General features: G+C 38.6%; 67 protein-coding genes and 2 other annotated features. Of the genes, 66 read left to right on the top strand and 1 reads right to left on the bottom strand.

The features are described 5' to 3' along the window. Positions 1-227 precede the first annotated feature (227 nt). From ACFSY7_RS09245 to ACFSY7_RS08925, 65 genes are all read left to right on the top strand, one after another. Positions 228-701, top strand: coding sequence for a CtsR family transcriptional regulator (locus tag ACFSY7_RS09245; protein ID WP_380147661.1), 474 nt, complete (start codon positions 228-230; stop codon positions 699-701). 12 nt (positions 702-713) lie between these two features. Further along, entirely contained in the window at positions 714-1,253 is a 540-nt protein-coding gene (locus ACFSY7_RS09240) for a UvrB/UvrC motif-containing protein (protein ID WP_126991995.1), read from the top strand. Next, entirely contained in the window at positions 1,246-2,343 is a 1,098-nt protein-coding gene (locus ACFSY7_RS09235; RefSeq protein WP_126991994.1) for a protein arginine kinase, read from the top strand. Before ACFSY7_RS09240 ends, ACFSY7_RS09235 begins: the two co-directional genes overlap by 8 nt. Then, on the top strand, positions 2,333-4,789 hold the full coding sequence (locus tag ACFSY7_RS09230; protein WP_380147660.1) for an ATP-dependent Clp protease ATP-binding subunit: 2,457 nt from the start codon (positions 2,333-2,335) through the stop codon (positions 4,787-4,789). Before ACFSY7_RS09235 ends, ACFSY7_RS09230 begins: the two co-directional genes overlap by 11 nt. 87 nt (positions 4,790-4,876) lie before the next feature. Next, on the top strand, positions 4,877-6,253 hold the full coding sequence (radA, locus tag ACFSY7_RS09225; protein ID WP_126991992.1) for a DNA repair protein RadA: 1,377 nt from the start codon (positions 4,877-4,879) through the stop codon (positions 6,251-6,253). Positions 6,254-6,345: 92 nt separating this feature from the next. Then, entirely contained in the window at positions 6,346-7,425 is a 1,080-nt protein-coding gene (locus ACFSY7_RS09220; RefSeq protein ID WP_126991991.1) for a PIN/TRAM domain-containing protein, read from the top strand. Positions 7,426-7,504: 79 nt separating this feature from the next. After that, positions 7,505-8,191 (top strand): 2-C-methyl-D-erythritol 4-phosphate cytidylyltransferase, encoded by a 687-nt coding sequence (gene ispD, locus ACFSY7_RS09215; RefSeq protein ID WP_126991990.1) that lies wholly within the window; start codon positions 7,505-7,507, stop codon positions 8,189-8,191. A gap of 4 nt (positions 8,192-8,195) precedes the next feature. Next, positions 8,196-8,672, top strand: a complete 477-nt coding sequence (gene ispF, locus ACFSY7_RS09210) for a 2-C-methyl-D-erythritol 2,4-cyclodiphosphate synthase (RefSeq protein WP_380147659.1) — start codon at positions 8,196-8,198, stop codon at positions 8,670-8,672. Between the two features lie 80 nt (positions 8,673-8,752). Continuing rightward, the gene (gene gltX / locus ACFSY7_RS09205) at positions 8,753-10,213 is read left to right on the top strand and encodes a glutamate--tRNA ligase (protein ID WP_380147658.1); all 1,461 of its coding nucleotides are present in this window, start codon (positions 8,753-8,755) and stop codon (positions 10,211-10,213) included. A 100-nt stretch (positions 10,214-10,313) separates the two neighbouring features. Continuing rightward, positions 10,314-10,526 (top strand) — a binding site (T-box leader). Between the two features lie 124 nt (positions 10,527-10,650). After that, entirely contained in the window at positions 10,651-12,051 is a 1,401-nt protein-coding gene (cysS, locus tag ACFSY7_RS09200) for a cysteine--tRNA ligase (RefSeq protein WP_380147657.1), read from the top strand. A gap of 5 nt (positions 12,052-12,056) precedes the next feature. Beyond that, positions 12,057-12,476, top strand: coding sequence for a Mini-ribonuclease 3 (locus tag ACFSY7_RS09195; protein ID WP_126991986.1), 420 nt, complete (start codon positions 12,057-12,059; stop codon positions 12,474-12,476). A gap of 140 nt (positions 12,477-12,616) precedes the next feature. Next, the gene (rlmB, locus tag ACFSY7_RS09190) at positions 12,617-13,342 is read left to right on the top strand and encodes a 23S rRNA (guanosine(2251)-2'-O)-methyltransferase RlmB (RefSeq protein ID WP_380147664.1); all 726 of its coding nucleotides are present in this window, start codon (positions 12,617-12,619) and stop codon (positions 13,340-13,342) included. Positions 13,343-13,355: 13 nt separating this feature from the next. After that, on the top strand, positions 13,356-13,886 hold the full coding sequence (locus ACFSY7_RS09185) for an NYN domain-containing protein (RefSeq protein WP_126991984.1): 531 nt from the start codon (positions 13,356-13,358) through the stop codon (positions 13,884-13,886). A gap of 63 nt (positions 13,887-13,949) precedes the next feature. Continuing rightward, on the top strand, positions 13,950-14,543 hold the full coding sequence (sigH, locus tag ACFSY7_RS09180; protein WP_380147663.1) for an RNA polymerase sporulation sigma factor SigH: 594 nt from the start codon (positions 13,950-13,952) through the stop codon (positions 14,541-14,543). 79 nt (positions 14,544-14,622) lie between these two features. Further along, complete coding sequence (gene rpmG, locus ACFSY7_RS09175) at positions 14,623-14,769, top strand: 50S ribosomal protein L33 (RefSeq protein ID WP_010290442.1); 147 nt, start codon at positions 14,623-14,625, stop codon at positions 14,767-14,769. Between the two features lie 49 nt (positions 14,770-14,818). Continuing rightward, a complete protein-coding gene (secE, locus tag ACFSY7_RS09170; protein ID WP_126991983.1) occupies positions 14,819-15,004 on the top strand; it encodes a preprotein translocase subunit SecE in 186 nt (61 codons plus the stop codon). A 98-nt stretch (positions 15,005-15,102) separates the two neighbouring features. After that, positions 15,103-15,636: a transcription termination/antitermination protein NusG gene (gene nusG, locus ACFSY7_RS09165; protein ID WP_126991982.1), complete on the top strand. Its 534-nt coding sequence runs from the start codon at positions 15,103-15,105 to the stop codon at positions 15,634-15,636. A gap of 182 nt (positions 15,637-15,818) precedes the next feature. Next, the gene (rplK, locus tag ACFSY7_RS09160; protein WP_139995853.1) at positions 15,819-16,244 is read left to right on the top strand and encodes a 50S ribosomal protein L11; all 426 of its coding nucleotides are present in this window, start codon (positions 15,819-15,821) and stop codon (positions 16,242-16,244) included. 131 nt (positions 16,245-16,375) lie between these two features. Beyond that, a complete protein-coding gene (gene rplA / locus ACFSY7_RS09155; protein WP_126991980.1) occupies positions 16,376-17,071 on the top strand; it encodes a 50S ribosomal protein L1 in 696 nt (231 codons plus the stop codon). A gap of 47 nt (positions 17,072-17,118) precedes the next feature. Continuing rightward, positions 17,119-17,263, top strand: a sequence feature (ribosomal protein L10 leader region). Positions 17,264-17,296: 33 nt separating this feature from the next. Further along, on the top strand, positions 17,297-17,797 hold the full coding sequence (rplJ, locus tag ACFSY7_RS09150) for a 50S ribosomal protein L10 (protein ID WP_126991979.1): 501 nt from the start codon (positions 17,297-17,299) through the stop codon (positions 17,795-17,797). Between the two features lie 75 nt (positions 17,798-17,872). Continuing rightward, positions 17,873-18,232 carry a 50S ribosomal protein L7/L12 gene (gene rplL / locus ACFSY7_RS09145; RefSeq protein WP_126991978.1) on the top strand — a complete coding sequence of 120 codons (360 nt, stop codon included), beginning with the start codon at positions 17,873-17,875 and terminating at the stop codon, positions 18,230-18,232. Between the two features lie 76 nt (positions 18,233-18,308). Then, complete coding sequence (locus tag ACFSY7_RS09140) at positions 18,309-18,908, top strand: class I SAM-dependent methyltransferase (protein WP_126991977.1); 600 nt, start codon at positions 18,309-18,311, stop codon at positions 18,906-18,908. Positions 18,909-19,159: 251 nt separating this feature from the next. Continuing rightward, positions 19,160-22,711 carry a DNA-directed RNA polymerase subunit beta gene (gene rpoB / locus ACFSY7_RS09135; RefSeq protein ID WP_126991976.1) on the top strand — a complete coding sequence of 1,184 codons (3,552 nt, stop codon included), beginning with the start codon at positions 19,160-19,162 and terminating at the stop codon, positions 22,709-22,711. A gap of 134 nt (positions 22,712-22,845) precedes the next feature. After that, entirely contained in the window at positions 22,846-26,448 is a 3,603-nt protein-coding gene (gene rpoC / locus ACFSY7_RS09130; protein WP_380147656.1) for a DNA-directed RNA polymerase subunit beta', read from the top strand. Positions 26,449-26,903: 455 nt separating this feature from the next. Continuing rightward, on the top strand, positions 26,904-27,323 hold the full coding sequence (gene rpsL, locus ACFSY7_RS09125; protein WP_010308011.1) for a 30S ribosomal protein S12: 420 nt from the start codon (positions 26,904-26,906) through the stop codon (positions 27,321-27,323). Positions 27,324-27,364: 41 nt separating this feature from the next. Continuing rightward, on the top strand, positions 27,365-27,835 hold the full coding sequence (gene rpsG, locus ACFSY7_RS09120) for a 30S ribosomal protein S7 (RefSeq protein WP_126991974.1): 471 nt from the start codon (positions 27,365-27,367) through the stop codon (positions 27,833-27,835). A 45-nt stretch (positions 27,836-27,880) separates the two neighbouring features. Then, positions 27,881-29,959 (top strand): elongation factor G, encoded by a 2,079-nt coding sequence (gene fusA, locus ACFSY7_RS09115; RefSeq protein WP_126991973.1) that lies wholly within the window; start codon positions 27,881-27,883, stop codon positions 29,957-29,959. 161 nt (positions 29,960-30,120) lie between these two features. Continuing rightward, positions 30,121-31,311 carry an elongation factor Tu gene (gene tuf / locus ACFSY7_RS09110; protein WP_126991972.1) on the top strand — a complete coding sequence of 397 codons (1,191 nt, stop codon included), beginning with the start codon at positions 30,121-30,123 and terminating at the stop codon, positions 31,309-31,311. Between the two features lie 155 nt (positions 31,312-31,466). Continuing rightward, the gene (locus tag ACFSY7_RS09105) at positions 31,467-32,798 is read left to right on the top strand and encodes a Na+/H+ antiporter family protein (RefSeq protein ID WP_380147655.1); all 1,332 of its coding nucleotides are present in this window, start codon (positions 31,467-31,469) and stop codon (positions 32,796-32,798) included. Between the two features lie 360 nt (positions 32,799-33,158). Further along, a complete protein-coding gene (rpsJ, locus tag ACFSY7_RS09100) occupies positions 33,159-33,467 on the top strand; it encodes a 30S ribosomal protein S10 (protein ID WP_126991970.1) in 309 nt (102 codons plus the stop codon). 51 nt (positions 33,468-33,518) lie between these two features. Further along, positions 33,519-34,148 carry a 50S ribosomal protein L3 gene (rplC, locus tag ACFSY7_RS09095; protein WP_139995837.1) on the top strand — a complete coding sequence of 210 codons (630 nt, stop codon included), beginning with the start codon at positions 33,519-33,521 and terminating at the stop codon, positions 34,146-34,148. Between the two features lie 26 nt (positions 34,149-34,174). Next, entirely contained in the window at positions 34,175-34,798 is a 624-nt protein-coding gene (rplD, locus tag ACFSY7_RS09090; RefSeq protein ID WP_126991968.1) for a 50S ribosomal protein L4, read from the top strand. Next, positions 34,798-35,076, top strand: coding sequence for a 50S ribosomal protein L23 (gene rplW / locus ACFSY7_RS09085; RefSeq protein ID WP_126991967.1), 279 nt, complete (start codon positions 34,798-34,800; stop codon positions 35,074-35,076). The genes rplD and rplW overlap by 1 nt, the downstream gene beginning before the upstream one ends. A 39-nt stretch (positions 35,077-35,115) precedes the next feature. Then, complete coding sequence (gene rplB / locus ACFSY7_RS09080) at positions 35,116-35,946, top strand: 50S ribosomal protein L2 (RefSeq protein WP_380147653.1); 831 nt, start codon at positions 35,116-35,118, stop codon at positions 35,944-35,946. 57 nt (positions 35,947-36,003) lie between these two features. Beyond that, positions 36,004-36,285: a 30S ribosomal protein S19 gene (gene rpsS, locus ACFSY7_RS09075; RefSeq protein WP_029500593.1), complete on the top strand. Its 282-nt coding sequence runs from the start codon at positions 36,004-36,006 to the stop codon at positions 36,283-36,285. 22 nt (positions 36,286-36,307) lie between these two features. Next, the gene (gene rplV / locus ACFSY7_RS09070) at positions 36,308-36,655 is read left to right on the top strand and encodes a 50S ribosomal protein L22 (RefSeq protein ID WP_126991965.1); all 348 of its coding nucleotides are present in this window, start codon (positions 36,308-36,310) and stop codon (positions 36,653-36,655) included. A 3-nt stretch (positions 36,656-36,658) separates the two neighbouring features. Beyond that, complete coding sequence (gene rpsC / locus ACFSY7_RS09065) at positions 36,659-37,315, top strand: 30S ribosomal protein S3 (RefSeq protein WP_126991964.1); 657 nt, start codon at positions 36,659-36,661, stop codon at positions 37,313-37,315. Positions 37,316-37,317: 2 nt separating this feature from the next. Further along, complete coding sequence (gene rplP / locus ACFSY7_RS09060; protein ID WP_126991963.1) at positions 37,318-37,752, top strand: 50S ribosomal protein L16; 435 nt, start codon at positions 37,318-37,320, stop codon at positions 37,750-37,752. Then, a complete protein-coding gene (gene rpmC, locus ACFSY7_RS09055; RefSeq protein ID WP_010290406.1) occupies positions 37,742-37,939 on the top strand; it encodes a 50S ribosomal protein L29 in 198 nt (65 codons plus the stop codon). Before rplP ends, rpmC begins: the two co-directional genes overlap by 11 nt. A 23-nt stretch (positions 37,940-37,962) precedes the next feature. After that, on the top strand, positions 37,963-38,226 hold the full coding sequence (rpsQ, locus tag ACFSY7_RS09050) for a 30S ribosomal protein S17 (protein WP_010290404.1): 264 nt from the start codon (positions 37,963-37,965) through the stop codon (positions 38,224-38,226). Positions 38,227-38,273: 47 nt separating this feature from the next. Next, entirely contained in the window at positions 38,274-38,642 is a 369-nt protein-coding gene (gene rplN, locus ACFSY7_RS09045) for a 50S ribosomal protein L14 (protein WP_029500588.1), read from the top strand. Positions 38,643-38,676: 34 nt separating this feature from the next. Next, entirely contained in the window at positions 38,677-38,985 is a 309-nt protein-coding gene (gene rplX, locus ACFSY7_RS09040) for a 50S ribosomal protein L24 (RefSeq protein ID WP_126991962.1), read from the top strand. A 28-nt stretch (positions 38,986-39,013) separates the two neighbouring features. After that, positions 39,014-39,553: a 50S ribosomal protein L5 gene (rplE, locus tag ACFSY7_RS09035; RefSeq protein ID WP_126991961.1), complete on the top strand. Its 540-nt coding sequence runs from the start codon at positions 39,014-39,016 to the stop codon at positions 39,551-39,553. Between the two features lie 17 nt (positions 39,554-39,570). After that, positions 39,571-39,756 (top strand): type Z 30S ribosomal protein S14, encoded by a 186-nt coding sequence (locus ACFSY7_RS09030; RefSeq protein ID WP_029500585.1) that lies wholly within the window; start codon positions 39,571-39,573, stop codon positions 39,754-39,756. 30 nt (positions 39,757-39,786) lie between these two features. Continuing rightward, complete coding sequence (gene rpsH / locus ACFSY7_RS09025; protein ID WP_029500584.1) at positions 39,787-40,185, top strand: 30S ribosomal protein S8; 399 nt, start codon at positions 39,787-39,789, stop codon at positions 40,183-40,185. Positions 40,186-40,217: 32 nt separating this feature from the next. Further along, positions 40,218-40,757, top strand: coding sequence for a 50S ribosomal protein L6 (rplF, locus tag ACFSY7_RS09020; protein ID WP_126991960.1), 540 nt, complete (start codon positions 40,218-40,220; stop codon positions 40,755-40,757). 33 nt (positions 40,758-40,790) lie between these two features. Next, positions 40,791-41,150: a 50S ribosomal protein L18 gene (rplR, locus tag ACFSY7_RS09015; RefSeq protein ID WP_126991959.1), complete on the top strand. Its 360-nt coding sequence runs from the start codon at positions 40,791-40,793 to the stop codon at positions 41,148-41,150. A gap of 21 nt (positions 41,151-41,171) precedes the next feature. Next, positions 41,172-41,675: a 30S ribosomal protein S5 gene (gene rpsE, locus ACFSY7_RS09010; RefSeq protein WP_126991958.1), complete on the top strand. Its 504-nt coding sequence runs from the start codon at positions 41,172-41,174 to the stop codon at positions 41,673-41,675. 16 nt (positions 41,676-41,691) lie between these two features. Next, on the top strand, positions 41,692-41,874 hold the full coding sequence (rpmD, locus tag ACFSY7_RS09005) for a 50S ribosomal protein L30 (protein WP_029500580.1): 183 nt from the start codon (positions 41,692-41,694) through the stop codon (positions 41,872-41,874). Positions 41,875-41,905: 31 nt separating this feature from the next. Continuing rightward, positions 41,906-42,346, top strand: a complete 441-nt coding sequence (rplO, locus tag ACFSY7_RS09000) for a 50S ribosomal protein L15 (RefSeq protein WP_126991957.1) — start codon at positions 41,906-41,908, stop codon at positions 42,344-42,346. Next, positions 42,346-43,635, top strand: a complete 1,290-nt coding sequence (secY, locus tag ACFSY7_RS08995; protein ID WP_126991956.1) for a preprotein translocase subunit SecY — start codon at positions 42,346-42,348, stop codon at positions 43,633-43,635. Before rplO ends, secY begins: the two co-directional genes overlap by 1 nt. Before the next feature lie 72 nt (positions 43,636-43,707). Continuing rightward, positions 43,708-44,361, top strand: coding sequence for an adenylate kinase (locus tag ACFSY7_RS08990; RefSeq protein WP_380147652.1), 654 nt, complete (start codon positions 43,708-43,710; stop codon positions 44,359-44,361). Positions 44,362-44,806: 445 nt separating this feature from the next. Next, positions 44,807-45,025 carry a translation initiation factor IF-1 gene (gene infA / locus ACFSY7_RS08985; RefSeq protein WP_010290388.1) on the top strand — a complete coding sequence of 73 codons (219 nt, stop codon included), beginning with the start codon at positions 44,807-44,809 and terminating at the stop codon, positions 45,023-45,025. Between the two features lie 37 nt (positions 45,026-45,062). Then, the gene (gene rpmJ / locus ACFSY7_RS08980; RefSeq protein WP_000868344.1) at positions 45,063-45,176 is read left to right on the top strand and encodes a 50S ribosomal protein L36; all 114 of its coding nucleotides are present in this window, start codon (positions 45,063-45,065) and stop codon (positions 45,174-45,176) included. A 24-nt stretch (positions 45,177-45,200) separates the two neighbouring features. After that, positions 45,201-45,566, top strand: coding sequence for a 30S ribosomal protein S13 (gene rpsM, locus ACFSY7_RS08975; RefSeq protein ID WP_029500576.1), 366 nt, complete (start codon positions 45,201-45,203; stop codon positions 45,564-45,566). A 26-nt stretch (positions 45,567-45,592) separates the two neighbouring features. Continuing rightward, positions 45,593-45,982: a 30S ribosomal protein S11 gene (gene rpsK / locus ACFSY7_RS08970; protein WP_126991954.1), complete on the top strand. Its 390-nt coding sequence runs from the start codon at positions 45,593-45,595 to the stop codon at positions 45,980-45,982. 152 nt (positions 45,983-46,134) lie between these two features. After that, positions 46,135-47,079, top strand: coding sequence for a DNA-directed RNA polymerase subunit alpha (locus ACFSY7_RS08965; protein ID WP_010290382.1), 945 nt, complete (start codon positions 46,135-46,137; stop codon positions 47,077-47,079). A gap of 61 nt (positions 47,080-47,140) precedes the next feature. Beyond that, on the top strand, positions 47,141-47,521 hold the full coding sequence (rplQ, locus tag ACFSY7_RS08960; protein WP_010290381.1) for a 50S ribosomal protein L17: 381 nt from the start codon (positions 47,141-47,143) through the stop codon (positions 47,519-47,521). A gap of 367 nt (positions 47,522-47,888) precedes the next feature. Beyond that, positions 47,889-48,734, top strand: coding sequence for an energy-coupling factor ABC transporter ATP-binding protein (locus ACFSY7_RS08955; protein WP_380147651.1), 846 nt, complete (start codon positions 47,889-47,891; stop codon positions 48,732-48,734). Next, positions 48,710-49,576, top strand: a complete 867-nt coding sequence (locus ACFSY7_RS08950) for an energy-coupling factor ABC transporter ATP-binding protein (RefSeq protein ID WP_126991952.1) — start codon at positions 48,710-48,712, stop codon at positions 49,574-49,576. Before ACFSY7_RS08955 ends, ACFSY7_RS08950 begins: the two co-directional genes overlap by 25 nt. Continuing rightward, a complete protein-coding gene (locus ACFSY7_RS08945; RefSeq protein WP_380147662.1) occupies positions 49,573-50,370 on the top strand; it encodes an energy-coupling factor transporter transmembrane component T family protein in 798 nt (265 codons plus the stop codon). Before ACFSY7_RS08950 ends, ACFSY7_RS08945 begins: the two co-directional genes overlap by 4 nt. A gap of 9 nt (positions 50,371-50,379) precedes the next feature. Continuing rightward, complete coding sequence (gene truA, locus ACFSY7_RS08940; protein ID WP_380147650.1) at positions 50,380-51,129, top strand: tRNA pseudouridine(38-40) synthase TruA; 750 nt, start codon at positions 50,380-50,382, stop codon at positions 51,127-51,129. Between the two features lie 190 nt (positions 51,130-51,319). Further along, entirely contained in the window at positions 51,320-51,757 is a 438-nt protein-coding gene (gene rplM, locus ACFSY7_RS08935) for a 50S ribosomal protein L13 (protein WP_126992054.1), read from the top strand. Positions 51,758-51,778: 21 nt separating this feature from the next. Then, positions 51,779-52,171, top strand: a complete 393-nt coding sequence (gene rpsI, locus ACFSY7_RS08930) for a 30S ribosomal protein S9 (protein WP_126991949.1) — start codon at positions 51,779-51,781, stop codon at positions 52,169-52,171. A gap of 142 nt (positions 52,172-52,313) precedes the next feature. Next, positions 52,314-52,715 (top strand): MaoC family dehydratase, encoded by a 402-nt coding sequence (locus ACFSY7_RS08925; protein ID WP_380147649.1) that lies wholly within the window; start codon positions 52,314-52,316, stop codon positions 52,713-52,715. On the opposite strand, the gene ACFSY7_RS08920 is transcribed toward ACFSY7_RS08925, so the two are convergent. Further along, positions 52,621-53,781 (bottom strand): acyltransferase family protein, encoded by a 1,161-nt coding sequence (locus ACFSY7_RS08920; RefSeq protein WP_380147648.1) that lies wholly within the window; start codon positions 53,779-53,781, stop codon positions 52,621-52,623. The two genes, ACFSY7_RS08925 and ACFSY7_RS08920, sit on opposite strands and share 95 nt — an antisense overlap. A gap of 189 nt (positions 53,782-53,970) precedes the next feature. On the opposite strand from ACFSY7_RS08920, the gene ACFSY7_RS08915 reads away from it, so the two are divergent. Beyond that, positions 53,971-55,038, top strand: coding sequence for an Mrp/NBP35 family ATP-binding protein (locus ACFSY7_RS08915; RefSeq protein WP_158621066.1), 1,068 nt, complete (start codon positions 53,971-53,973; stop codon positions 55,036-55,038). The last annotated feature ends 468 nt before the right edge of the window (positions 55,039-55,506 follow it).

Below are 55,506 nucleotides of genomic sequence, written 5' to 3'. Positions count from 1 at the left end.
CCCCTGTTGATTTTGGTGTAGGAACTTTAATTATACAGGCTCATATTGAATGGGTCTTTTTTTATTTATTTTGAGTGGTGCACTTAATATTACAATTCGTCATATCGAAATGAGAGAATAGGTTTTACACATTTTATGAGCCAAATATTTGTAATCGAATTTTGAATTGAATATAATATAGTCAAAGATAGTCAAAGTCAGTAAGGCAAGCGAGGTGAGGACAGCAAATGAGAAATATTTCCGACATTATTGAAGGATATTTGAAGGAAGTTATTGAATTAGAAGGAAATGGCTTAATTGAAATTAAACGTAGTGAGATCGCTGATAAATTTCAATGTGTACCATCGCAAATTAACTATGTTATTAATACCAGATTTACTGAGGAACGTGGGTATCAGGTACAAAGTAAACGTGGAGGCGGAGGGTATATTCGTATCGTTCGCGTTCAAATAACTTCGAGTGCTGATTTGATTGATGAAACCATTCAACAACTAGGGATTTCTGCACCACAACAAGTTGCAGAAGATATCATTTTCCGTCTTATTAATGAAGAAGTTATTTCAAAAAGAGAAGCGAAAATGATGTTGGCGGCTGTCGATCGACAAATATTAGCGCTCAACTTGCCATTACGTGATGAAGTACGCGCACGAATCTTACGCGCGATGCTAATGACATTAAAATACGATATTCCTAAGAGATAAGAGGTGTGTGAAGTGATCTGCGAAAATTGTAAGCAAAGACCTGCAACAATAACCTTAACGCAAGTGAAAAATGGTCAGCAAATCACAAAACATTATTGCGAGATTTGTAGCCAACAATTACATCAGCATGATCATTCTCAGAATGAACATGTACCATTGCAACAGCTTTTTGCAGACTGGTTTGGTATTCCTACATGGTCAGCAAATGCACCGAAAAGCCAGCAACAGGAGGAGCATTTAATTTGTCCGAATTGTGGTATGACATACAAGCAATTTCTACATGATGGTAAATTCAATTGTCCAACATGTTACGATGCATTTCGCGATGAACTTCCACAAGTGATGAAGCGTCTTCATAATGGGGCAACACGACACGTTGGAAAAATGCCTGGTGCAGTCAATGCAACCTATAAATTAAAGCAAGAAATTGAAGGGTTGCGTAATGACATGAAGAAGGCTGTAGAAGAGGAGCGTTTTGAAGACGCTGCTACACTACGCGACCAGGCAAGAAAGCTTGAAAAAGAATTGCATGGCGGTGATTTGAATGGATAAAAAAGATACTTTTTTTAATGCGACTGATGTGAGATGGATGGCGGGCGATGTAGAACATGGCGATATTGTTATGAGTACCCGAATTCGTCTAGCTCGTAATTTGAAAGATTACCGCTTTCCCCGAGCTTTTTCAGAAGATGAAGCATTTAAATTGGATCAAACCATTTCAAATGTGTTGCTTGATGCAGAAACACTTGATCAGCACTTCACGCATATTGATATCGCAACGACGCCGATTCTTCAAAAGAAGGTGCTCGTCGAAAAACATTTAATTAGCCCACAGTTAGCGCATAAAGACCGTTCTGCATCTGTTGTTATTTCAGATGATGAATCAGTGAGTGTTATGATTAATGAAGAAGATCATTTGCGTATTCAATGTATTGAGCCGGGACTAGATTTAGAAAAAGCCTATTTCAATGCCGATACACTTGATCGTTATTTAGAAGAGTATGTCCCGTATGCATTTGATGAAGAGTTTGGTTACTTAACAAGCTGTCCAACAAATACAGGAACGGGTATGCGTGCTTCGGTTATGATGCATTTACCAGCGTTAACAATGACTGATCAAATGGAACAAATTATTAGTATGATGCCTCGGCTTGGTATGGTCGTTCGTGGGATTTATGGCGAAGGAACAGAAGCTGTAGGTAATTATTATCAAATCTCAAATCAAGTAACACTAGGTAAATCAGAAGAAGAGATTTTGACAGACTTACAATCATTAGCAGAACAAATCGTACAACGAGAAACAGAGTCTAGAAAAGCCCTATTAGATCATGCGGAGACCATTATGAATGACCGAGTAAATCGTTCATTAGGAACATTACATTATGCCCGTATTTTAACGTCTGATGAAGCGGCAAATTGTTTATCTAACGTGCGATTGGGTATAGATTTAGGACTAATTGAAAACATTCCTACAAAGGTTTTAAATAAATGTATGTTGGTTATTCAACCAGGTTTTTTACAACAATACGTTGGCACTACATTAAAGCCAAATGAAAGAGATGTTTATCGTGCCACATTATTACGAGAGATATTAAATAATGTGAGACAGCGTGAAAAAGGAGACGATTCATATGATGTTTAACCACTTTACTCAGCGAGCTCAAAAGGTTCTACAATTAGCACAAGAGGAAGCAATTCGCATGAAACATGATGCGATCGGCACAGAACATATTCTACTTGGCCTTATTCGTGAAGGCGGCGGCATTGCAGCAAAAGCATTAGAAGCAATTGAAGTGACGCCTGAAGTAATTGAAGAAGGTATTGAAAAACTTGTAGGTGTCGGTACTAAAGATGTGGGTCCAGTCGTTCACTATACGCCACGTGCGAAAAAAGTGATCGAATTATCCGTCGATGAATCGCGTAAATTAGGTCACACATATATCGGTACAGAGCATATTTTATTAGCACTAATTCGTGAAGGTGAAGGTGTTGCAGCACGCGTATTAAACAATGCGGGTGTTAGCTTAAATAAAGCCCGTCAACAAGTGCTACAACTACTTGGTAATCATGATACAAATGCAGGTAGCAATGCTTCAGCTGCACCGACAGCAAATACACCTACATTAGATAGCTTAGCGCGTGATTTAACTCAAATCGCACGTGAAGGTAGCTTAGATCCAGTGATTGGACGTAGTAAAGAAATTACGCGTGTCATTGAAGTGTTATCACGTCGTACAAAAAATAACCCTGTCTTGATTGGTGAACCAGGTGTTGGTAAAACAGCGATTGCTGAAGGACTAGCACAACAAATTATTCACAATGAAGTACCAGAAATTTTACGCGACAAACGTGTTATGACTCTAGATATGGGTACAGTTGTAGCGGGTACAAAATACCGTGGTGAGTTTGAGGACCGTTTGAAAAAAGTAATGGATGAAATTCGCCAAGCTGGCAATGTCATCTTATTTATTGATGAGTTACACACATTAATTGGCGCTGGTGGTGCAGAGGGTGCAATTGATGCATCGAATATTTTAAAACCATCATTAGCTCGTGGAGAACTACAATGTATCGGTGCCACAACACTTGATGAATACCGTAAATATATTGAAAAAGATGCAGCACTTGAACGTCGTTTCCAACCGATTCAAGTTGATGAGCCTACTCCCGAAGAAGCTGTATTAATTATCCGTGGTCTGCGCGATCGTTATGAAGCGCATCACCGTGTGAAAATTACCGATGAAGCAGTAGAAGCAGCAGTTCAATTAAGTAATCGCTACATTTCAGACCGCTTCCTTCCAGATAAAGCAATTGACTTAATGGATGAAGCCGGTTCAAAAGTACGCTTACGTTCGTATACAACACCGCCTAATTTAAAAGAACTTGAACAAAAATTAGAGAGTGTAAAAGCTGAGAAAAATGCAGCAGTTCAAAGCCAAGAGTTTGAAAAAGCGGCGAACCTACGTGACTCTGAGCAAAAATTAAAAGATGAGTTAGAAGCAACGAAAAAAGAATGGAAAGAAAAACAAGGTCGTTCTGAATCAGAAGTAACAGTGAATGACATCGCCGAAGTTGTTGCAATGTGGACAGGTATTCCAGTAGCGAAAATCGCTCAAGAAGAATCTGAGAAATTGTTGAACTTAGAAGAAGAATTACACAAACGTGTAGTAGGGCAAAGTGAAGCGGTAAAAGCAATTTCTCGTGCTATCCGTCGTGCCCGTGCTGGATTAAAAGATCCAAAACGTCCAATCGGTTCATTTATCTTCCTTGGTCCAACAGGTGTTGGTAAAACAGAGCTTGGTCGTGCACTAGCAGAAGTTATGTTTGGTGATGAAGATTCGATGATTCGTATCGATATGTCTGAGTACATGGAGAAACATTCGACTTCACGTCTTGTTGGTTCACCTCCAGGTTATGTAGGTTACGATGAAGGTGGTCAATTGACTGAAAAAGTTCGTCGTAAACCTTACTCAGTTGTGTTACTAGATGAAATTGAAAAAGCGCATCCAGATGTGTTCAACATCTTGTTACAAGTTTTAGATGATGGTCGCTTAACAGATTCAAAAGGTCGCGTTGTTGATTTCCGTAACACAGTTGTCATCATGACATCAAATATTGGTGCAGAAGCATTGAAATATCGTAAGTCAGTTGGCTTTGGTGCCCAAGAAACAGCGAAAACAGAAGAAACTGCAAAAGGCGTTATGTTAGAAGAGCTGAAAAAAGCATTCCGCCCAGAATTTCTAAATCGTATTGATGAAACAATTGTCTTCCATGCACTTAAGAAAGAAGAGCTTGCAGAAATTGTTGGGAAAATGGCTGAACAGCTTACAAAACGTCTTGCGGAGCAACATATTGAGCTTGAATTAACACCGGCTGCACTAGATAAAATTGCAGAGGAAGGCTATGACCCAGAATACGGGGCACGACCTATCCGAAGAGCACTACAAAAACATGTTGAAGACCGCTTGTCAGAAGAGATTTTGAAAGGTGAAGTATTAACAGGTCAAGTTATTGTGTTCGATGTTGATGCAGACGGAAAATTTATCGTTTCAACAAAAGAACCAGCCCCAGTAACTACTGAGAAATAATAAATTTAAAAATGGGAACGTCTGTACTACTAAGGCGTTCCTTTTTTGTTTTATAATAAACGTATAATCGTTTTACGGGAGGGTATTATGGCAAAGAAGAAATCAAAATTTGTTTGTAATGAATGTGGCTATGAAACAGCTAAGTGGATGGGGCGTTGTCCAGGCTGTGGTCAGTGGAATACGATGGTAGAGGAAGTAGAAGTTGTTGCGAAAGGCCCGCGTGGAGCATTTAAGCATTCCGAAATTGTGTCAGCTAAAGCAACACCCATTATTTCAGTAGAAACACAGGAAGAGCAGCGTGTTCCAACAGAATTAACTGAGTTTAACCGTGTGTTAGGTGGCGGTATTGTACCAGGCTCTCTTATTTTAATTGGTGGGGACCCGGGCATCGGGAAATCTACATTACTGCTACAAGTATCGGCATTATTATCGAATAAAAATCATCGGGTGCTTTATGTGTCAGGTGAAGAATCGATTCGCCAAACAAAATTACGTGCAGAGCGTTTAGGTGTTCAGTCACCAGAACTTTATATTTATGCTGAAACAAATCTTGAAATGATTAGTGAGACAATCGAGCAGACACAACCGAAGTTTGTCATTATTGACTCTATTCAAACGGTACATCACCCAGAAGTAACGTCAGCACCAGGTAGTGTATCACAGGTTCGAGAATGTACAGGGGAATTAATGCGTATTGCAAAAACAAAAAATATTGCCATCTTCTTAGTGGGACATGTAACGAAAGAGGGACAAATCGCGGGTCCACGTATTTTAGAGCATATGGTTGATACCGTACTGTACTTTGAAGGAGAGCGTCATCATAACCATCGTATTTTACGTAGCCAAAAAAACCGCTTCGGCTCAACGAATGAGATCGCGATTTTTGAAATGGTTCATGGAGGGCTAAAAGAAGTCTTAAATCCATCTGAAATGTTCCTTGAAGAACGTTCGCAAGGAGCACCGGGGTCAACAATTGTTGCATCGATGGAAGGAACTCGCCCAATTCTTGTAGAAATTCAAGCGCTTGTATCACCATCAAGTTTTAATTATCCAAAACGTATGGCGACAGGGTTAGATCAAAACCGTGTGTCATTATTAATGGCTGTTCTAGAAAAAAGGATGGGGTTTATGTTACAGGCACAAGATGCATTTATTAAAGTGGCTGGTGGTGTGAAGTTAGATGAGCCAGCTATTGATTTAGCTGTACTTGTTAGTATTGTTTCAAGTTTTAAAGATTTATCAGCTAATCCAACCGATTGTTTTGCAGGTGAAGTAGGGTTAACAGGTGAGGTACGTCGTGTTACACGTATCGAACAGCGTGTGAATGAAGCTGCTAAACTAGGGTTTAAACGTATCTTTATCCCAACTTCAAATATCGGAGGCTGGGATTTTCCAGCAGGAATCGAAGTCATTGGTGTTGAGCGTGTTGACCAAGCTTTAAAACAAGCATTCCGTGAACTGTAGTGCTAATTATTTCATTCTCGTTACAACAGGGCTGAATGAAGCGTAATTTAGGAATAATCTGTATAATAGTCAATTAAAGGGGAGGTGCATGTATGTTAAAACGAATTATTCAAGTCGTATTCCTGTTGATTGGAGGAACACTAGGGTTAGTCCTGTTACCGCCTTTATACAAGCTCATTCATTTATCCAATAATCCATGGATTAATAACCCATATGTTTCTGTTTTAATAGGTGCGATTATTTTGTTTATTGTATCGTTCTTTATTGCAGACTATTTTGTAAAGTTTATTCGTTGGCTTGAGGAGAAATTATTAAAGGAGCCTAGTGGTGATTTACTATTTGGTACACTAGGTTTAATTATTGGGTTAATCGTTGCGTATCTTGTTGGTTTTGCGCTAGACAGCATTCGTATTCCAATAGTAACAACAGTATTACCGATTCTTTTATCAATTGTGCTCGGCTATTTAGGGTTTCAGGTTGGTTTTAAACGCCGTGAAGAATTAATGAGTGTATTTACATCACGTTCATCGAAGAAAAAAAGCGAGGATAGCAAAGAGGAATCTCTAGTATCGCCAGCCTCTTACAAATTATTAGATACAAGTGTCATTATTGATGGTCGTATCGCTGATATTTGTCGTACAGGCTTTGTTGAGGGGACACTTGTTATTCCACAGTTTGTCCTAACCGAGCTACAGCATATAGCAGATTCTTCGGATACTTTAAAGCGAACAAAGGGACGTCGAGGTCTTGATATTTTAAAATCACTTCAAGACGATCCATTAACGACAGTGCTTTTAACAGAAGTTGATTTTGACGATGTACCAGAAGTTGATTTGAAATTAGTACGCCTTGCGAAGAAAATGGGCGGTGCGCAAATTGTGACAAATGATTTTAACTTGAATAAAGTGTGTGAACTCCACAATGTTCAAGTATTAAATATTAACGAGTTAGCAAATGCTGTGAAACCAGTTGTTATTCCTGGCGAAGAAATGCATGTCGTCGTCATCAAAGAAGGGAAAGAACATCATCAAGGTGTTGCTTACCTAGATGATGGTACGATGATTGTCGTCGAGGATGGGAAATCGTATATCGGGGATGCGATTACTGTTATTGTAACAAGTGTGCTTCAAACATCTGCTGGTCGTATGATTTTTGCAAAACCGAAAAAATAATTGATAATGGTTGAAGCTATGCGCTTCAGCCATTTTTTTAATACAATAAAGCTAATGGAACGGTGAGGGAGTGTAATAAATGGTATATGATGTTATTTTACCGGCAGCTGGTAGTGGTAAACGAATGGGTGCTGGAAAAAACAAATTATTTCTGGAGTTGAAAGAAAAACCTATTTTAATTCATACATTAGAGGTATTTGAGAAAGATGAATGGTGTCGCGGTATCTATTTAGCAGTGAAAGATAGCGAGCGCGAGTTTATTCAAAATTTACTTAAGCACTACCACATTACAAAAGTAAAAGCGATGCCAACCGGAGGAGCTGAGCGCCAATATAGTGTGCAGTCATGTATGAAAGCTATCGGAAATGGTGACATCGTACTTGTTCATGATGCGGCACGTCCATTTATTTTAGAACCAACTATTCATAAATTGGTAGAAGCGGCACAACAAAAAGGTGCAGCAATCGCAGGTGTACGTGCAAAGGATACAATGAAACGTGTTGAAGAGGGGATTATTCAAGAAACAGTCGACCGTTCAACGTTGTGGATGATTCAAACACCACAAGCATTTCGTTTTGAATTATTACAATACGCAGAAAATCATGCTGAGCAAGATGGATTTTTAGGAACAGATGAATCAATGCTTGTTGAGCGTGAGGGCGAATTTGTATATATGGTTGAGAGTAGCTATGAAAATGTTAAAATAACAACAAAAGAAGATTTGGTTTTTGGTGAAGCAATCTTAAACCAACGTATTGGAGGATAATTATATGTTTCGTGTAGGACAAGGTTTTGATGTACATGAGTTTGCAGAAGGACGCCCATTAATCATTGGCGGTATTGAGGTGCCAAGTGACAAAGGTTTACTAGGTCATTCAGATGCAGATGTATTATTACACACAGTAACAGATGCAGCATTAGGTGCGATTGGTGAGTGGGATATTGGTCATCATTTCCCTGATACAGATCCAGAATGGGAAGGTGCAGATTCTGCAAAACTCCTGTCATTCATTTGGGATAAGGTTGAAGCAAAAGGATATACGCTAGGAAATGTTGATTGCACGATTATGGCACAAGCACCAAAAATGGCACCATACATTGAGCAAATGCGCAATCGTATCGCAGAACTTTTACATGCAGAGCCTTCACAAGTAAATGTAAAAGCGACAACTACAGAGAAATTAGGCTTTGTAGGACGTAAAGAAGGAATCGCTGCAATGGCAACAATTCTTCTAATTAAAAAGTAAGGCCGCTTTAAATTTCATATCACGAGTGGTAAAATTAAAAAAGTTGAATTTTTTCTCGACAAAATAGGAGGATTTTAATCATGACTAAAAAAGTTCGTGTACGTTATGCCCCAAGTCCAACTGGACATTTACACATTGGTGGCGCTCGTACAGCACTATTCAATTACTTATACGCAAAACATTACGACGGAGATTTTATCTTCCGTATTGAAGATACAGATATCGCTCGTAACATTGAAGGTGGCGAAGAATCACAACTTCATAACTTAGCTTGGATGGGGATTGAGCCTGTTGAATCACCTGCAATCGGTGGTCCATACGCTCCTTACCGTCAAATGGAACGTTTAGACACATACAAAGATGCTGCTCAAAAATTAATCGATATGGGCATGGCTTACAAATGTTTCTGTACTTCAGAAGAATTAGAAGCAGAACGCGAAGCGCAACGTGAAGCAGGCGTAGCGGCGCCAATGTACAAAGGTACTTGCCGTCATTTAACTGCTGAACAAGTTGCAGAAAAAGAAGCAGCAGGCGCACCTTACACAATCCGCTTCAAAGTTCCTGAAAACGAAACATATGTAGTAGATGATTTAATTCGTGGTGAAGTTACGTTCGAATCTAAAGATCTTGGTGACTGGGTAATCGTTAAAGCAAACGGCATCCCAACTTACAACTTCGCGGTAGTATTAGATGACCACCTAATGGAAATGTCACACGTATTCCGTGGTGAAGAACATTTATCTAACACTCCAAAACAATTAATGGTATATAAAGCATTTGGCTGGGAAGCTCCTCGCTTCGGTCATATGACTCTAATCATTAACGAAAATCACAAAAAATTATCAAAACGTGATGAATCAATTATCCAATTTATCTCTCAATATAAAGACCTTGGTTACTTACCAGCTGCAATGATTAACTTCCTTGCGTTACTTGGATGGTCTCCAGAAGGCGAAGAAGAAATTTTCTCTATGGACGAATTAATCGAGCAATTTGATGAAAAACGTTTAACAAAATCTCCTTCTATGTATGACATGACAAAATTAAAATGGATGAACAACCAATACATGAAAAAATTAACTCATGAAGAAGTTGTAGCACTTTGCCTTCCATTCTTACAAAAAGCAGGTCGTGTTGCTGAAAATCCAACAGCTGAAGAAGCTGAATGGGCAGATAAATTAATCGGTCTTTACCATGAACAAATGAGCTTCGGTGCTGAAATCGTTGAGCTTTCTGAAATGTTCTTCCAAGATCACGTTGAATTAAACGACGAAGAAAAAGAAGTATTAGCTGGCGAACAAGTTCCTGAAGTGCTTGCAACATTTAAAAAGTATCTTCTTGAATTAGAAGAATTTGAAGCTCCAGCAATTAAAAAAGCGATCAAAGCTGTTCAAAAAGAAACAGGTCATAAAGGTAAAAACCTATTCATGCCAATCCGCGTAGCAACTACTGGCGAAATGCACGGTCCAGAACTTGCAGATGCAATTGAAATCTTAGGTAAAGATACAGTTGTAAAACGTTTAGACGCACAACTAGGCTAATCGTTTTAAATAAAAAGAAGGGATGTCGTATTAGACGACTCCCTCTTTTTTTGTTTTAGTTTTCAAAATTGAGGTTTCATTGTACAATAAATCTATCCAGTTCAAAACGTTGAAGAGGAAAAGTATGCGTTGTATGCTCTAAAGAGAGAGTCACCACTGGCTGAGAGTGACTTGAGTTGAGACATCGCAGAAATGCACCTCTGAGTGTTATGTTGAAATGTTAGTAGGCATGACCGGTTCGTCACCGTTAATAGACTACGAGTGGGAAAGTTTTTTCCAATCAGAGTGGAACCGCGCATACAGCGTCTCTGTCTATTTAGTAGATAGGGACGCTTTTTTTCGTGATTATGTTTTAATCGTAAGGGAATGAGAACAATACGATTATCGCTGGATCAACGTATAGAAACGATGTTTATTTAAAGGAGAGATGATCGCTCATGGCTATTCAAATTTTTAACTCATTAACTCGTGAAAAAGAAAACTTTGTGCCGATTGAAGAAGGAAAGGTACGCATGTATGTCTGCGGACCAACTGTTTATAACTACATTCACATTGGGAATGCACGTCCGGTAATCGTTTACGATACAGTACGTCGCTATTTAACTTACCGTGGATTTAAGGTTGATTATGTATCTAACTTCACAGATGTAGATGATAAAATTATTAAAGCAGCAAATGAACTAGGTGAGGAAGTACCGGAACTAACAGAACGTTTTATTAATGCGTACTTTGAAGACATTACAGCGTTAGGTTGCCAAAAAGCTGATTCGCATCCTCGTGTTACAGAACATATGGATGCTATTATTAACTTTATTGCTGTACTAGTAGAAAAAGGCTTTGCTTATGAATCACAAGGTGATGTCTATTACCGTACACGTAAATTTAAAGGCTACGGTAAATTATCTCATCAATCAGTAGATGATTTAAAAATTGGTGCTCGTATTGAAACAGGTGAGAAAAAAGAAGATGCACTTGATTTCGCATTATGGAAAGCTGCAAAACCAGGCGAGATTTTCTGGGAAAGCCCATGGGGAGAAGGTCGCCCGGGGTGGCATATTGAATGTTCTGTTATGGTTCATGAACATTTTGGTGATACAATCGATATTCATGCGGGTGGACAAGATTTAACTTTCCCACATCATGAAAATGAAATTGCACAATCAGAAGCATATACAGAGAAACAATTTGCAAACTATTGGATGCATAATGGTTATATTAATATCGATAATGAAAAAATGTCAAAATCACTTGGTAACTTCATTCTTGTACATGATATTATTCAACAAATCGATCCACAAGTGTTACGTTTCTTCATGCTTTCTGTTCATTATCGTCACCCAATCAACTTTGCACAAGATTTAGTAGAAGCTGCACAAAATGGACTGGATCGTCTACGGACATCTCGTAAAAATTTAGTGCACCGTTTAGAAAGCACAGCAAATTTAGCAGAGAAAAATGAAGCGATATTTGAAACAATTGAAGCAGAACGTCAAAACTTTACATCAGCAATGGATGATGATTTTAATACAGCCAATGCTATCGCAACATTATTTGCATTATCAACAGCCGTAAATAAATATTTAAACGAAGATAATACAAACGAAGAAACGCTTAAAGCTTTAATCAATGTATTAGATGAGTTAGCAGGCGTATTGGGTATTATTTTAAATGTTAAAGAAGAATTATTAGACGAAGAAATTGATGCATTGATTGCGGAACGTCAACAAGCACGTAAAGATCGCAATTTCGCACGTTCTGATGAAATTCGTGACCAATTAAAAGATATGAATATTATCTTAGAAGATACACGCCAAGGCGTACGATGGAAACGAGGTTAAGAGAAGTGGGAGAACTTCGAGATGCAGATGTTAAACAAATAAATGCACTAGCTTTAGCTTATATGGGAGATGCGGTTTTAGAAATCGCTATTCGTGAGCACTTATTACGCTCAGGTCGTGTGAAGCCAAAAGTGTTGCACCGTGAAGCAACGCATTATGTTTCTGCAAAAGCACAAGCAATGGTCGTTCTTAAAATGAAGGCTGAAAACTATTTTACGGAAGAGGAGCTTGCGGTGCTACGCCGTGGCCGCAATGCAAAATCTGGTTCCGTGCCAAAAAATACAGATGTACAAACTTACAACTATAGCTCCGCTTTTGAAGCAGTTATTGGTTATTTATATTTACTAGGTCAACAAGAACGCGTAGACAGTATTATTCAGTATGCAATCGACACAGTCGAAGAAAAAAATGAGGTGTCAAAATAATGAAATATGAACGAGATTATAAAAATGGCCGCAAACAGGACCGCGACGGACGTAGATATGACCGTGACCGCCGTCCTGCGCGTGAACAAAAAACAGAAAATGTACTAGAAGTAGAACAAGAAGGAGATCATTCAAAAGAAATGATTGCTGGTAAAAACCCCGTCTTGGAAGCACTTCGTTCAACACGCGATATCAATAAAATTTGGATTGCTGAAGGCGTTAAAAAGAACGGTATTAAAGAACTTTTAGATATGGCGAGTGAACGTCGTATTGTTGTTCAATTCGTACCGAAGCAAAAAATTGATAACTTATCTTCCGAAAATCATCAAGGTGTTGTTGCGTCAGTTGCAGCATATAACTATGCAGAATTAGATGATATATTCAAAATTGCTGAAGAGCGTGGCGAAGACCCGTTCATCATGATTTTAGATGAATTAGAAGACCCACATAACTTAGGTTCAATTATGCGTACAGCTGATGCAGTTGGAGCACACGGTATTATTATTCCGAAACGTCGTTCTGTATCATTAACTGCTGTTGTTGCAAAATCTTCAACAGGTGCAATTGAATACATTCCAACGGTACGTGTTAATAACTTATCGCAAACAGTTGATGAGTTAAAAGAACGAGGCGTTTGGATTGCGGGTACAGATGCGAAAGGTTCACAAGATTACCGTCGCATGGATGCTACATTACCATTAGCTGTTATTATTGGCAGTGAAGGTAAAGGTATGAGCCGTATTCTAAAAGAAAAATGTGATTTCCTTTATAATTTACCGATGGTTGGCCATGTTACATCTTTAAATGCATCTGTAGCGGCATCGCTTTTGATGTATGAAGTGTACCGTAAACGTCACGAACTATAAGTGAGGGATGCTTATGAAGGACATTTTGATCGTAGATGGCTATAACATGATTGGTGACTGGGGCGAATTGAAACAGTTAAAAGATAAGCATCAACTAATTGACGCACGCGATCGATTAATTGAGCTATTAGCTGAATATCAAGCGTATTCACAATATAAGATTATTGTTGTGTTTGATGCGTATCAAGTCCCAGGCGTTGCTACAAAAGAAAAACAACATGATGTAGAAATCATTTATACACGTGTAAAAGAAACAGCAGATGAGTGTATTGAAGCGTTGACGATGGATAAAATCCAAAAATATGGTCGCTTAACACGCATTACTGTTGCAACTTCAGATATGGCAGAGCAAAGTGTTATTTTTGGGAATGGGGCACTACGCATGCCGGCTTCTGAATTGTTTACAGCAGTTCGGGAATCACAGCGGCAAATTACGCAAACAGTTAATAAAGACTATGCGCGTCAACGAAAGTTTTCAAATCGAGTTCAATTAGATGCTGAAACACAAAGTAAGCTAGAAAATATGCGTCGTGGCTTGAAATAGACGGACATTAATAGTTGGGGTGATTTTGTGATAACAAGTAAATTGCAGCACCAGTATAGTAGTATGACCGATGAAGAACTCGTTGGATTCACTAGGCAAGGCGATAGTGAAGCACTTGATTTTTTGATTACAAAATATAAGCCGCTCGTAAGAATTAAAGTGAAATCTTATTTTTTAATTGGCGCAGATAAAGAAGATATCATTCAAGAAGGAATGATTGGTTTATTTAAAGCTGTGCGTGACTTTAGTGATGTGCACCAAGCATCATTTAAAGTATTTGCAGAACTATGTATTACACGTCAAATTATTACAGCAATTAAAACAGCTACTCGACAAAAACATATTCCGTTAAATTCGTATGTATCACTTGATAAACCTGTAGGGGATGAAGATCAAGCAAGTACATTAATGGATTTATTACAAACAGATGCCAGTGAAGACCCAGCAAATTTTATTGTACATCGAGAACAATTTTTAGATATGGAATCGCGTATCAACGAGTTATTAAGTCCTTTTGAACAAAAAGTCCTAGCACTTTATATTGATGGATGTAGTTACCAAGAAATTTCTGAACAATTAAAGCGCCATGTGAAGTCAATTGACAACGCCTTACAACGAATTAAACGTAAACTTGAGCAACAATTGACTGCAAACTGACACGATGTGCTTTATTGACAGCTTATGGTATTAGATGATAGTCTGTATAAGGACAAATGCCTGAAAGGTGATTTTTATTATGGCAAACAAAGTTGTGCTATGCTGCGAAAAATGCGGCGCTCGTAATTATAATTTACCTGCCCCAAAGGATAGCTCAAAAAGAATGGAATTAAAGAAATATTGTTCGAACTGTAATGAACATACATTACACAAACAAACAAGATAAATTTCGTTAATCATAAAAGATTTTTATTTTTATTCGGAGGTTAGGTTGGATGGGAAAGCTTAAAAAATTTTTCAGCAATGTTTTTTCTGAAATGCGTAAAACTAGCTGGCCTAAACGTAAAGAGCTTAGCAAATACACACTAGTTGTACTTTCTACATTACTCTTTATGGCAGTGTTCTTTATGCTAGTCGATTTAGGAATATCAAAATTATTCCGCATGTACTTGGATTTATAAGCGAAAAAATGTTAATATTTTTGAAGGAGCCCGTAAAAGCGGGTTTTTTCATTTGCCTTTAAAAAAAGGAGGGAAAGGACAATTTAGTCCTGTTAATTATGGAAAAAAATTGGTATGTCGTTCATACTTACTCTGGTTATGAGAACAAAGTAAAGTTAAACCTAGAAAAACGTATTGAAACGATGGGTATGCAAGATAAAATTTTCCGTGTCATCGTTCCTGAAGAAGAAGAAACAGAAGTAAAAGATGGCCGTAAAAAAACATATATGCGTAAAACATTCCCTGGTTATGTATTAGTTGAACTAATCATGACAGATGATGCTTGGTACGTTGTACGTAATACACCAGGTGTTACAGGTTTCATTGGCTCTTCAGGTGGTGGGGTTAAACCAACTCCATTATTACCTGAAGAAGTAGAACATATTTTAACTAAAATGGCTGAAAGCGAGAAAAGTGTTGATCTTGATTTCGCTGTAGGTGATCTTGTTGAAGTATTAGAAGGACCATTCGCTCATTTCCAAGGGAAAGTAGAAGAAATCCTTGCTACTGAAGAAAAAATTAAAGTTACAGTAGATATGTTCGGACGCGAAACAACAATGGAATTAGCTTTCGATCAAGTACTAAAAGTTTAATTTGGTTTAATTATGCTTGCCTTGCATAATTAAAAGTGTTATTATTTTTTAGGTCAGACTATGACTAAGTTATAGTCGACTAACAGTAATTTTTAATGTTATCGGAAATAAGCCGACAGACAGATATTTGAGTGGGAGGGGCAACCCAATTACCACATCACGGACTTAAGGAGGTGTGTCTCGTGGCTAAAAAAGTTGTTAAAGTTGTAAAACTTCAAATTCAAGCTGGTAAAGCAAACCCAGCGCCACCAGTAGGTCCTGCATTAGGTCAAGCAGGTGTTAACATCATGGGATTCTGTAAAGAATTCAATGCTCGTACACAAGACCAAGCAGGTTTAATCATTCCAGTTGAGATTTCTGTATTTGAAGATCGTTCATTCACTTTCATTACAAAAACTCCACCAGCTGCAGTATTACTTAAAGTAGCAGCAGGTATTAAATCTGGTTCTGGTGAACCAAACAAGAAAAAAGTAGCTACAGTGAAACGTGACCAAGTTCGCGAAATCGCTGAAACTAAAATGCCAGACTTAAACGCAGGTTCTGTAGAAGCTGCTATGTTAATGGTAGAAGGTACTGCACGTAGCATGGGTATTGTCGTAGAAGACTAATACTCATTACTTGATAAAAGTATTGTTTTTGGAGGTTGCGAATGTTTCTTATAGCGATATTTGAAACACCCGCAACCTTTATTCGTGGGAGGGAAATCCCGCTATAACCACAATCAAGGAGGAAATTCAAAATGGCTAAACAAGGTAAAAAATTACAAGATGCCGCAAAATTAGTAGACAAAACTAAAGTTTATTCTGTAGCTGAAGCTGCTGAATTAGCTAAAAATACAAGCAAAGTAAACTTCGACGCAACTGTAGAAGTAGCTTTCAACCTAAACATCGATACTCGTAAAAACGACCAACAAATCCGTGGCGCAATCGTGCTTCCAAACGGTACTGGTAAAACTCAAAAAGTTTTAGTATTCGCTAAAGGTGAAAAACTTAAAGAAGCTCAAGCTGCTGGTGCAGACTACGCAGGTGATGCTGAATACATCCAAAAAATTAAAGATGGCTGGTTCGATTTCGACGTTATCGTTGCTACACCAGATATGATGGGTCAAGTTGGTCAACTTGGTCGTGTATTAGGTCCTAAAGGTTTAATGCCAAACCCTAAAACTGGTACAGTTACTTTCGATGTAACTAAAGCAGTTAACGAAATCAAAGCTGGTAAAGTTGAGTACCGTGCTGATAAAGCTGGTATCGTACACGCACCAGTAGGTAAAGCATCATTTGAAGCTGACAAATTAGCTGAAAACATCCAAACATTAGTTGATGTTATCGTTAAAGCTAAACCAGCTACTGCAAAAGGTGTTTACTTAAAATCAGTACACGTTACAACTACTATGGGACCATCAATTAAACTTGATACTCTAGCACTTGTAAAATAATTTAATGATTGACAAACTAAAACTCATCTGATAAGATGAGTTTTGTTGTGAATTATCCATTTGTACCAAAGACAGTAGGGGCGGCTTAGTACCGCTTAATTATCCTGCCGAGGGCAAAGGAATCATTCTCTATTTAGATGATGAATTTCTGCCTCTTGTCTGTCATTGATAAGGGGCTTTTCTTTTGTCGGTATAAATGACTCATTCTTATAGGAGGTGTCAATAATGGGCAAAGCAGTAGAAGCAAAACAAACTGTTGTTCAAGAAATCGCTGACAAGTTCAAAGCTGCAGCGTCAGTAGTAGTAGTAGACTACCGCGGCTTAACAGTTCAACAAGTAACTGAATTACGTAAACAATTACGTGAAGCTGGCGTTGAATTCAAAGTGTACAAAAATACTTTAGTTCGTCGTGCTGCTGAAGAAGTTGGTCACACTGAGATTAACGATGTACTTACTGGTCCAAACGCAATCGCATTCTCTAACGAAGATGTAGTTGCTCCAGCTCGTATTATCAATAACTTCGCTAAAGAAAACGAAGCTTTAGAAATTAAAGCAGGTTTAATCGAAGGCAACTTCGCAACTTTAGAAGAAGTAAAAGCACTAGCAGAACTTCCATCACGCGAAGGTTTACTATCAATGCTTTTATCAGTTCTACAAGCACCAATGCGCAACTTCGCGCTTGCAACAAAAGCTGTTGCAGAACAAAAAGAAGAACAAGGCGCTTAATCGCATCTTAATCTTCACCGCATCTTAAGATGCACAAAAATAAAAAATTAGATTCCATAATAGGAGGAACTCATAATGAACCAAGAACAAATCTTAGCTGCAATCAAAGAGATGACAGTTTTAGAATTAAATGATTTAGTAAAAGCAATCGAAGAAGAATTCGGCGTAACTGCTGCTGCTCCTGTAGCTGCAGCTGGTGCTGTTGCAGGCGCTGCTGAAGAAAAAACAGAATTTGACGTAGTATTAACATCTGCTGGCGATTCTAAAATCAAAGTAATCAAAGTAGTACGTGAAATCACTGGCTTAGGTCTTAAAGAAGCTAAAGAAGTAGTAGATAACGCTCCTAAAGCTCTTAAAGAAGGCGTAGCTGCAGCTGAAGCTGAAGAAATCAAAGCTAAACTTGAAGAAGTTGGCGCATCTGTAGAAGTTAAATAATTTCTGCTAACCTATTGGAAAAGCTCGTCAATTTTGACGAGCTTTTTCTTCATTTTACGTGATGGAGGGCATGCTAATGTCAGATCATTATTATTCAAAAAACCCTGAGGTTGAGAGTAAGCCACGTAGATGGGATTTTAGACTTCGAGGATTTTCCTTTACGTTTGAAACCGACGCAGGCGTTTTTAGTAAAAGCGAAGTAGATTTTGGCTCCCGTGTCTTAATCGATTGTTTTGAACTGCCGTCAGTTGAAGGAAATATTTTGGATGTGGGCTGTGGATATGGTCCAATTGGCTTATCAATCGCAAAAAGTTACCCCGAGCGTATTGTTCACATGATGGATGTAAATGATCGTGCATTAAACTTGGCTATTAAAAATGCTGAGCTTAACGGGGTTCAAAATGTACGAATTTATGAGAGTGATGCACTTTCATCTGTTGATACAGATCAAGTCGCTGCTGTTCTGACAAATCCTCCTATTCGTGCTGGTAAGCAAACAATCTTCCGCATTTATGATCAGGCTTATGAAGTCTTATCAGAAGACGGAGAGCTGTGGATTGTTATTCAAAAGAAACAGGGAGCACCATCTACAGTAGATCATTTACAAACACAGTTTAAGGACGTCACAGTCGTGCATAAAGAGAAAGGTTATTGGATTATTAGAGCTATAAAATAATTTATGCTATTTTCTGAAAAATAATTGTCAATATTTATAGATTGACTTGACAAAAACGCTGTGATATTATAAGAAAATGCAAAAATATTAATTTGAAGCCGTCTGCCTATTTGATGAAAATGTCAAGAGCTTTCGGTTTAAAATTATGTTTGAATAATCGAAAATGAGAATTATTGCTCGTTTTCTTTTTTGTCTTGTGAAAAATTGCAATTTCACAAGACCTAATATCGCTTTATTGAGGGGTGAATGAGTTGACAGGTCAACTAGTTCAGTACGGACAACACCGCCAGCGTAGAAGCTTCGCGCGTATTAAAGAGGTGCTAGAACTTCCGAATCTTATCGAGATTCAAACCGCTTCTAACGAGTGGTTTTTAGAGGAAGGCTTACGTGAAATGTTCCACGACATTTCACCGATTGAAGACTTCACAGGAAATCTTTCACTAGAATTCGTCGACTACAGTCTTGGAGAACCAAAATATGATGTCGATGAATGTAAACAACGTGACGTTACTTACGCAGCACCATTACGCGTAAAAGTACGTCTTCATAATAAGGAAACTGAAGAAGTAAAAGAACAAGAAGTCTTCATGGGTGATTTCCCACTCATGACAGAAACAGGTACTTTTGTTATCAACGGCGCAGAACGCGTTATTGTTTCCCAATTAGTTCGATCACCAAGTGTATACTATCACGATAAAACAGATAAAAATGGTAAAAAAGGCTTTGGCGCAACAGTTATTCCAAACCGCGGCGCATGGTTAGAATATGAAACAGACGCAAAAGACGTTGTCTACGTTCGTATCGACCGTACACGTAAATTACCTGCAACGGTATTATTACGTGCATTAGGCTTTGCATCTGACCAAGAAATTATCGAACTTGTCGGTGATAATGAATATTTACGTAATACTTTAGAAAAAGATAACACTGATAGCACTGAAAAAGCGTTATTAGAAATCTATGAACGTCTACGTCCGGGTGAACCACCTACAGTAGAGTCAGCTAAAAACTTACTATATTCTCGTTTCTTCGACCCAAAACGCTACGATTTAGCAGCTGTAGGTCGTTATAAAATGAATAAAAAACTTCATATCAAGAACCGCTTATTCAATCAAACATTGGCTGAAACGCTAGTAGATCCAAATACTGGAGAAATCTTAGCGGAAAGCGGAACTGTGATTGACCGTCGTGTATTAGACCGCATTACACCATTCTTAGAAGAAGGCGTAAACTTTAAAACACTTTCAAAAGTGGGCGGTATTATCGAAGGTGACATTCTTGTACAAGAAGTAAAAATCTTTGCACCAAATGATGAGTCTCAAAAAGAAATCAAAGTAATCAGTAACGCTTACATCGATGATGAAGTAAAACATCTTACTCCAGCAGATGTTGTAGCATCTGTTTCTTATTTCTTTAACTTATTACATGGTGTGGGCGATACTGATGACATCGACCACTTAGGTAACCGTCGTCTACGTTCAGTAGGTGAATTACTACAAAATCAATTCCGTATCGGTTTATCTCGTATGGAACGTGTTGTACGTGAACGTATGTCAATCAATGATACTGCTGCAATTGTTCCACAACAATTAATCAATATCCGTCCAGTAATTGCATCTATTAAAGAATTCTTTGGTAGTTCTCAATTATCACAATTTATGGACCAAACAAACCCTCTTGCAGAATTAACGCACAAACGTCGTCTTTCTGCATTAGGACCTGGTGGTTTAACACGTGAACGTGCTGGTTTCGAAGTACGTGATGTTCACTACTCTCACTATGGCCGTATGTGTCCAATCGAAACTCCAGAGGGTCCAAACATTGGTTTAATCAACTCTCTATCATCATATGCAAAAGTAAATAAATTTGGTTTCATTGAAACACCATATCGTCGTGTTGACCCTGAAACTGGTAAAATTACTGAACATATCGATTATCTAACAGCAGACGAAGAAGATAACTATGTTGTTGCTCAAGCAAACTCACCATTGAATGCAGATGGTACGTTTACTGAAGAAGAAGTAGTGGGTCGTTTCCGTGGCGATAACTCAGTGTTCAAACGTGACACTGTTGATTACATGGACGTATCTCCTAAACAAGTAGTATCTGCTGCGACAGCATGTATCCCATTCTTAGAAAACGATGACTCAAACCGTGCTCTTATGGGTGCCAACATGCAACGTCAAGCTGTTCCACTTCTTAACCCAGAAGCTCCTTTCGTAGGTACTGGTATGGAACATGTCAATGCTCGTGACTCTGGTGCTGCAATCGTAGCTAAATACCATGGTATCGTTGAGCATGTTGAAGCTCGTTATATTTCAGTTCGTACTATTGAAGAAGTAGATGGTAAAGAAGTAAAAGGTGATTTAGTTCGTTATAAATTACAAAAATTCACTCGTTCTAACCACGGGACATCAATTAACCAACGCCCATTAGTTAAAGAAGGTGACCGCGTGAAACCTCGTGATATCCTTGCTGACGGTCCGTCAATGGAAAATGGTGAACTTGCACTTGGCCGTAACGTAGTCGTGGCATTCATGACTTGGAATGGTTATAACTATGAAGATGCCGTAATCATGAACGAACGTTTAGTTAAAAATGATGTATACACTTCTGTTCATATTGAAGAATATGAATCAGAAGCTCGTGATACAAAACTTGGACCTGAAGAAATCACTCGCGATATTCCTAACGTTGGTGAAGAAGCACTTCGCAACTTAGACGAACGTGGTATTATCCGTATTGGTGCAGAAGTAAATGATGGTGATATCTTAGTAGGTAAAGTCACTCCTAAAGGTGTAACAGAGCTTACTGCAGAAGAACGTCTATTACATGCAATCTTCGGTGAAAAAGCGCGCGAAGTACGCGATACATCATTACGTGTTCCTCACGGTTCTGGTGGTATTGTACTTGACGTTAAAGTATTCCATCGCGAAGATGGCGACGAATTATCTCCTGGCGTAAACCAAATGGTACGCGTTTATATCGTTCAAAAACGTAAAATCCGCGTTGGGGATAAAATGGCCGGACGTCATGGTAACAAAGGGGTTATCTCTCGTATCTTACCAGAAGAGGATATGCCATTCTTACCAGACGGTACTCCAGTCGACATCATGCTTAACCCATTAGGTGTACCATCTCGTATGAATATCGGTCAAGTACTTGAATTACACTTAGGTATGGCCGCTCGTTACTTAGGCGTGCACATGGCTACACCTGTATTCGATGGTGCTTCAGATGAAGACGTATGGCGTACAATGGAAGAAGCAGGCATGAACCGTGATGGTAAAACAACACTTTATGATGGCCGTTCAGGTGAAGCATTCGATAACCGCGTATCAGTAGGGGTTATGTACATGATCAAACTTGCGCACATGGTTGATGATAAACTTCACGCTCGTTCAACTGGTCCTTACTCACTTGTTACACAACAACCATTGGGTGGTAAAGCTCAATTTGGTGGTCAACGTTTCGGTGAAATGGAAGTTTGGGCTCTTGAAGCATATGGTGCAGCGCACACACTTCAAGAAATCTTAACAGTTAAATCTGATGACGTTGTGGGCCGTGTGAAAACATACGAAGCAATCGTTAAAGGTGAACCTGTTCCAGAACCAGGCGTACCAGAATCATTCAAAGTATTAATTAAAGAACTTCAATCATTAGGTTTAGACGTGAAAATGTTAAACATTAATGATGAAGAAGTAGAACTACGCGATGACGAAGATGATGATGTTCCATCAGCAGACGCGTTAAACATCGCTTCTAAAAAAGAAGAAACTGACGAAGTATCTTCTGAAAATTAAGTTGTAATTTTTTTGGGACATGGACAGGACCTCTTATGGGCTTGTCCTAATTCCCTTTTATTTGCTAATAATCAATCGTCGAGCTAATTATTTATAAGTCGAAAAGACTTCATTAATAGAGGGAGGTAGGCTCCTTGATAGACGTTAATAATTTTGAATACATGAAAATTGGTCTTGCTTCACCAGATAAAATCCGTTCGTGGTCATATGGTGAGGTTAAAAAACCAGAAACTATCAACTACCGTACATTAAAACCAGAGAAAGATGGTTTATTCTGTGAACGCATCTTTGGTCCAACAAAAGACTGGGAGTGTCACTGTGGTAAATACAAACGCGTACGTTATAAAGGTGTAGTTTGTGACCGCTGTGGCGTTGAAGTAACACGTGCAAAAGTACGTCGTGAACGTATGGGACATATTGAGCTAGCTGCTCCTGTTTCTCACATTTGGTACTTCAAAGGTATTCCAAGCCGTATGGGACTTATCTTAGATATGTCTCCACGCGCACTTGAAGAAGTAATTTACTTCGCTTCTTACGTTGTAATTGAATCAGGCGATACTCCTTTAGAAAAGAAACAACTTCTTTCTGAAAAAGAATATCGTGCTTACCGTGAAAAATTCGGTAAAACATTCAAAGCATCTATGGGTGCAGAAGCAATCAAAGATTTATTGAAAGAAATCGATTTAGATAAAGAATCAATTGAACTTAAAGAAGAGCTTAAAACTGCACAAGGTCAACGCCGTACACGTGCAATTAAGCGTTTAGAAGTTGTTGAATCGTTCCACCATTCAGGCAACCGTCCTGAATGGATGATTTTAGATGTACTTCCTGTAATTCCACCAGAATTACGTCCAATGGTACAACTAGATGGCGGCCGTTTCGCAACATCTGATTTAAATGATTTATATCGTCGTGTTATCAACCGTAACAACCGTTTAAAACGTTTATTAGACCTTGGTGCTCCTGGCATCATCGTTCAAAATGAAAAACGTATGTTACAAGAAGCAGTTGATGCATTAATCGATAATGGTCGTCGTGGTCGTCCTGTTACAGGTCCTGGTAATCGTCCATTAAAATCTCTTTCTCATATGTTAAAAGGTAAACAAGGTCGTTTCCGTCAAAACTTACTTGGTAAACGTGTCGATTACTCTGGTCGTTCTGTAATCGTAGTTGGTCCATCTTTAAAAATGTTCCAATGTGGTCTACCAAAAGGTATGGCAATCGAACTATTCAAACCTTTCTTAATGAAAGAATTAGTTGAACGCGGTTTAGCTCATAATATTAAATCAGCTAAACGTAAAATCGAACGTCAACACGAAGAAGTATGGGATGTTTTAGAAGACATCATGCGCGAGCACCCAGTATTACTGAATCGTGCACCAACACTTCACCGTCTTGGTATCCAAGCGTTCGAGCCTACACTTATCGAAGGTAAAGCAATTCGCTTACACCCATTAGTATGTACTGCATACAATGCCGATTTCGATGGTGACCAAATGGCCGTCCACGTTCCTCTTTCTGCAGAAGCACAAGCTGAAGCACGTTTATTAATGCTTGCAGCGCAAAATATCTTAAACCCTAAAGATGGTAAACCAGTTGTTACACCATCTCAAGATATGGTATTAGGTAACTATTATCTAACTCTTGAGCGTAAAGGCGCTGTAGGTGAAGGTACTGTGTTCTCAGATCCTGAAGAACTAAATGTTGCTTACGCGAATAACGAAGTGCATTTACACACTCGTATTGCTATTCGTGCAGCTTCTTTAAATAACAACACATTTACTGAAGAACAAAATAAAAAATTGTTAGTTACTTCTGTTGGTAAAGTATTGTTTAACGAAATCTTATATGCTGATTTCCCATACATTAACGAACCAACTATTGATAACTTACAAGTAGGTACATCAGATAAATTCTTCGTTTCAACTAACACAAATATGAAAGAATATTTAGCAGAGCAAGAGCCTTCTAAACCATTCACTAAAAAATATCTTGGTAATGTTATCGCAGAAGTATTTGATCGCTACCATATCACAGAAACTTCTAAAATGCTTGATGAATTGAAAAACCTTGGTTTCAAATATTCAACTAAAGCTGGTATCTCAATTGGTATCTCAGATATCATCGTATTACCAGATAAACAAGAAATTTTACATGAAGCTCAAATTAAAGTAGATAAAGTACAAAAACAATTCCGTCGTGGTTTAATCACTGAAGAAGAACGTTACGATCGTGTAATTTCATTCTGGAGTGACGCGAAGGATGTTATCCAATCTAAACTGATGAAATCTCTTCCAGCGACTAACCCAATCTTCATGATGAGTGACTCTGGTGCGCGTGGTAACGCTTCTAACTTCACTCAACTTGCTGGTATGCGTGGTCTGATGGCCAACCCAGCTGGTCGTATCATCGAATTACCAATCAAATCTTCATTCCGTGAAGGCTTAACGGTATTAGAGTACTTTATCTCTACCCATGGTGCGCGTAAAGGCCTTGCCGATACAGCACTTAAAACAGCCGATTCAGGTTACCTTACTCGTCGTCTTGTTGATGTTGCACAAGATGTCATCATCCGTGAAGACGATTGTGGTACTGATAAAGGTCTTGAAATTTCAGCTCTTAAAGAAGGCAACGAATTAATCGAAGCCCTTGAAGAACGTGTTCTTGGTCGTTACGCTAAGAAAACAATTCGTCATCCGGAAACAAACGAAATTATCGTAAATCCAAACGAATTAATCACAGCTGAATTAGCTCGTAAAATCACTGAAGCAAATATCGAAACAGTTACAATTCGTTCTGCGTTTACATGTAATACTAAACACGGCGTATGTAAAAAATGTTATGGTATGAACTTAGCTACAGGTGATGAAGTTGAAGTGGGTGAAGCAGTTGGTATCATCGCTGCTCAATCTATCGGGGAACCAGGTACTCAGTTAACAATGCGTACTTTCCATACAGGTGGGGTTGCCGGTGCCGATATCACTCAAGGTTTACCTCGTATCCAAGAGATTTTCGAGTCTCGTAATCCAAAAGGTCAAGCGCTTATTACGGAAATTTCAGGTACAATTGTTGAAATTGAAGAAATTCGTGAAGGTCTTAAAGAAATTACGGTTCAAAGCCCAATCGAATCTCGTAAATATACAGCTCCATACAATGCACGTCTAAAAGTACAAGAGGGCGATCAAGTTTCTCATGGTCAATCATTAACTGAAGGTTCAATTGATCCAAAACAATTAATCAAAGTTACTGACGTGTCTACTGTAGAAGAGTATCTATTAAAAGAAGTTCAAAAAGTATACCGTATGCAAGGTGTAGAAATCGGTGATAAACACATCGAGGTTATGGTACGTCAAATGTTACGTAAGGTTCGTATTATCGAAGCTGGTGACACTGACTTACTACCAGGTTCATTAGTGGATATTCACCAATTCACTACAGCAAACAGCAGTATCTTAATGTCAGGTAACAAAGCGCCAGCTACATGTCGTCCAGTTATCCTTGGTATTACAAAAGCTTCTCTTGAAACTGAATCATTCTTATCTGCAGCTTCATTCCAAGAAACAACTCGTGTGTTAACGGATGCAGCTATCAAAGGTAAACGTGATGAATTACTTGGTCTGAAAGAAAACGTTATTCTTGGTAAACTTGTGCCAGCTGGTACAGGTATGCAACGTTACCGTCAAATCGAAATTGCCGGTACTGGTGCAGCTACAGAAACAACAACTTCAGCCGAATAATAGATTTTGTATTAAATCCCAACGAATTTTCGTTGGGATTTTTTATATTTAGTTGACAATAAACTTCTGAGATGATAATATATTTTAGGTTGATAGTTCATTGTCTATCATTTCATGGGCTTAATGTCTAAGGGAAAAATTAAAACAATGTACGTTAATTACAAACAGTAACGACAAGCATTGCTGGTCGTGGAACAAAACGTTGTTGCTCTAAGATGTAACAGGTGAATAAACCACGCATGCGGTGCGACGGCACAAATTTTGGTGTTCCCGTTGCATTAAATAACCAAGCAGACTCTTGGTAGAGATAATGACGTTGATGTAAAACACCAACATAACTTGAAGTACTGCTTTAGTAGTTTTTACGCTGATCACGTAAAGACTTTTGTTTTTAACTTAAAATGAACCACCTGGATGTGTGGATTTAAAGAAAGCAATGAGAGGAGGACATATCGATGCCTACAATTAACCAATTAGTACGTAAGCCTCGTCAATCCAAAAGTAAGAAATCTAATTCACCAGCTTTAAACAAAGGCTATAACAGCTTTGCAAAAAGCTTAACTGATGTTAACTCACCACAAAAACGTGGTGTTTGTACTCGTGTTGGTACAATGACACCTAAAAAACCTAACTCAGCGTTACGTAAATACGCTCGTGTACGTTTAACTAACCAAATCGAAGTTAACGCTTATATTCCTGGTGAAGGCCATAACTTACAAGAACACAGTGTTGTTCTTATCCGTGGCGGACGTGTAAAAGATTTACCAGGGGTACGTTATCACGTAGTTCGTGGTGCTCTTGATACTGCAGCTGTACAAGGACGTATGCAATCACGTTCATTATACGGTGCTAAAAAACCAAAAGAAAAAAAATAATGTAATCTAATAAGTAGCTATACTTGAAAGGAGGAAAACACATGCCTCGTAAAGGTCCTGTTTCCAAACGTGACGTGTTACCAGATCCACTTTATAATTCAAAACTTGTAACTCGTTTAGTCAACAAATTAATGGTAGATGGTAAAAAAGGTACTTCTCAAAAAATCTTATACGGAGCTTTCGATTTAGTTAAAGAACGTTCTGGTAAAGATGCAGTAGAAGTATTCGAAGCTGCATTAGAAAACGTAATGCCAGTTCTTGAAGTACGTGCTCGCCGTGTCGGTGGTGCTAACTATCAAGTACCAGTAGAAGTTCGTCCAGAACGTCGTACTACTTTAGGTCTTCGTTACCTAGTAAACTACTCTCGTCTTCGCGGCGAAAAAACTATGGAAGAACGTCTTGCTAACGAAATTTTAGACGCTTCTAACAACACTGGTGCGTCAGTTAAAAAACGTGAAGATATGCATAAAATGGCTGAAGCCAACAAAGCATTCGCTCACTACCGCTGGTAAGATTTATCCTAAAATATACATCCATTATGGAAGGAGAAATTCCGCATGACTAGAGAATTCTCACTTGAGAACACTCGTAATATCGGAATCATGGCTCACATTGATGCTGGTAAAACAACAACAACTGAGCGTATCCTTTATTACACTGGTAAGATTCACAAAATCGGTGAAACTCACGAAGGCGCTTCTCAAATGGACTGGATGGAGCAAGAGCAAGAACGTGGTATTACTATCACTTCTGCTGCTACAACAGCCCAATGGAAAGGCAACCGTGTAAACATCATTGATACACCAGGACACGTAGACTTCACTGTAGAAGTTGAACGTTCTCTTCGTGTACTTGATGGTGCTGTTACTGTACTTGATGCTCAATCAGGTGTAGAACCACAAACTGAAACAGTATGGCGTCAAGCTACAACTTACGGCGTACCACGTATCGTATTCATTAACAAAATGGATAAAATCGGTGCGAACTTCTTATACTCTGTAGGAACTTTACATGAACGTTTAGAAGCAAACGCTCACCCAATTCAATTACCAATCGGTGCTGAAGATGAGTTCCACGCTATCATTGACTTAGTAGAAATGAACGCTACTTTCTACAAAGAAGGCGATGACGGTTCAAACGCAGAAGTTAAAGAAATTCCTGCTGAATACAAAGAACAAGCAGACGAATACCGCGAAAAACTTGTGGAAGCAGTTGCTGAATTAGATGAAGATCTAATGGAAAAATACTTCGCTGGTGAAGAAATCACTAAAGAAGAATTAAAAGCTGCTATCCGTAAAGCTACTTTATCAGTAGAATTCTACCCAGTAGTATGTGGTACTGCGTTCAAAAACAAAGGTGTTCAATTAATGCTTGATGCAGTAGTTGATTACCTACCAGCTCCAACAGATGTTGAATCTATTAAAGGTACATCTGTTGATGGCGACGAAGAAATCGTACGTCACTCTTCTGATGATGAACCATTTGCTGCACTTGCGTTCAAAGTTATGACTGACCCTTATGTTGGTAAATTAACTTTCTTCCGTGTGTACTCTGGTGTTCTTCAATCAGGTTCTTACGTACAAAACTCTTCTAAAGGCAAACGTGAACGTGTAGGTCGTATCCTACAAATGCACGCTAACAGCCGTGAAGAAATCTCTGAAGTTTACGCTGGCGACATTGCTGCTGCAGTAGGTCTTAAAGCTACAACTACTGGTGATACTCTTTGTGCAGAAGATAGCTTAGTTATCCTTGAATCAATGGAATTCCCAGAACCAGTTATTTCTCTATCTGTTGAGCCTAAATCAAAAGCTGACCAAGATAAAATGGGTCAAGCACTACAAAAACTTCAAGAAGAAGATCCAACTTTCCGCGCTCACACTGACGTTGAAACTGGTGAAACTATCATCTCAGGTATGGGTGAACTTCACTTAGATATCTTAGTTGACCGTATGAAACGTGAATTCCACGTTGAAGCTAACGTAGGTGCTCCTCAAGTATCTTATCGTGAAACTTTCCGCCAAGCGGCTAAAGTTCAAGGTAAATTCGCTCGCCAATCTGGTGGTCGTGGTCAATATGGTGACGTTCATATCGAATTCGAACCAAACGAAGAAGGAAAAGGCTTTGAGTTCGTTAACGCTATCGTTGGTGGTGTAGTTCCTCGTGAATACATCCCAGCTGTAGAAGCAGGACTTAAAGATTCATTAGCAAACGGTGTATTAGCAGGATTCCCTCTAATCGACGTTAAAGCTACATTAGTCGATGGTTCTTACCACGATGTCGATTCAAATGAAATGGCGTTTAAAGTAGCTGCATCTCTAGCAGTGAAAAAAGCTGCTCAAGCTTGTAACCCAGTTCTTTTAGAACCAGTTATGAAAGTAGAAGTAGTAATGCCAGAAGAATATCTTGGTGATATCATGGGTAACATCACTGCTCGTCGTGGACGTGTAGAAGGTATGGAAGCTCGCGGTAACGCTCAAGTTGTTCGTGCAATGGTTCCACTTGCTGAAATGTTTGGGTATGCAACAACTTTACGTTCATCTACTCAAGGTCGCGGTACATTCTCAATGGTATTTGATCACTATGAAGAAGTTCCAAAATCAGTTTCAGAAGAAATCATCAAAAAACACCAAGGTTAATTTTAAATTGAATAATTTTTAATTGAAATTTCTTGGTATATCAAGTATAAATAACATGTAAGCTACATCTTAGCAGGAGAACAGGGCCCGTTCTTCTAAAAGATGTATCTATAAATCTTATTACTAATAAAACTTTTAAAACCCTAGGAGGCACATTTAAAATGGCTAAAGAAAAATTCGACCGTTCTAAAACGCATGCTAACATTGGTACAATCGGACACGTTGACCATGGTAAAACAACTTTAACTGCTGCAATCGCTACAGTTCTTGCTAAAAAACAAGGCGGGGAAGCTAAATCATACGCTGATATCGATAACGCTCCAGAAGAAAAAGAACGCGGTATCACTATCAACACTTCTCACATCGAATATGAAACTGACACTCGTCACTACGCTCACGTTGACTGCCCAGGACACGCCGATTACGTTAAAAACATGATCACTGGTGCTGCACAAATGGATGGCGCGATCTTAGTAGTATCTGCTGCTGATGGTCCAATGCCACAAACTCGTGAACACATCCTTTTATCTCGTAACGTAGGTGTACCTTACATCGTAGTATTCTTAAACAAATGCGATATGGTAGACGACGAAGAATTACTTGAATTAGTTGAAATGGAAGTACGTGACCTATTATCAGAATACGGCTTCCCTGGCGATGATGTTCCTGTAATCAAAGGTTCTGCTCTTAAAGCTTTAGAAGGCGAAGAAAAATGGGAAAATGCAATCGTTGAATTAATGGACGCTGTAGATTCTTACATTCCAACTCCAGAACGTCAAACTGACAAACCATTCATGATGCCAGTAGAGGATGTATTCTCTATCACTGGTCGTGGTACAGTAGCAACTGGCCGTGTTGAACGTGGTCAAGTTAAAGTCGGCGATGTTGTTGATATCGTTGGTATTACTGAAGAAACTGCTCAAACAACTGTAACAGGTGTTGAAATGTTCCGTAAATTATTAGATTACGCTGAAGCTGGCGATAACATCGGTGCTTTATTACGTGGTGTTGCTCGTGAAGATATCCAACGTGGTCAAGTACTTGCTAAACCAGGTACAATCACACCTCACACTAAATTCTCTGCTGAAGTTTACGTGTTATCAAAAGAAGAGGGTGGCCGTCACACTCCATTCTTCTCTAACTACCGTCCACAATTCTACTTCCGTACTACTGACGTAACTGGTGTAATCACGTTACCAGAAGGTACTGAAATGGTAATGCCTGGCGATAACACTAAAATGAACATCGAACTTATCCACCCAATCGCTATTGAAGACGGTACTCGTTTCTCAATCCGTGAAGGCGGCCGTACAGTTGGTTCAGGTGTTGTTTCTAACATCGAAAAAGCTTAATTCTTTCTTTAACTAGATTGATTTAATAAGCTTTCTTATAAAAAGCGTATGTAGCATTTGCTGCATATGCTTTTTTTTTTACGGAAAATTGACATGAAATCTTACGTTCATTATAATGGCGAATGAGTCAAAAAATTAGAAAGTAGGTGACATTGATGAACGCAGTCATTGTTGCTGTATTGGTTATGCTAATATTAAGTGTTCTTCGCATTAATGTGGTTTTCTCATTAGCGATTGGGGCACTTATTGGTGGCTTAACTTCGGGAATGTCATTAAGTAAAACATTAGAGACATTTATAGGTGGTTTAGGCGATGGGGCAGAGGTAGCATTAAGTTATGCGATGCTTGGTGGTCTAGCTGTTGCAATTTCAAAAACCGGGATATCTGAATTGCTAGTATCAGCAATTTTAAAAGTAGTGAAACGAAGTGGAGATTCACAAAAATCAGCTCTAGTAAAGGCGCTTATCTTTATTGTTTTATTATTAATGGCTGTATCCTCACAAAATATCATTCCTATTCATATTGCATTTATTCCTTTGTTAATTCCCCCAATTATTAAAATTTTAAATATGTTGGAAATTGATCGTCGTTTGATTGCTTGTATTTTAGCATTTGGTTTAATTACACCATATATGAGTTTGCCATTTGGTTTTGGGCTTGTTTATCAAGGGATTGTAGCAGATAATATTTCATCAGCAGGATTAGATATTTCTCGCACTGATGTTTATGGACCGATGTTAATTCCAGCAATCGGCATGTTAATTGGATTGATCATTGCGTTTTTTGCGTTTCGTAAACCACGTAAATATCGAGAAATTAATGTAGAAAGTGAACTTATCGTTAAAGTAAGTAGAAAAAATATTATTTCAACAGTTATTGCATTAATTGCAACAGTGTTAGTACAAATTCCGGCATTAGTACCATTAGAGACAGGGCAAATGTTTTTAGGCGCATTAACTGGTGTATTGATTTTATATATTACTGGTGCTATTCGTTGGAAAGAAGCCGATAGTATTTTAACAGATGGCATGCGTTTAATGGCTTTTATCGGAATGGTTATGGTTGCATCAAGTGGTTTTGCAGCAGTTGTTACAGCTACAGGAGATGTCGACGGTTTAGTATCTGCTGCGGAAACAATGCTTGGTGATAATAAAGCTTTAGCTGTTTTACTAATGTTACTAATTGGATTTTTCATCGATATGGGAATTGGTTCTTCATTTGCGACTATTCCAATTATTGCATCTATTTTTGTACCAATAGCAGAAAGCTTTGGTTTAAGTGCTGCAGCAATTATTACATTGATAGGTACGGCAGGAGCATTAGGTGATGCAGGATCTCCAGCTTCTGATTCAACGTTGGGCCCCACAGCTGGATTAAATGTTGATGGTCAGCATGATCATATTTGCGATACCTGTATTCCGACTTTATTCATTTTCAATATTCCACTATTAATTTCTGGCTGGGTAGCAATTATGTTCTTTTCATAGGAACTATATTATATATAGAAGAAAAATCATTTTTTTGTGCTTGAATTGACAGAAAAATGGTTTTTCTTAATTTCGAAGGGTAAAAGGTTGCCTTCTGCGCTAATTTTTTATATACTAGAAAACGTTAAAAAAGCAGACGTAAATTCAAATTCAAGAAAAGAACCACATAGAATAGCGTAAATAATTTTTTTAAAGAAAGTTATTGCGTTCGATACGTAGATTATGTATAATATAAATGTTGGTCTTTGACTGCGATGAAACGGGAGGTTACCGACACACCCGGCCGCATTGCCATGGCGCGTGGTTGGAAAATTTCCGTGGAGAATTGTCTAGGAAATAGGCGAAAAGGGAGGGAAAATAATGGCAAAACAAAAGATTCGTATTCGTTTAAAAGCATATGATCACAGAATTTTAGATCAATCTGCTGAAAAAATCGTTGAAACTGCAAAACGTTCAGGTGCTGGTGTATCAGGTCCGATTCCACTACCAACTGAAAGAACAGTTTACACAATCTTACGTGCGGTTCATAAATATAAAGACTCACGTGAACAATTCGAAATGCGTACGCATAAACGTCTAATCGATATCGTTAACCCAACACCACAAACTGTTGACGCGTTAATGAAATTAGATTTACCATCAGGCGTTGATATCGAAATCAAACTATAATGCATGGTAAAAAATAAAATTAATTTTAAATATCTTCAGGAGGTGTGACACATGACCAAAGGAATCTTAGGTAGAAAAATCGGTATGACGCAAGTCTTCGCTGAGAACGGTGATTTAATCCCTGTAACTGTAATCGAAGCTACTCCAAACGTAGTTCTTCAAAAGAAAACAGTTGATACAGATGGTTACGAAGCTATCCAAATCGGTTTCGAAGATAAACGAGAAAAATTATCTAACAAACCTGAACAAGGACACGTAGCTAAAGCAAACACTGCTCCTAAGCGCTTCATTCGCGAAATTCGCAATGCTGACTTAGCTGAGTACGAGATTGGTCAAGAAGTCAAAGTTGAAATTTTCGCAGAAGGCGATGTAGTAGATGTAACAGGTGTTACTAAAGGTAAAGGTTTCCAAGGTGTTATTAAACGTCATGGTCAATCACGTGGTCCTATGGCCCACGGTTCTCGTTACCACCGTCGCCCTGGTTCAATGGGTCCAGTTGCTCCAAACCGCGTATTCAAACAAAAGAATTTACCTGGTCAAATGGGTGGCAACGTTGTAACTATCCAAAACTTAGAAATCGTAAAAGTTGATACAGAACGCAACTTATTACTAGTTAAAGGTAATGTTCCTGGTTCTAAAAAAGCGTTAATCACAGTTAAATCTGGTATTAAAGCTAACTAATTTTCCGAAGAAAGGAGGAAACAGGAATGACAAAAGTAAATGTACTTAGTCAAACAGGTTCTTCTGTAGGTGAAATCGAATTAAACGATGCTATCTTCGGAATCGAACCAAACGAATCTGTACTTTTCGACGCAGTAATCGCTCAACGCGCTTCTCTACGTCAAGGTACACACAAAACTAAAGGTCGCTCAGAAGTTTCTGGTGGTGGTCGTAAACCATGGCGTCAAAAAGGTACTGGCCGTGCCCGTCAAGGTTCTATCCGTTCTCCACAATGGCGCGGTGGTGGTATCGTATTCGGTCCAACACCACGTAGCTATGCATACAAACTTCCTAAAAAAGTTCGTCGCTTAGCACTTAAATCAGCTCTTTCTAACAAAGTTGCTGAAACAAACTTCGTAGTTGTTGATGCTCTAACTCTAGATGCACCAAAAACTAAAGATTTCGTGAAAGTTCTTGCTGATTTATCAGTAGCAACTAAATCACTTATCGTTACTGCTGACGTGAATGAAAACGTAGCATTATCTGCTCGTAACATCCCAGGCGTAACTGTTCTAACAGCTGAAGGTATCAACGTTTTAGATCTAGTATCTGCAAACAAAGTTGTTATCACTAAAGATGCTGTAGCTAAAATTGAGGAGGTGCTTGGTTAATGGAAGCACGTGAAGTACTAAAACGTCCTGTCATCACTGAGCGCTCTTCAGAACAAATGGCAGAACAAAAATACACATTTGAAGTTGACACTCGTGCCAACAAAACAGAAGTTAAAGACGCTGTTGAATCTATCTTTGGTGTTAAAGTTGAGAAAGTCAACATCATGAACTACAAAGGTAAAAAGAAACGCGTTGGCCGTTATACTGGCTTAACTAACAAACGTCGTAAAGCTATCGTAACTTTAGCTGAAGGCGAAATTGAATTATTCGAAATGTAATATAGATTGCATTCTTAATTAATAAAGGAGGGAATACACATGGCGATTAAAAAGTACAAACCAACCACAAATGGCCGTCGTAACATGACGTCATCTGACTTTGCTGAAATCACAACTAATAAACCAGAAAAATCTTTATTAGCTGCTAAAAAACGCAAAGCTGGTCGTAACAACCAGGGTAAAATCACTGTTCGTCATAATGGTGGTGGCCACAAGAAACAATACCGTATCATCGATTTCAAACGTAATAAAGATGGTATCGTAGGTAAAGTAGCTACTATCGAATACGATCCTAACCGATCTGCAAACATCGCATTAATTAACTATGCTGATGGTGAAAAACGCTACATCCTAGCTCCGAAAGGTCTAGTAGTTGGCATGACTATCGTATCTGGTGAAGATGCGGATATTAAAGTTGGTAACACATTACCACTTGCTAACATTCCAATGGGTACTACAATCCATAATATCGAGTTAAAACCTGGTAAAGGCGGTCAACTTGTACGTTCTGCAGGTACTTCTGCGCAAGTACTTGGTAAAGAAGACAAATACGTAATCGTACGCTTACAATCTGGTGAAGTACGTATGATCTTAGCAGCTTGCCGTGCAACAATCGGTGAAGTTGGTAACGAACAACACGAACTTATCAAAATTGGTAAAGCGGGTCGTAAACGCTGGATGGGTAAACGTCCAACAGTTCGTGGTTCTGTAATGAACCCTAACGATCACCCACACGGTGGTGGTGAAGGTAAAGCTCCAGTTGGTCGTAAATCACCAATGACTCCATGGGGTAAACCAGCTCTTGGTTACAAAACTCGTAACAAAAAAGCAAAATCTAATAAATTTATTATTCGTTCTCGTAAAAAATAATGTGATTAAGCTACGATTCATTCGAATCGTAGTTGAATCATGGAGGGAGGTTCCGAAATGGCTCGTAGCTTGAAAAAAGGACCATTCATTGATGACCACCTTATGAAAAAGGTTGAAGCATCAAACAATTCTGAAAAGAAACAAGTTATTAAAACTTGGTCTCGTCGCTCTACAATCTTCCCGAACTTCATCGGCGAAACAATCGCTGTGTATGACGGACGTAAACACGTTCCTGTATACGTAACTGAAGATATGGTAGGACACAAGTTAGGTGAGTTCGCTCCAACACGTACATTCAAAGGTCACGGCGGAGACGATAAATCAACTAAAGTACGCTAATTAAGAGAGGAGGTAAACACTAATGCAACAAGAAGCTAAAGCTATCGCTCGCACAGTTCGCATTGCTCCTCGTAAAGTACGTCTAGTAGTAGACTTAATCCGAGGTAAAGAAGTCGGTGAAGCCATCGCTATTTTAAAACACACACCTAAAGCTGCATCTCCAGTAGTAGAGAAAGTTTTAAACTCAGCAATCGCTAACGCAGAGCACAACTATGATTTAGATGTAAACAACCTAGTTGTTTCTAAAGTATTTGTTGACGAAGGTGCAACATTAAAACGCTTCCGTCCACGCGCACAAGGACGTGCTAGCGCAATTAACAAACGTACAAGCCACATTACAATCGTGGTATCTGAGAAGAAGGAGGGATAATACGTGGGTCAAAAAGTACATCCAATTGGTTTACGTGTAGGTGTCATTCGTGATTGGGAATCTCGTTGGTACGCTGAAAAAGATTACGCAACATTACTTCACGAAGATATCAAAGTACGTAAATTCATCGAAGAAACTTTAAAAGAAGCTTCAGTTTCTAAAGTAGAAATTGAACGCGCTGCAAATCGTATTAACATTACGATTAGTACAGCTAAACCAGGTATGGTAATTGGTAAAGGCGGACAAGAAGTGGAAGCACTTCGTAAAGCTCTTAACAACATGACTGGCAAACGCGTACACATCAACATTGTTGAAATCAAACGTGCAGATCTTGATGCTCGCTTAGTAGCAGAAAATATCGCTCGTCAATTAGAAAACCGTGTATCATTCCGTCGTGCACAAAAACAAACTATTCAACGCACTATGCGTGCAGGTGCTAAAGGTATCAAAACTCAAGTATCTGGTCGTTTAGGTGGCGCTGATATCGCTCGTGCGGAACATTATAGTGAAGGTACTGTTCCACTTCATACTCTTCGCGCTGACATTGATTATGCTCACGCTGAAGCTGACACTACTTATGGTAAATTAGGTGTTAAAGTATGGATCTACCGTGGTGAAGTCCTTCCTACTAAAAAGAACTCTGTGGAAGGAGGCAAATAATTATGTTATTGCCAAAACGCGTTAAATACCGTCGTGTACACCGTGGCAAAATGCGTGGTCAATCAAAAGGCGGCACAACAGTAACATTCGGTGAATTCGGTTTACAAGCTCAAACAGCAAGCTGGATTACTAACCGTCAAATTGAGGCTGCACGTATTGCTATGACTCGTTATACAAAACGTGGCGGTAAAGTATGGATTAACATTTTCCCACACAAACCTTACACTAAAAAGCCTCTAGAAGTACGTATGGGTTCTGGTAAAGGTGCTCCTGAAGGTTGGGTAGCAGTTGTAAAACCAGGTCGTGTAATGTTCGAAATCGGTGGAGTTACTGAAGAAGTAGCCCGCGAAGCACTACGTTTAGCAGCTCACAAATTACCAGTAAAATGTAAGATTGTTAAACGTGAAGAAATTGGTGGTGAATCTAATGAAGGCTAATGAAATCCGTGAACTTGCAACTGTTGAAATTGAAGACAAAGTAAAATCACTGAAAGAAGAGCTTTTCAACCTTCGCTTCCAATTAGCGACTGGTCAATTAGAAAACACAGCTCGTATTCGTGAAGTTCGTAAAGCTATCGCGCGTATGAAAACTGTTATTCGTGAAAGAGAAATCAGTGCAGATTAAACTGATAAAGGAGGTTTGCAAGCATGACTGAGCGTAATCAACGCAAAGTTTACACAGGCCGCGTAGTTTCTGACAAAATGGACAAAACTATTACAGTAGTTGTTGAAACATACAAGAAACACTCACTTTACGGTAAACGTGTAAAATACTCTAAAAAGTTCAAAGCGCATGATGAAAACAACACAGCAAAAGTTGGAGACATCGTACGTATTATGGAAACTCGTCCGCTATCAGCTACTAAACGTTTCCGTTTAGTTGAAGTTGTAGAAGAAGCGGTTATTATCTAATAAATTTCGGTATTTATTCAGTAAAGATCCGAAGGGAGGTAACCTAAGTGATTCAACAAGAAAGTCGTTTAAAAGTTGCCGACAACTCAGGTGCTAAAGAAGTATTAACTATCAAAGTACTAGGTGGTTCTGGCCGTAAAACTGCTAACATCGGTGATGTTATTGTTTGTACAGTTAAGAAAGCAACACCAGGTGGCGTTGTCAAGAAAGGCGAAGTAGTAAAAGCTGTTATCGTACGTACTAAATCAGGCGTGCGTCGTAAAGACGGTACTTACATCAAATTTGACGAAAACGCATGTGTAATCATCCGTGATGATAAATCACCACGCGGAACTCGTATTTTCGGACCTGTTGCACGTGAATTACGTGATGACAACTTCATGAAAATCGTTTCATTAGCTCCGGAAGTTCTTTAATTTCAAGGAAGTGCCAACAAGGAGGTGCGACATAATGCACGTTAAAAAAGGCGATAAAGTAATGGTTATCTCAGGTAAAGATAAAGGCAAAACAGGTGTTATCTTATCTGCGTTCCCTAAAAAAGATCGCGTGTTAGTTGAAGGTGTTAACATCGTTAAAAAACACGTGAAACCAAACCAACTTAATCCACAAGGTGGTATCGTTTCTCAAGAAGCAGCGATCCACGTATCGAACGTAATGCTAATCGACCCTAAATCTGGCGAGCCGACTCGCGTAGGTTTCAAAGTTGAAGATGGCAAAAAAGTTCGTGTAGCAAAAAAATCAGGTAATGTGATCGACTAATTTTTAATAATAGAAGGGAGGTACACACATGAGCCGCCTAAAAGAAAAATATACAAATGAAGTATCATCTGCTCTAATGAGCAAGTTTGAATACACTTCTACTATGCAAGTACCTAAAGTAGAAAAAATCGTAATCAACATGGGTGTTGGTGACGCTGTTCAAAACTCTAAAGTACTAGATGCAGCAGTTGAAGAATTAACATTAATCGCTGGTCAAAAACCAGTTATTACTAAAGCTAAGAAATCTATCGCTGGTTTCCGTCTTCGTGAAGGTATGCCAATCGGTACTAAAGTTACACTTCGTGGTGACCGTATGTACGATTTCCTAGACAAATTAATCTCTATTTCGCTTCCACGTGTACGTGACTTCCGCGGTGTTTCTAAAAAAGCATTCGACGGTCGCGGTAACTACACTCTAGGTGTTAAAGAACAATTAATTTTCCCAGAAATCGATTTCGATAAAGTTTCTAAAGTACGCGGTATGGATATCGTTATCGTAACTACTGCGAACTCTGACGAAGAAGCTCGCGAGTTGTTAACTCAATTCGGTATGCCATTCCAAAAATAAGATAGGAGGGCTAGAACGTGGCTAAAAAATCAATGGTTGTTAAACAACAACGTGCTAAAAAATTTAATGTTCAAGAATACACACGTTGCGAACGCTGTGGTCGTCCGCACTCTGTATACCGTAAATTTAAACTTTGCCGTATTTGTTTCCGTGAACTTGCTTACAAGGGACAAATTCCTGGCGTGAAAAAAGCCAGCTGGTAATCCCCTAAATTGGGAAGGAGGTAAAATGTAATGACTATGACAGATCCAATTGCAGATATGCTTACTCGCATCCGTAATGCGAACATGGTACGTCACGAAAAATTAGAGCTTCCAGCTTCTAACATCAAAAAAGAAATCGCTGAGATTCTTAAACGTGAAGGTTTCGTACGTGACGTTGAGTATATCGAAGATGATAAACAAGGTATTATCCGTATTTTCTTAAAATATGGTCAAAATAACGAACGTGTTATCACAGGTTTAAAACGTATCTCTAAACCAGGTCTACGTGTTTATGCTAAAACTGAAGAAGTGCCAAAAGTTCTTAACGGCTTAGGTATTGCTCTAGTTTCAACATCACAAGGCTTAGTTACAGATAAAGAAGCTCGCGCTAAAAAAGTTGGCGGCGAAGTTCTAGCTTACGTTTGGTAATTAGCAACAAAAGAATGGAGGTGCAATAAGAAATGTCTCGTATTGGTAAAAAAATCATCGAGGTGCCTGCAGGAGTTACAGTTACAGTGGATGCTGAAAACGTAGCAACTGTTAAAGGTCCGAAAGGCGAATTAGTTCGTGCTTTCCACAAAGATATGAAAATCGAGCAAGAAGGTAACGTAATTACTGTAGTACGTCCTTCTGACTCAAAAGAACACCGTACAAATCATGGTACAACTCGTGCTCTTTTAGCTAACATGGTAACTGGCGTATCTGCTGGTTTCGAGAAAGCTTTAGAACTTGTCGGTGTAGGTTACCGTGCTCAATTGCAAGGTAAAAAATTAGTTCTTAACGTTGGTTACTCTCACCCAGTAGAATTTACTCCTGGTGAAGGTATCGAAATCGAAGTACCTGCTAACACAAAAGTTATCGTTAAAGGTATTTCTAAAGAACAAGTTGGTGCTCTAGCATCTAACATCCGTGACGTACGTCCTCCAGAACCTTACAAAGGTAAAGGGATTCGTTATGAAGGCGAATACGTTCGTCGTAAAGAAGGTAAAACAGGTAAATAATGCTGCATAAGCATTAGAAAGGAGTGACCTTTAGTGATTACGAAACAAGATAAAAATCAAGTTCGTAAAAAACGTCATGCTCGCGTACGTGCTAAAGTTTCTGGTACAACTCAACGTCCACGTTTAAACGTTTACCGTTCAAACAAACACATTTACGCTCAACTTATTGACGATATTCAAGGTGTTACACTTGTATCTGCTTCAACTATGGAAACTGGTTTTGAAGGTACTACAAGCAACACTGAAGCTGCTACAAAAGTTGGCGAAGCTATCGCTAAAAAAGCTGCTGACAAAAACATCAAAGCGGTTGTATTCGACCGTGGCGGTTACTTATATCACGGACGCGTACAAGCTTTAGCTGAAGCTGCACGTGAAAATGGTTTAGAATTTTAATAAGAAGGAGGTTCACATTCAATGGGTCACATTATTGACGCAAACAGTCTTGAACTTGAAGAACGCGTAGTTACTATTAACCGCGTTGCTAAAGTTGTTAAAGGTGGACGTCGTTTCCGCTTTACTGCATTAGTTGTTGTCGGAGATCGCAATGGCCATGTAGGTTTTGGTACAGGTAAAGCACAAGAAGTACCTGATGCTATTCGCAAAGCTGTAGAAGATGCGAAGAAAAACTTAATCGAAGTTCCACGTGTAGGTGGTACAACTCCTCACTTAGTGATGGGTAAATTCGGTGCAGGTAACATCATGATTAAACCTGCTTCTCCTGGTACAGGAGTTATCGCTGGTGGTCCAGTACGTGCCGTACTAGAACTTGCTGGTATTACAGATATCTTATCTAAATCTTTAGGATCTAACACACCAATCAACATGGTTCGTGCTACAATCCAAGGTTTATCTGAACTAAAACAAGCTGAAGAAGTTGCAAAACTTCGTGGTAAATCAGTAGAAGAACTTTTAGGTTAAGGGAGGGAAATTGACAATGGCAAACAAATTAGCGATTACCCTTACTAAAAGCCCAATCGGTTCTAAACCAGGCCAAAAGAAAACTCTTGAAGCTCTAGGTTTACGTAAAATGCAACAAACTGTTGAACATGCTGACAACGTCGCTGTTCGCGGTCAAATTGCAAAAGTAGCACACTTAGTAACTGTTACTGAAAATTAATCTTTTATCTTACAATAAGGAGGTGCCTCTAATGAAACTTCATGAATTACAACCAGCTGCTGGTTCACGTAAAGTACGTAACCGCGTAGGTCGTGGTATCGCAACAGGTAACGGTAAAACTTCTGGTCGCGGTCACAAAGGTCAAAAAGCCCGTTCAGGCGGTGGCGTACGCCCTGGCTTCGAAGGTGGTCAAAATCCATTATTCCGTCGTTTACCAAAACGCGGTTTCACAAACATTAACCGTAAAGAATTCGCTATCGTGAATCTTGACGCTTTAAATCGTTTTGAAGATGGCACAGAAGTAACACCAGCTTTACTTGTTGAAACTGGCGTTGTGAGCAATGAAAAATCAGGTATTAAAGTTTTAGGTAACGGTTCTGTTACAACTAAACTTACTGTGAAAGCTCACAAATTCTCTGCTTCTGCTAAAGAAGCTATTGAAGCTGCTGGCGGAAACATTGAGGTGATCTAATGTTTCAGACTATCGCTAACCTATTCCGCGTTAGAGATATCCGAAATAAGATCATTTTCACACTTTTGATGTTGGTGATTTTCCGTATAGGAACATTTATCCCGGTACCAAATGTGGATGCAGATGTATTAAAGCAAACCGATGAACAAAGTTTAGTCGGTTTCCTTAATATGTTTGGTGGGGGAGCTCTCCAGAACTTCTCTATTTTCGCGATGGGAATTATGCCTTATATTACGGCATCAATCATCGTTCAACTGTTACAAATGGATGTTGTGAAAAAGTTCACTGAGTGGTCAAAACAAGGTGAAGTTGGGCGTAAGAAAAGTGCTCGATTTACACGATACTTTGCAATTGTCCTAGCATTCATTCAATCTATCGCTATGTCATATGGTTTCAACCGTATGTATAGCGGTATGTTGATTAGTGAAGAAGGTTTTCTAACTTATCTTACAATTGCCATTGTGTTAACTGCTGGAACAGCATTTCTATTGTGGTTAGGCGAACAGATTACTGAAAAAGGTGTGGGAAATGGTATTTCCATTATCATCTTCGCGGGGATCGTTGCAGCATTACCAAATACAGTTAATCAAATCTATGCTCAAGAATTTGAAAATGCTGGGGATCAATTGTTCCTTAACATTGTCAAATTTGCGCTTATTGCTTTAGTTGTTTTAGCTATTGTTGTTGGAGTTATCTACTTCGAACGTGCAAGTCGTAAAATTCCAATTCAATACTCTAAAGGTTCTGGTGGCAATATTCGTGGAGCGCAAAAATCCCACCTACCACTTAAAGTTAATGCAGCTGGGGTTATCCCAGTAATCTTCGCTGTTGCATTTATCGTAACACCTAGAACAATTGCATCTTTCTTTGGTGATGGTGAGGTTGCTACTTTCATTCAGAACACTTTTGATTATTCAAAACCTGTTGGTATGATAATCTACGTTGCATTGATTATTGCATTCGCATATTTCTATGCATTCGTTCAAGTGAATCCTGAGAAGGTAGCAGATAACTTGAAGAATCAAGGCGCTTATATTCCAGGGATTCGTCCAGGGAAGAATACAGAGTCGTATCTTACAAGTGTGTTATATCGCTTAACGTTTGTAGGGTCAATTTACTTATCAATTGTTGCTGTGTTACCGATTTTATTCGTTAACATTGGGGGTCTTCCACAATCAGCACAAATTGGTGGTACAAGTTTAATCATCGTTGTGGGCGTAGCTCTTCAAACAATGACTCAACTTGAATCACAATTAACTAAACGACACTATAAAGGTTTTATGAAATAACTTTGGTTGGCTTGGGGGCATTTTCGGATGTTCCTGATACAACCATAAATTATATATTGGAGGATTTACCGTATGAATATCGTTTTAATGGGTCTTCCTGGTGCCGGTAAAGGTACTCAAGCAGACAAAATTATTGAAAAGTACGACATTCCTCATATCTCTACAGGCGATATGTTCCGTGCCGCTATGAAAAATGGCACAGAACTTGGCTTAGAAGCGAAATCTTACATCGATAAAGGTGCTCTTGTACCTGATGAAGTGACGATTGGTATCGTTCGTGAACGCTTAGCTGAACCTGACTGCAATCAAGGATTCCTACTAGATGGTTTCCCACGTACAATTGAACAAGCTGAAGCTTTAGATCAAATCTTAGCAGATCTTGGACGCAAAGTTGAAGACGTGATTAACATTAAGGTAGACCAAGATGAATTGATTAAACGCTTAACGGGTCGTCGTATTTGTAAAGTATGTGGCTCGTCTTATCACTTAGTTTTCAACCCACCAAAAGTTGAAGGCGTATGTGACAAAGATGGAGGAGAACTTTATCAACGCGCAGACGATAATCTAGAAACGGTTTCTAATCGTCTAGAAGTAAACATCAAACAATCTCAACCATTGCTTGATTTTTATAACAAAAAACAAATTTTAACAGATATTGACGGTCAGAAAGATATCAATGATGTCTTTGCTGATGTTGACGCTCTTTTAAAGAGCAGCCGCAACTAATACCCGAGTCTCGGGCGCAGGAAACTCTGCCTCGGCAAGGAAACGTGCTGCGGTAGCAAAACGGAATTTAAATTTCGAGAGCTGCAAAAGCATATTGTGCCCGGTCTATGCACTGATGAATTATTGTATCGTTCGAAGGATTCCCTTTGTCCTTGATGCAATATTAATTCTGAAGGGGTATAATGGGTTTCGTGTAAAGTATCTGTAGATTACAGGTATGCACAGATCTCATCCAAGGATATACATTCCAAGTGATCGCGTTGACATTATGGATACTGATTCTGGGATTTTTTCCAGGGATGTGAGATCGAACCCAGACGTCTTTCGAACATCTCTCATATAATCCAAACATATGTTAGACGAGTATTTCACAAGAACACTTGGCTGAATTCGTTTGAATTTAACGATGAGAACCTGCATTGCATATAGAAGGGAGACAGGCTCGATGGCGAAAGACGATGTAATTGAAATCGAAGGCACAGTTCTTGAAACTTTGCCAAACGCGATGTTTAAGGTAGAATTAGAAAATGGACATACAGTTCTTGCTCACGTGAGTGGCAAAATCCGTATGCACTTTATCCGCATTCTTCCTGGAGATAAAGTAACAATTGAATTATCTCCATATGACTTAACTCGCGGTCGTATCACATACCGTTTTAAATAATCTTTTGCACTCCGGACCACTAAGGAGGTTAGGTAAGATGAAAGTAAGACCATCTGTGAAACCAATCTGCGAAAAATGTAAAGTTATTCGCCGACGTGGTAAAGTAATGGTAATCTGTGAAAATCCTAAACACAAACAAAAACAAGGATAATAATAAAGGAGGTGCACATCGTACATGGCACGTATTGCTGGTGTTGATATTCCACGCGAAAAACGCGTTGTAATTTCATTAACTTACATCTACGGTATCGGTAACGCTACAGCTAAACAAGTATTAGCTGGTGCTGGCGTTGACGAAAACATCCGTGTTAAAGATCTAACTGAAGATCAATTAAACAAAATCCGTGAACAATTAGACACATATAAAGTAGAGGGTGACTTACGTCGCGAAATCTCTCTTAATATCAAACGTCTAATGGAAATCGGTTCATTACGTGGTATCCGCCACCGTCGCGGTTTACCTGTTCGTGGTCAACATACGAAGAACAATGCTCGTACTCGTAAAGGTCCTCGTAAAACTGTAGCGAACAAGAAAAAATAATTAAGTAAAGGAGGTCACGCATAACAATGGCACGTAAACAACAATCTCGTAAACGTCGTGTGAAAAAGAATATCGAAGCTGGTATTGCTCACATCCGTTCTACTTTCAACAACACAATTGTTACTATTACAGATGTACAAGGTAACGCAATTTCATGGTCATCAGCTGGTGCTCTAGGTTTCCGTGGTTCACGTAAATCTACTCCATTCGCTTCTCAAATGGCTTCAGAAGCTGCTGCTAAAACTGCAATGGAACATGGTTTAAAAACTCTTGAAGTAACTGTTAAAGGTCCTGGTGCTGGCCGTGAAGCTGCAATCCGTGCACTTCAATCAGCTGGTTTAGAAGTTACAGCTATCAGAGACGTAACTCCAGTACCTCATAACGGTTGCCGCCCACCAAAACGTCGTCGTGTATAATTAATAGTTGCAACTTAATCTAGAATTAAGTTAAACTATCATATGCACTAACTTTGTATTAGGACAATCTTATTTGATTGACATTCGATTTTAACAAACAAATGATGGATTGATACCATACATTCGATGTTTTATTAAGGAGGGTAAATTGAATGATCGAAATTGAAAAACCAAAGATTGAAACCGTTGAGATCAGTGATGATTTAAAATACGGCAAGTTTGTTGTGGAGCCACTTGAACGTGGTTATGGAACTACTTTGGGAAATTCACTACGTCGTATCCTTCTGTCTTCTTTACCAGGAGCTGCTGTTACATCAATTCAAATTGACGGCGTACTACACGAATTCTCTACTATTGAGGGTGTCGTAGAAGATGTTGCTTCAATTATTTTGAATCTTAAAAAGCTAGCTTTAAAAATTTACTCTGATGAAGAAAAAGTCATTGAAATTGATTTCAAAGGCTCAGGAGTGATTACTGCCGCTGATATTACTCACGACAGTGACGTAGAAATTTTAAACCCAGATCTATACATTGCAACTGTTGCTAATAATGGTCATCTTCGCATGCGTATGTATGCACAACGTGGACGTGGATACACTCCAGCTGATCAAAACAAACGCGAGGATCTTCCTATCGGCGTTATCCCGATCGACTCTATTTACACTCCAGTATCACGCGTCAACTTCACAGTGGAAAATACTCGTGTTGGTCAATCGACTGACTTCGACAAACTTTCACTTGATGTATGGACAGATGGCAGCATCGGTCCTAAAGAGGCGATTTCGCTCGGAGCAAAAATTTTAACCGAGCACTTAAACATCTTCGTTGGTTTAACTGATGAAGCGCAAACTGCTGAAATCATGGTTGAAAAAGAAGAAGACCAAAAAGAAAAAGTTCTTGAGATGACTATCGAGGAATTAGATCTTTCTGTTCGTTCTTACAACTGTCTGAAACGCGCTGGCATTAATACTGTTCTTGAACTTGCTAACAAGTCTGAAGACGATATGATGAAAGTACGTAACTTAGGACGTAAATCATTAGAAGAAGTAAAAGCGAAGTTAGAAGAGCTTGGTTTAGGGTTACGTGAAGAAGACTAAGCATAACTTTTAAATAATATAAATTTTACGATCAGTAATTGAACAAAGGAGGGAAATATCCATGGGTTACAGAAAACTTGGCCGTACAAGTTCTCAACGTAAAGCGATGCTTCGCGATTTAGCAACAGACTTAATCGTTAACGAACGCATCCAAACAACAGAAACTCGTGCAAAAGAATTACGTTCAGTAGTTGAAAAAATGATTACTCTAGGTAAACGCGGTGACTTACACGCTCGTCGTCAAGCTGCAGCATTTATCCGTCGTGAGTTAGCTACTACAACTGACGCTGAAGGTAACGAACAAACTGTTTTCGCACTTCAAAAGTTATTTGATGATGTAGCTCCACGCTACGCTGACCGTCAAGGCGGTTATACTCGCATTATGAAAGTTGGTCCACGTCGTGGTGACGGTGCACCAGTAGTTGTGATTGAATTAGTTTAATCTTAACTAATGCGGTGGAGGGTGTACTGTTCGCATCAAATGAACTTTGCACCCTCTTTTTTTAAAAACCAAAATGATTTATACGACAATATAAAAAGCTGAGTGTTATGATGAGCAGTTGAGGCTGTCTCGTTTAGCTCTACGCACCCCATCCACTTATAGGTCTGAGCAACCTATAAGGAGACTTTCGATTTTTGCGCGTTTCTCTGGATAGGGTGCGCGCTTTTTTTATTTATTTTAAAATATGACACCTAAACGACTTTGTCTCTTGTGGCAAAGTCGTTTCTTTTTGTATAGAATAGCTATAAATAGTGAGCTCAGTTAGAATGTAGAGTAGAGAATTGTCGAGCAAGAGAGGAGTTTCAACATGGATGAAATACTATCACTAAAAAATATTGCATTTACATACACACCTGATCAGCCAGAAGTGAAAAATGCAGTAGAAGATGTTTCCTTTACAGTTTATGAAGGGGAATGGATTGCTATTGTTGGGCATAATGGTTCTGGAAAGTCCACGTTAGCACGTATTATTAATGGGTTATTATTTCCACAACATGGAAGCGTTAGTGTACTAGACCAACCGATGAATGAAGAGAATCTTTGGGATATTCGTTCAAAAATGGGGATGGTGTTCCAAAATCCCGATAATCAATTTGTTGGTGCAACGGTACAAGATGATGTGGCATTTGCTTTAGAAAATAATGGCGTACCGCATAAAGAAATGGTGAAACGTGTACACGAAGCATTAGCTCAAGTGAAAATGGAGGATTTTTTAGATAATGAGCCACAACATTTATCCGGCGGTCAAAAGCAACGTATCGCAATTGCAGGTGCCTTGGCATTACGTCCACGTATTTTAATTTTAGATGAAGCAACATCGATGTTGGATCCGCAAGGGCGCGCAGAAGTTTTAAATACTGTTCATAAGCTACGTGAAGAAACTGGATTAACAGTATTATCAATTACACACGACTTGGAAGAAGCAATGCTTGCAGATCGTTTACTGTTCATGAATGGTGGTCGAAAGTTTGCAGAGGGAACACCACAGCAAATTTTTGATTTAGGAGATGAACTTGTTAAATTAGGATTAGATTTACCATTTCCAATTAAAATGGTTAAGCTATTACAGCAACAGGGAGTCACACTTGAAGGTGGCTATATGACAGAAGAAGAGTTGGTGAATGATATATGGATATCGAACTTCAAAAAGTAAGTTATAGCTATGGTGTGGGCACTCCTTTTGAAAAGCGTGCGTTATTTGATGTTGATTTATTAATCCCTAGTGGAAGTTATCAAGCGATTATTGGTCATACAGGTTCGGGAAAATCAACCATTCTACAGCATTTAAATGCATTGTTGAAGCCTACTGAAGGTACAGTACGAATTGGTAGTGCAATTATTGAATATAAAAAGAAACCAAAAGATTTACGTCCCGTTCGTCAAAAAGTTGGGATTGTGTTTCAATTTCCTGAGCATCAATTGTTTGAAGAAACGGTGCTAAAGGATATTATGTTTGGCCCAATGAATTTTGGTGTTGATGAAAAAGAAGCTGAGGAACGAGCACGTAAAATGTCCAAGCTTGTTGGATTACCAGAAGAAGTGCTTGAAAAATCACCATTCGATCTATCAGGTGGTCAAATGCGTCGTGTGGCGATTGCAGGTGTACTTGCAATGAAACCAGATGTCATTGTACTGGATGAGCCAACTGCTGGTCTTGATCCACGTGGTCGAAAAGAAATCATGGAATTGTTTTATAAATTGTATAAAGAACAAAACTTAACAATGATTCTCGTAACACATAGCATGGAAGATGCAGCACGTTATGCAGACCACATTGCCATTATGTATAATGGGCGCTGTGTATTAACAGGAAAGCCACTCGAAATTTTTAGTGATGCAACAAAACTTGCTGAGTTTCGTTTGGAGGTACCACATATTATTCGTTTTCAGAAGCGTTTAGAGGCACGTTTAGGCTTTTCTCTTCCAAAGCTTTGTCTAACAGAGGAAGAACTCGCAGAAACGCTTGCAAAGGCTGTTAAGGAGCGTGAGCAATAATGGGTAAAATGATTTTTGGACGCTTCTTACCAGGAGATTCAATTGTGCACAAAATGGATCCGCGTGCGAAGTTATTATTTGTTTTTATTTTTATTGTTGCCGTATTCTTAGCAAATAATGTGTGGTCATATGCGGTACTATTAGCATTTACATTTCTTGTGATGACTATATCGAAAATTAAATTACGTTACTTAATCAACGGCTTAAAGCCCGTCATGATACTACTTGTATTTACATTGTTTATTCATGTCTTCTTCACAAAAGGTGGCGCCGTTTTAGTGGATTGGAAATTTATTGAGATTCATGAAGAGGGGCTACGACAAGGGATATTTATTTCAATTCGTTTCCTTGTATTAGTGTTTATGACATCTATTTTAACGTTAACAACATCACCGATTGCCATTACAGATGGTATGGAAATGTTATTAAATCCGTTTAAAAAAATAAAATTACCTGTGCATGAGCTGGCGTTGATGATGTCGATTGCGCTACGCTTTATTCCAACACTAATGGATGAAACCGATAAAATCATGAAGGCTCAGATGGCACGTGGATCGGATATGACTTCTGGACCGATTAAAGACCGTATTAAAGCGGTGGTGCCTTTACTTGTTCCACTCTTTGTTAGTGCCTTTAAGCGTGCAGAAGATTTAGCAACAGCTATGGAAGTACGAGGATATCGCGGGGGCGACGGTCGTACGCGTTATCGTCAGTTGAAATGGAATCTTCGAGATACATTAGCACTTGTCGTATTAGTGCTAGTAACAGGATTACTCGTATTTTTACGCAATTAGGAGGGCAATATGCGACGTTTGAAAGCAACGATTTCATATGATGGTACAAATTTTGCTGGGTATCAAGTACAACCAAATCAGCGTACTGTGCAAGAAGAAATCGAAAAAGTATTAACAAGAATGCATAAAAGTAAAGAAACGATTCATGTGACGGCAAGTGGGCGTACAGATGCACGCGTACATGCGTTAGGTCAGGTGCTACATTTTGATACGACATTAACGATTCCTGTAGATCGTTACGTAACAGCACTAAATGTCCAACTACCACATGATATTCGTTTTTTAGAAATAGAAGAGGTTGCTGAGGATTTCCACGCACGTTACAGCGTACACGGAAAGCAATATCGATATATTTGGTCATGTGAAAAAATTTTAAATCCATTCCGTCGATATTACACGACAGCAACGAATGGTCATAAACCAGATATCGCAAGGATGAAAGAAGCTGCTCAGTATATTATTGGCACACATGATTTTTCTTGCTTCTGTGCTGCCAACACGGGAGTGAAGGATAAAGTTCGTACAGTAGAGGCATTAGACTTTGAATGGCACGGTGAAGAGTTACACATGATTATTCGAGGAAATGGATTCTTGTATAATATGGTGAGAATTATTGCCGGAACTTTGTGGGAAGTAGGAATTTCTAAGCGAGAACCAGCAGAAATTGAACAAATTGTGGCATCGATGAATCGGAAGACCGCTGGTAAAACAGCGGCGCCACAAGGTTTATACCTAGAAAAAGTACATTATCCAAATTAGAACAACATCGCCTAGTGTTTTTTTGAAAATGCTTGACTTAAGTTGCTCAGTGTTATAAGATGATGTATGGTATTTTCATTACCCCACAAGATAAGCCCCGAATCTTTTCTTATGAGGATAAAGAAAACAATTGGAACAGATTTTATAGAATTAGAATTAATATTGAAATTGTAGGAGGATACTAACAATGATGCGTACAACATTCATGGCAAAAGGCCACGAAGTAGAACGTAAATGGTATGTTGTTGACGCTGAAGGCCAAACTCTTGGTCGCTTAGCTTCAGAAGTAGCAGCTATTTTACGTGGTAAAAATAAACCAACATTCACACCTAACGTTGACACAGGTGATCATGTAATCATCATCAACGCTGAAAAAATCCAATTAACAGGTAACAAATTACAAGGTAAAATTTATTACCGTCACACTCAATACTCAGGCGGTTTAAAACAACGTACTGCAGGCGAAATGAAAGAAAAATATCCTGTACAAATGCTTGAATTAGCTGTAAAAGGCATGCTTCCTAAAAACTCTTTAGGTCGTCAAACTTTCACAAAATTACATGTATATGCTGGCGCTGAACACCCACACGCTGCACAACAACCAGAAGCTTATACGCTTCGCGGATAATTATTAGAGGAGGACAATATCTTGGCACAAGTTCAATATATCGGCACAGGCCGTCGTAAAAGCTCTACTGCCCGCGTACGTTTAGTACCAGGCGAAGGCAAAATCGTAATCAACAATCGCGCAGTTGAAAACTACGTACCATTCGAAACTTTACGCGAAATTATCAAACAACCATTAGTAGCAACTGAAACTCTTGGAAGCTATGACATTTTTGTAAATGTTAACGGTGGTGGTTTCACAGGTCAAGCTGGCGCTATCCGCCACGGTATCGCTCGTGCGTTACTAACAGTTGACCCTGATTTCCGTCCAGCACTTAAATCTGCAGGTTTACTTACTCGTGACCCTCGTATGAAAGAACGTAAAAAACCAGGTCTACGCGGCGCTCGTCGTGCACCTCAGTTCTCAAAACGTTAATCTTTCGTTTACAGAATACAAAAACCACTCTCTTATGGGAGTGGTTTTTCTTATTTCTTTTAATGTTAATTATTTACTTTTATCTCAAAATTAGTTATGATTTGATAAACATATTTTAAATTTGATTATTGGAGGATTACTTATGGTTGTAAAATTTGATATTGGTTCGACAGCAACATTTTCAAAAACAATTAGTGAATTTGATGTTTATCAATTCGCAGGTATTTCAGGTGATTTAAATCCGATACATATTAATAAAATTGCAGGTGAAGCATCAATCTTTAAGGATCGCGTTGCACATGGGATGCTTGTATCTTCGTTAATTTCAACAACAATCGGTATGAAGCTTCCTGGTGAAGGTACAATTTATCTAGGTCAAAATTTAAAATTTACACGCCCAGTTTATATTGGCGACACCGTAACAGCTAAGGTTGAAGTTGCGGAATTCATTAAAAAAGATATTGTAAAACTACTAACAACAGTAACAAATCAGCATGGTAAAACAGTTGTTGAAGGCGATGCTGTTGTGAAAGTTCCAATTTAAGAATAAAAAAACGGAATCGCTTAGTGCGATTCCGTTTTTTATGGCGTTTTAAAACTTTTTCTACACGTAATTCTATTTTTTGTAATAGTAAGGTAAATGGTTTTCCTGCTAATAAGATTGCAACGAGCGCAAAAACTCCTAAATAAATCCATAGCCATGCATGCGGGAAAATGCCTTTTAAAAAATCATTTACATGATAGTGATGATAAAGAAATAGTAGCGGCCTGTGGAAAAAGTAAATAGCAAGTGAGCGTTCGCCGATTACAGTAAACCAAGTATGCTTTTGAGTCATCAATGAGAGAATAGCGATAGACATACAAGTCGTTACGACCATCGTTAACAAACGCATAATTGCGCCTGATCCAGAAATATCGATACCCATGCGAATCTGGCTATATGCATTCCGACCACTTAATAAATTACGCATATCATATAATGTATCGATATTTAAATAAATTGTGATAGCGATTAATACAAGAGAAAGAGCTGATACGATTTTTAATTTTGGAGATTGTAGAAAGTTCGCTAAATCATTTGGTTTTATATAATAACCGATAATAAAAAACGGAAAGAATGAAATGATTCTTGAGCCTACTAATACATCGCCAATATTTGTATAGCCAATTGCTAATGCTAAAATGATGCTTGCGGGAATGACAATGGAAGCTTTTAAATTCCGTAAGAGGCGTCCTAAGCATAACCAAACTGCCATTGCGAACATGAACCATGGTACGCTATTTTCTACAAATGGATTAAATACATAATTTTCTCGACCTAACCAATAATGAATTAATAAGTAAAAAATAAATTCCATTATAAAATAGAGAACAAGGAAGTTTGCTATTTTTTCAATACGGAAGGGATCTTTTAAAATAATCGATTTACTAAATAGCCCTGCTAAGAAAATAAATAGTGGCATGTGAAATAAATAAATGTAGAAAAAGAAAATACGCATTGATTCAAAGTGGTCTGTATAATAATCTGCTGCATGACCTAATACGACAAGTATAATGAGAAGCGCTTTTACATTATCGAAAACAAAAATACGTTGTTTAGAAGTATTCATAAAAAACCTTTCTTTATATGAGATATGTACACTACATAATATAGCGCTAAAAGAGTCTCTGTAAAATTACATTTATGTAAAATTCGAATGGCTGGTACGTAACAACCTCGTGACAAAGTATGAAGGGTTTTTTCGGCAATTATGTTATACTTGATTCGATATAAACAAGATTATGAGGAGTGTTAGATTGTGATTAATGAACAACAAGTCCGTGAATTACTTGGTGGTTTTACAGATCCCATTTTACATAAAACATTAGCTGAAACAAATGGGGTACTTGAAGTAAGCATTAAAGAAGAAAAAGAACATGTTAGTGTGAAGGTTGCGATTGCAAAATTAGGTACACCTGAACAATTAACTTTCCAAATGGATATTGTAAATGAATTAAAAGAAGCGGGTTTCAAAACAGTAGGTATCCGTTTTGCAGAATTAGATGCGTCTGTATTAGAACAATTCCGTGGAACAGCAACGCGCTCAGAGGCGCAAGACTTATTATCTCCAATAAATAAAACGCAATTTATCTCAATTGCTTCTGGTAAAGGTGGAGTTGGTAAATCAACTGTATCTGTTAACCTTGCTGTAGCATTAGCGCGATTAGGTAAAAAAGTTGGTCTAATTGATGCGGATATTTATGGATTTAGTGTTCCTGATATGATGGGCGTGCAAGATATGCCTCGCGTAGAAAATGACCGCATTTTCCCGGTAGAGCGTTTTGGCGTAAAAATGATTTCAATGGGATTCTTTGTTGAAAACAATGCACCAGTCGTATGGCGCGGGCCAATGTTAGGTAAAGTATTAGATCAGTTCTTCCGTGATGTAGAGTGGGGCGATTTAGATTACTTACTATTAGACTTACCTCCAGGTACAGGTGATGTGGCACTTGATATTCACCAAATGCTACCTGAATCATATGAAATTGTTGTAACAACACCACATCCAACAGCAGCATTCGTTGCAGCACGTGCGGGTGCAATGGCAATTAAAACACAACATCATATTTTAGGTGTAGTTGAAAACATGTCATGGTTCCAATCAGAAGTATCGGGTGAAAAAGAATACGTATTTGGTAAAGGTGGCGGTACTAAGCTAGCTTCTGAATTACGTACACAATTACTTGGTCAAATTCCACTAGGTCAACCAGATATTATTGAAGCAGATTTTGCACCATCTGTTTATGCTAGAAATCATTCGACAGGTCAACTTTATTTAGAAATGGCTCAAAATGTTATTGATCAATTAGCAAAAGAAGAAAAATAAATCGTTTATAATAGTATGAAGAAATCCGAAACCGTATATGGTTTCGGATTTTTATTTGAATAAAAGATTGGAAAATGATGTTTGAAATAGCACTAAAAAGATTTTATTAGTATAAAGGGTTTTGCTAAAAATTATTTTAATAAAAAGGTTGACCGCTTTTAAAAAGAAGCGTATAGTTAGTTTTGTTGTTAAAACAACTTAATTTGAAACGAAATAAAAAATGCTTGCATTTAATAAATTTTGTTGATATAATAATTAAGTCGTCAAAATGATGGCAAAAGTAAAATTTAAATCTTTCAAAAAAAGTTGTTGACACAAACAACTTGAAGTGATAAGATATAAGAGTTGCTGAATAAGCGACTTAAAATGAACCTTGAAAACTGAACAAGCAAGATGTAATCACAATAAATTCGGTTCAATTGAATCGAAAAAATGTTATCAAGCAAGATAACGCTAGCAAAGCAAATG

Origin of the sequence: Kurthia populi (assembly GCF_042686175.1) — a bacterium.
GTDB classification, from domain to species: Bacteria; Bacillota; Bacilli; order Bacillales_A; family Planococcaceae; genus Kurthia; species Kurthia populi.
This window is presented reverse-complemented; position numbering and strand designations above follow the sequence as displayed.

What these genes read in the sequence shown, in the direction of transcription:
- ACFSY7_RS09245 (WP_380147661.1), top strand. Translation starts at nt 228, where the DNA reads ATGAGAAATATTTCCGACATTATTGAAGGATATTTGAAGGAAGTTATT.
- ACFSY7_RS09235 (WP_126991994.1), top strand. Translation starts at nt 1,246, where the DNA reads ATGGATAAAAAAGATACTTTTTTTAATGCGACTGATGTGAGATGGATG.
- ACFSY7_RS09230 (WP_380147660.1), top strand. Translation starts at nt 2,333, where the DNA reads ATGATGTTTAACCACTTTACTCAGCGAGCTCAAAAGGTTCTACAATTA.
- radA (WP_126991992.1), top strand. Translation starts at nt 4,877, where the DNA reads ATGGCAAAGAAGAAATCAAAATTTGTTTGTAATGAATGTGGCTATGAA.
- ACFSY7_RS09220 (WP_126991991.1), top strand. Translation starts at nt 6,346, where the DNA reads ATGTTAAAACGAATTATTCAAGTCGTATTCCTGTTGATTGGAGGAACA.
- ispD (WP_126991990.1), top strand. Translation starts at nt 7,505, where the DNA reads ATGGTATATGATGTTATTTTACCGGCAGCTGGTAGTGGTAAACGAATG.
- ispF (WP_380147659.1), top strand. Translation starts at nt 8,196, where the DNA reads ATGTTTCGTGTAGGACAAGGTTTTGATGTACATGAGTTTGCAGAAGGA.
- gltX (WP_380147658.1), top strand. Translation starts at nt 8,753, where the DNA reads ATGACTAAAAAAGTTCGTGTACGTTATGCCCCAAGTCCAACTGGACAT.
- cysS (WP_380147657.1), top strand. Translation starts at nt 10,651, where the DNA reads ATGGCTATTCAAATTTTTAACTCATTAACTCGTGAAAAAGAAAACTTT.
- rlmB (WP_380147664.1), top strand. Translation starts at nt 12,617, where the DNA reads ATGATTGCTGGTAAAAACCCCGTCTTGGAAGCACTTCGTTCAACACGC.
- ACFSY7_RS09185 (WP_126991984.1), top strand. Translation starts at nt 13,356, where the DNA reads ATGAAGGACATTTTGATCGTAGATGGCTATAACATGATTGGTGACTGG.
- sigH (WP_380147663.1), top strand. Translation starts at nt 13,950, where the DNA reads ATGACCGATGAAGAACTCGTTGGATTCACTAGGCAAGGCGATAGTGAA.
- rpmG (WP_010290442.1), top strand. Translation starts at nt 14,623, where the DNA reads ATGGCAAACAAAGTTGTGCTATGCTGCGAAAAATGCGGCGCTCGTAAT.
- secE (WP_126991983.1), top strand. Translation starts at nt 14,819, where the DNA reads ATGGGAAAGCTTAAAAAATTTTTCAGCAATGTTTTTTCTGAAATGCGT.
- nusG (WP_126991982.1), top strand. Translation starts at nt 15,103, where the DNA reads ATGGAAAAAAATTGGTATGTCGTTCATACTTACTCTGGTTATGAGAAC.
- rplA (WP_126991980.1), top strand. Translation starts at nt 16,376, where the DNA reads ATGGCTAAACAAGGTAAAAAATTACAAGATGCCGCAAAATTAGTAGAC.
- rplJ (WP_126991979.1), top strand. Translation starts at nt 17,297, where the DNA reads ATGGGCAAAGCAGTAGAAGCAAAACAAACTGTTGTTCAAGAAATCGCT.
- rplL (WP_126991978.1), top strand. Translation starts at nt 17,873, where the DNA reads ATGAACCAAGAACAAATCTTAGCTGCAATCAAAGAGATGACAGTTTTA.
- ACFSY7_RS09140 (WP_126991977.1), top strand. Translation starts at nt 18,309, where the DNA reads ATGTCAGATCATTATTATTCAAAAAACCCTGAGGTTGAGAGTAAGCCA.
- rpsL (WP_010308011.1), top strand. Translation starts at nt 26,904, where the DNA reads ATGCCTACAATTAACCAATTAGTACGTAAGCCTCGTCAATCCAAAAGT.
- rpsG (WP_126991974.1), top strand. Translation starts at nt 27,365, where the DNA reads ATGCCTCGTAAAGGTCCTGTTTCCAAACGTGACGTGTTACCAGATCCA.
- fusA (WP_126991973.1), top strand. Translation starts at nt 27,881, where the DNA reads ATGACTAGAGAATTCTCACTTGAGAACACTCGTAATATCGGAATCATG.
- tuf (WP_126991972.1), top strand. Translation starts at nt 30,121, where the DNA reads ATGGCTAAAGAAAAATTCGACCGTTCTAAAACGCATGCTAACATTGGT.
- ACFSY7_RS09105 (WP_380147655.1), top strand. Translation starts at nt 31,467, where the DNA reads ATGAACGCAGTCATTGTTGCTGTATTGGTTATGCTAATATTAAGTGTT.
- rpsJ (WP_126991970.1), top strand. Translation starts at nt 33,159, where the DNA reads ATGGCAAAACAAAAGATTCGTATTCGTTTAAAAGCATATGATCACAGA.
- rplC (WP_139995837.1), top strand. Translation starts at nt 33,519, where the DNA reads ATGACCAAAGGAATCTTAGGTAGAAAAATCGGTATGACGCAAGTCTTC.
- rplD (WP_126991968.1), top strand. Translation starts at nt 34,175, where the DNA reads ATGACAAAAGTAAATGTACTTAGTCAAACAGGTTCTTCTGTAGGTGAA.
- rplW (WP_126991967.1), top strand. Translation starts at nt 34,798, where the DNA reads ATGGAAGCACGTGAAGTACTAAAACGTCCTGTCATCACTGAGCGCTCT.
- rplB (WP_380147653.1), top strand. Translation starts at nt 35,116, where the DNA reads ATGGCGATTAAAAAGTACAAACCAACCACAAATGGCCGTCGTAACATG.
- rpsS (WP_029500593.1), top strand. Translation starts at nt 36,004, where the DNA reads ATGGCTCGTAGCTTGAAAAAAGGACCATTCATTGATGACCACCTTATG.
- rplV (WP_126991965.1), top strand. Translation starts at nt 36,308, where the DNA reads ATGCAACAAGAAGCTAAAGCTATCGCTCGCACAGTTCGCATTGCTCCT.
- rplP (WP_126991963.1), top strand. Translation starts at nt 37,318, where the DNA reads ATGTTATTGCCAAAACGCGTTAAATACCGTCGTGTACACCGTGGCAAA.
- rpmC (WP_010290406.1), top strand. Translation starts at nt 37,742, where the DNA reads ATGAAGGCTAATGAAATCCGTGAACTTGCAACTGTTGAAATTGAAGAC.
- rpsQ (WP_010290404.1), top strand. Translation starts at nt 37,963, where the DNA reads ATGACTGAGCGTAATCAACGCAAAGTTTACACAGGCCGCGTAGTTTCT.
- rplX (WP_126991962.1), top strand. Translation starts at nt 38,677, where the DNA reads ATGCACGTTAAAAAAGGCGATAAAGTAATGGTTATCTCAGGTAAAGAT.
- rplE (WP_126991961.1), top strand. Translation starts at nt 39,014, where the DNA reads ATGAGCCGCCTAAAAGAAAAATATACAAATGAAGTATCATCTGCTCTA.
- rpsH (WP_029500584.1), top strand. Translation starts at nt 39,787, where the DNA reads ATGACTATGACAGATCCAATTGCAGATATGCTTACTCGCATCCGTAAT.
- rplF (WP_126991960.1), top strand. Translation starts at nt 40,218, where the DNA reads ATGTCTCGTATTGGTAAAAAAATCATCGAGGTGCCTGCAGGAGTTACA.
- rpsE (WP_126991958.1), top strand. Translation starts at nt 41,172, where the DNA reads ATGGGTCACATTATTGACGCAAACAGTCTTGAACTTGAAGAACGCGTA.
- rpmD (WP_029500580.1), top strand. Translation starts at nt 41,692, where the DNA reads ATGGCAAACAAATTAGCGATTACCCTTACTAAAAGCCCAATCGGTTCT.
- rplO (WP_126991957.1), top strand. Translation starts at nt 41,906, where the DNA reads ATGAAACTTCATGAATTACAACCAGCTGCTGGTTCACGTAAAGTACGT.
- secY (WP_126991956.1), top strand. Translation starts at nt 42,346, where the DNA reads ATGTTTCAGACTATCGCTAACCTATTCCGCGTTAGAGATATCCGAAAT.
- ACFSY7_RS08990 (WP_380147652.1), top strand. Translation starts at nt 43,708, where the DNA reads ATGAATATCGTTTTAATGGGTCTTCCTGGTGCCGGTAAAGGTACTCAA.
- infA (WP_010290388.1), top strand. Translation starts at nt 44,807, where the DNA reads ATGGCGAAAGACGATGTAATTGAAATCGAAGGCACAGTTCTTGAAACT.
- rpmJ (WP_000868344.1), top strand. Translation starts at nt 45,063, where the DNA reads ATGAAAGTAAGACCATCTGTGAAACCAATCTGCGAAAAATGTAAAGTT.
- rpsM (WP_029500576.1), top strand. Translation starts at nt 45,201, where the DNA reads ATGGCACGTATTGCTGGTGTTGATATTCCACGCGAAAAACGCGTTGTA.
- rpsK (WP_126991954.1), top strand. Translation starts at nt 45,593, where the DNA reads ATGGCACGTAAACAACAATCTCGTAAACGTCGTGTGAAAAAGAATATC.
- ACFSY7_RS08965 (WP_010290382.1), top strand. Translation starts at nt 46,135, where the DNA reads ATGATCGAAATTGAAAAACCAAAGATTGAAACCGTTGAGATCAGTGAT.
- rplQ (WP_010290381.1), top strand. Translation starts at nt 47,141, where the DNA reads ATGGGTTACAGAAAACTTGGCCGTACAAGTTCTCAACGTAAAGCGATG.
- ACFSY7_RS08955 (WP_380147651.1), top strand. Translation starts at nt 47,889, where the DNA reads ATGGATGAAATACTATCACTAAAAAATATTGCATTTACATACACACCT.
- ACFSY7_RS08950 (WP_126991952.1), top strand. Translation starts at nt 48,710, where the DNA reads ATGGATATCGAACTTCAAAAAGTAAGTTATAGCTATGGTGTGGGCACT.
- truA (WP_380147650.1), top strand. Translation starts at nt 50,380, where the DNA reads ATGCGACGTTTGAAAGCAACGATTTCATATGATGGTACAAATTTTGCT.
- rplM (WP_126992054.1), top strand. Translation starts at nt 51,320, where the DNA reads ATGCGTACAACATTCATGGCAAAAGGCCACGAAGTAGAACGTAAATGG.
- ACFSY7_RS08925 (WP_380147649.1), top strand. Translation starts at nt 52,314, where the DNA reads ATGGTTGTAAAATTTGATATTGGTTCGACAGCAACATTTTCAAAAACA.
- ACFSY7_RS08920 (WP_380147648.1), bottom strand. Translation starts at nt 53,781, where the DNA reads ATGAATACTTCTAAACAACGTATTTTTGTTTTCGATAATGTAAAAGCG.